Genomic DNA, 56604 nt, shown 5'->3' with positions numbered 1-56604 from the left:
ATGGGATACGTAAATCTCACCCGGCTTGAGATTCCGGGCTTTCCGGAAATACTCTTCGCTCTTGAACTCGGTGTTGGCGGGTATGGAGACGTCGCGCAACTCATTCGGAGAGAGGATGCGTCCCTCACGAATAACGAAAGTTTCCCGGCCGGCCCGGTTGACTATGGCCAGGGAGGCGTAACGGGGAATCCATTCCCGGCTTTCACCGGGACCCTTCGGTGTTGCGACCCGGTGCCAGACTTCACCCCGTCGGCTGTCATAGAAGACCTTGAGGGTTCGCGGGTCATGGGGAAGGGCGGCGAGGAGCTTCAGGTCTCCTTCGCAAGCGGTGAGAAAGTCTGTGATGTTTTCCGCCACCTGTTCGGCCTTAAGTTTCAGACTTTCCGATGCTTCCTGGTCGGCGGTGGCGGCAATACGGGCGGCCAGTTTCTCCCGGGTATTCCCCAGGTTGACCGTCAGGAGCAACGAGGAAACCAGGAGCGGCAGCAGGGAGATGAGAAGCATGGCGAGGAGTATCTTTTTGAACAGTGTGAGTCGTTTCATCGCCGACCCCCAGCCATGCGGCTGCTTTCAGGGCAGCGCCGCAGGTAGTACATGAAGAAAGGCCCGGCGAGAGCGCCGGCACCGGCAGTGGAAAAGGCGATCCCCCAGTCTACCGCAATGCCGGGAAGGGGCTGCCAGCCGCGACAAAGATCGAGTGCCCAGCCGAAAACGGTCGGTGAGATCATGCCGAGGGTGTACCCGATGAGGGACTGCATCCCCATGGCTGCTCCCAGGTAGCCCGGGGCCACCAGTTCGGTCAGACCGGTGGAGAAGACCGGCGATTCGGCGGCGATCACGTAACCGTAGATCAGTCCTGCCGTGAGGGCGACGTAGGGGGGCAAGTTGATGAGCCAGCCGAAACAGAAGGAACAGATGGCACTGAGCGACATGACGAGGGTGATGGTTCTGGTTCGTCCCAACCGGTCGGAAAGGGTGCCGGTAATGGCGGTGGAAAAGGTGCCGATGCCCGTTATGACCGCAGCCGCTGTAGCTGCCCAGCCGGTGGCCTTGCCCTGAGAGATTCCGTGGCCGATAAGGAGGGATGCGTAGAAGGGGGCAAGCCAGCTCCGCATGCCGTACATCTCCCACATGTGTGAAGCGTAGCCGAGGATCATGAGGAAGGCTGGCTTGTTGCGGACAATCTCGCCGCGGAAGCCGTGCTCTATGCGGGCGTGAACCGCTGGTCGGTAACCGCGGAATACGGGGAGAGACAGAAGCGCACCGAGGTAGACGCCGATGGAGCAGACAACGAATGCCGTGCGCCAGCCGGCTATGGCGGCAACGCCTCCCGTTACGGCCAGCGACAGGGAAGCGCCCAGCATCAGAGCCCCGACGTAAATGCCGACCGCCTTGCCCCGTTCGTGGGAGGCAAACTTCTCCGCCACCATCTTCAGCCCCGGCATGTAAGTCCCCCCCATGCCGATGCCGGTAAGGGCCCGTAGCACCATGGCGGAAAGGTAGTCGTGGGCGTAGAGGGCAAAAAGAAGGTTGGCGGTACCGGACCAGAGGATTGACATGATGAAGATGTTGCGGGTGTTGAGCCGGTCGGTAAGGACGCTGAGAATAACGCCAGACGCGATATAACCGAGCTGGTAGACGGAGAAGATGCTCCCCGCCATGGTGTTGTTCATTCCCCATTCCTGTTTGAGGAGCGGAAGGATGGCGGAATAGTTGATGAACACCAGCATGATGAAGCACTGGGCAAGGCAGAGCAGGAGGAGCCAGCGGGTTTTTTCGCTCATGGGGTGCCATCCTGTATGAATCGGTGACGGGGCGGGAAGTCTGAATTAATGAGACGGACAATTATAGCGGTTTTTATGGGGTTGGGCAACGGGTTTGGCTGGGAATGGAGAAGAACAAAAAGGGGGGAAAGATCGCTTTCCCCCCTGCTGCCTTGTTTCCTTCCGTGATTTATTCTACCTTGAGCTGCCGACCGGATCTTTGATCGGTTGTTTTGGGGATCCGCACTTCAAGCATGCCGTCCTTGAAGCTGGCCTTGGCGTGGTCGGTGTCTATGCCGCTCGGCAGGTTCAAGGTCCGGCTGAACGATCCTTGGGACCGTTCCATCCGGAAATAGTCCTTCCGTTCCAGCTTTTCTTCGGTTTTTTTCTCGCCGGATATGATGATAGCGTTATCCATCAGCCGAACGTCGATATCGTCTCGTTCCATTCCCGGAAGTTCGGCCTTCACGACAATGGTGTCTTTTTCTTCGTAGACATCAACGCTCGGATAGACCATACCTCTGCTCCCCAGTTCGTGGAACAACCGCCTGAAGGGGAGCATCCCCGTCGAGAAGAAGGACCGGTTGAAGGATTCTTCCATCAATCGTTCCATTTCGTCCATCATGCTGGGGAGCCCGCTTTTTTCACTTTCAGCATGTAGCCCCTGACCTACGAGATTCCCGGTTTTTTTTGTTTCTTCGCTTTCAGGGTGTTCCCTGCCGACTGCTTTCAGTAAGGTGTTTTTTCTCATCATCGACACCCCTTTCTTCGTATCACATTGTTACTTTCTGAAATCATTATATAAATATTGAAAAAGAAAATCAATATTGAGATATTTAGGCAGATGGTCATTTCCATGTCTTTGCTCTTGTGGTATCGTTAGTCGGACGAAGGAGGGAGTAATGACGGTGACGGGAATCGGGCAGTGTAGTTGGGATTTCCTGGCGACGGTTGATGGTTATCCTCTGGTCGACAGCAAGCAGGAAGTGCTGCAGTGGGAGGAGCAGGGGGGCGGGCCGGTTGCGACCGCATTGGTTGCGCTGTCACGACTTGATATAGCCGGGAGGTTTCATGGCGTGGTCGGCGACGACAGTCTGGGGGAGCTCATTCGCGGTTCGCTTGTCGCGGAAGGAGTGGACTGCCAAGGTCTTGTCGCGCGTTCCGGAGCAGTCTCCCAGCGGGCTTTCATCGTGGTCGAACAAGAGAGCGCCAGCCGTACCATCTTCTGGCAGCGACCGACCGGTGGGCCACTCTCGCCGGCGGAACTTCCGGTCGGTTATCTGGATGACAGCCGTTTCCTTCTGCTCGATGGCCTCATGGCAGATGTCTCCCTTGTTGCGGCAAAGGACGCCCGTCTGCGTGGCATCCCGGTGATGCTCGATGCGGGGCGGCTTCGTCCCGGCATGGCCGAACTGGCAGAGTTATGCGATTACGTGGTGGCCGGCGAACAGTTTGCCTTCGATCTGGGATGGGATGGAGAAGCCGGTTCGTTTGCCGACTTCGCCCGGTCAGTCGGGGCACCAGTGGTTACCGTAACCTGTGGCGTGCGGGGGAGTCTTACCTGGTCGGGAAGCGAAGTGATACACCAGTCGGCCTTTCCCGTGACAGCAGTTGATACCACAGGGGCGGGGGATGTGTTCCATGGGGGCTACGTGTTCGGTCTGCTGCAGGGGTGGGACCTGTCGGCAGTGCTCCCCTTCGCCAGTGCCATGGCTGCCCTGAAATGCACCCGGCTGGGGGGACGGAGCGGCATTCCCGATCTTTCGCGGGTCATGGACTTTCTGGGAGAGCAGGGGATTCCTATCCCGCAGAAGTAATACCAATTCCACATCAAGGCGCTATCTGCGTTGGCTCGTCTTCGGCCCCTCAACGTACTATCTGTACGCCTGCGTCGCCTCAATCCTCGCCACCTTGATTTCATCCTTGATCTGAAATTGGTATAACATCGGTCAGCTGAGGAGAGAAAAGACAAGGGGAAGCTCCCGTCGGAAGCCTCCCCTTGTGCTACAGCCACCTCCGAAATACAGAGGTTCAGTTTTCGGTCAGGACATGCTCGTCGTAGAGATTCTCCACCCGCAGTTTGTGCCCTTTTTCCACATCGGCGAAGACCTGAAGGGTCTTCTTCAGTTTCGGGTCATCGGTCATTTCCGCCGCCGCCTTGTAAAGCTGGTAGGCGGCCTCTTCCGTCTTGATAGCGTACGTGAGAATCTCCTGGTAGGTCATATTCGGCCGGAGCGGGATATCCACCAGGTACTCGCTCAGTTTCATGTCGGGTGCGGTGCGGGCGCCAAACCCCGCGGCCTCCGCCAGGTCGATCTTGCTGAAGACCTCCTTGTGTCCCTTCTCTTCGGCGGCCATTTCCTCGAACATCTTGCGGGCGGCGATACTCGTGCTCGTTTCTGCCGCGTTCTTATAGAGCTGATAGGCGGTTTCTTCCCGCTGTACGGCGAATTTAATGATCTCTTCCAGTGTGGTGAATCCCATCAATGCCTCCTCATGGATAGTTTGTTCAGCGGGGGAGTACCTCTACCCCTGGTACTCCTCGAAGTTATCTCGGCTGGCGCCGCACTCCGGGCAGGTTTCCGGCGGTTCCAGCCCTTCATGGATATAATCGCAGATGACGCATCTCCACTTTTTCATGCCGTTCCCCCTTTCATATCGTTGGCTGCAGGCATACAGGTATCAGGCTGCACCGGTTGTATCGGGGCAGCACGGTGTATGCAAAATTATGGCAAGTGGCATGGATTGTCAATATTGTTTTATGAATTCGTCAAACATCATTTAACGTTCGCTCCGAATTCCACCCTGCTCCCCCGTTCACCTTCCTTTGACGGTGCCTTGTAGATATCGTCACGCTTCAGGAACAGCCGTTCCGCGGGAAGTTTCCCCTTTTCCAGAAGGAAATTCTGTACCGCCGTCGCCCGGTCCCGTGCCAGAGTGCCCAGTTGCTCGTCACCGACCGTCGTGTTGGTGATGATCAGCTTTTTCATCTCATCGTCGGGCAGATCCTTGACGAAGCCGATGACGTTACGGGGTTTCGGGAACTTTTCCTTGCGGTACACCTCCTTAAGCAGGCGGGAATATTCATCGGGGAGGACCTCGACGTTGTCGGGGGTCTGGTCCGGCCTGTTCTGCTTGCTCTTGACCAGGGCGAGAAATTTTTCCCCCTTGAGCTTTTTGTTGAGGAGCTCCGTCCGATACCCTTCCCGGTCTTTATTGCGGTCAACGAAACCGGATATTTCCAGGTTTATGGACGGCCGTTCATTGAGAGAGCCCGCAAGCTTGAGGAGCTTCTCCTGTTCAGCCGGAACGAGTGTGGCGCTGCCGGGAGCGAAGCCGACACTGCTGAAATCGTCTGCACCGCCAAACGCCGACAGAAGCGCGAGTGGCGATGTGGCAGCCTTGACGAGGAGATTTTTCAACATCTGGAGGACCACGCTCCAGACACTGAATTTCGGGTCGTCCGTCCGCCCGGTCACCGGCAGGTCGAGGTGGATTTCCCCCTTGCGGTCCTTGAGGAGTGCCACGGCAAGCCGGACGGGTAGACTGGTCGCGCGGTCGCTTTCAACCTTTTTGCCGAAGGTGAACTGGTCGATGAACACCTTGTTTTCCGAGGTGAGTGCCTTCTTGTCGATCAGGTATTTCAGGTCGAGGGAGAGTTTCCCTTTTTCCACCGTATAGCCCAGGTAGGTGCCGGAATAGGGGGTGACGGGAGTCAAATCGATGTCGGTGAAACTCACCTTGAGGTCGGCAAACAGATCGTTCCTGAGGGGGTTGAGCGTGCCGGTAATCTGGAGCGGCGACTGGTTTTCCAGGTTTCCCCGCAGGTCGACGTCGGCGAAACGATTTTCCTCCGAGGAGAGACCGCTCACCCGACCCCCCAGATGGTAGAAGGTGGTGGCAAAGCCACCGGGGAGATGACGGTCGCTGAAAGCGAGGGTTCCTTCCTGGATGGTCACGGCGCCGATCCTGACCTGCCGTTCTGCCGTGGCTGGCGCAGGTGAGGGGGGGGCCATCGACGGTGGCGGAGCCACGGCTGTTTGCGGGGGAGTGGAAGCGGCTTCCTTCTTGGTAAGATTCTGGAGGTTAAGGGTGCCGTCCTTGTTTACCACGATGCGGGAGTAGACGTTGTTGAGAGCAACTTCCCTGATGGCAAGGGAGAAGGGGGTTATGGTTCCCTTGATATCATCCAGTTGCAGGCTTTCCCACTTGAGCAGGTCCTCCGATTCCACCGTGTCCAGGCAATAGAAAGAGCGAACGCCGAGAGTCCCTGCGTAACTCCCTGACAGTTCTCTGCCCGGCTCCTTGGCCAGGGCAATTGACATGCGGGTGTCGATGGTTCCGTCTGCCACGTAGAGATTGAGATTTTCCGGCAGGTATGCTTCGAAGTCGCGGAGAGCAAGCTTCTTCAGCTCCACGTTTCCTTTGAGTTTCAGAGGTGAGGGAAGGACAGTTCCATTTGCCCGGACACTCCCCTGTTTGCCAACTTGGCTGGTCAGGGTGAAAGGTATCGATCCGAACCGGGGACCGGTAATGTTTGCCAAAGTGAATTGCAGGCGCCGCAAATTGATGACTGCTGCGTCCTTCTGCGCCCGGTCGGTGAAGGTTATTCCAATACCACTGCCGCCGACCTTGCGGAGCTTGTAGGTAAAAGGTTTGGTCTCTTTCCCCTTCGGAGTTACCCCCGTTGCCGTGGCAGGCGCAGTTCCTGCTGGCGTACGGAGGAGGTGCATGGGGGAAAGGGTACCGTCTTTTTCCCGGGAAATTTGACAGGAAACACCCTTCATGTCCACGAGTTCGACGGTGGCGTTTTGCTCTTTAAGATTAATGCTCCCCCCTCCGATGACCAGCTGGTTCATCCGGATCCCTTCACCGGGAGCAAAGGTAGAAGCGAGGTTGTTGCCGGTCACCGCCAGTCGTTCAAGGGTAAGTCCCGCGTTCCGGTCAAAGGCAAGGTGGCCGGTCAGGTCGACCGAGCCAGCGACCGGAGCGGTCAGCACACCGGCCAGGTAGGGGTAGTAGGCGCCAAGGGCAATGCCCCGGACAGTCAGGTCGGCTGAGACAGCGAGGGGTTCAACCGCCGCTGTTCCTGTCGCCTCAAGAGACTCGTTGCGACCGCTTCGGCACGCGAAGTTCCAGCGAGCGACTTGTCCTGCTGCCATGCTGAAGTCTGAGAGAGAAAGAGTGACCTTTTCAAGTTTTCCCTGAAATCCCCCAGGCGGAAGACGATCGTTGAACTGTATCGAGCCGTTGGTGAACTTCAGTGCAGAGAGCTTCAGTGTCGGTTTCGGTGCCTGCTTGTCAGCTTTGTCCTTGTCCGGATCCGGTTTGGGTGTGGCTGGCGCAGTCTGTTTGCCTTTCAAGCGCTCAAAATTCCATTGTCCCGAGGCATACCGTTCCAGATAGGCAGCGGTTCCGTCCAACTCGAGCGTGGCCAGATCGAAGTTCTGCCCGAAGATGGCCGCCTTGTTGATCTGCGCTGCAAGCCGGTGGAGAGCAATGAGTGGGGCCCCGCTCTTTTCCCTGACATCGAGTCCCGTCAGTTCAAGGCGACCGGCAAGGCCCAGATCGGGCTTGTTCCGGGCTGAGACCTGGTAGCTCAATTCCAGGTCGGTAGAGAGCTTGCCTGACCTGATGCCGACCGGTACGGCAACGGGAAGGTAGGCGAGGTAGTAGGGTAGATCGAAATCCCTGAGCTTGAGGTTGAGCGATGTCTCCATTGTCTTGGCGAGGGGTTTCAGCTTGCCGGTTGCGGAGAGCTCGGCTCCGTTGATTACGGCGCTGAAGCGGGGTGCAACGTATTTGTCGGCGAGGTAGGGTATGGTACTGAAAAACGGCACCGCGATCTCCATCCGCCTGACCGTGTGATTGGTCGGTTTGTGTGCGGCCAGATCATGAAAATCTATGGCTCCGCCTCTGATGACGATGTTGTTGAGTGAGAACGGAAAGGGTTTTGAAGGTTTCGCATCCTTTTTTGGCGTGACCAGGTCGGTGAAGTTATAGGTGTTGGCAGCGGAACGGACTATGTTGACGTACGGAGACGCCACCTCTATCCGGGAGACGATAAGCGCACGCCGTACCAGGGATGCCGGGCTGACGGAAACCCTGACGCTGCTGAAAGAGGCGAAGGTGGTCGTGGCCCCCTTTTCCGCCAGCCGAAAGTCCGTAACGCGTGCACTCAAGGTAAGCGGGTTGATGGCAACTTTTGTTATTGAGGCCTTTCGTCCGGTGGCTTCTTCAATCTTTTCAACTGCCACATTCCGTAAGATGGAAGGGAGCACGAAGGCTGCGAAGAGCAGGCTGACGATAAACAGTACAACCGCACCGATCAATATTTTGCGCCGGATGGACATGGCTTGGCCTCTGATGGAAAGGGTCTTTAAAGAAGCAGAAACAAAAAAAGGCCGCACTCCGGGGAGTGCGGCCATGTTCACATGATGGTTATTTCTGGATGACGCACTCGAAGTTGGCTTCGATGCGACGATTTTTCGCCCGGCCTTCCGCCGTCTTGTTGCTGGCAACCGGGTTGTCGTAGCTATGACCCTTGGCGGTGAGACGTTCCGGTTTAATGCCGAAATTCTTGATGAGGTAATCCCGGACGGCCTCGGCGCGCTTCTGGGAGAGCTTCTGGTTGAACTTGTACGTACCGACGTTGTCAGTGTAGCCGTCGATAGTTCCCGTAACGAAATCGTACTTGTTCAGGAAGTCTCCGGCCTTCTTGATCTCATCGTGATACTTGGGTTTCACGACTGCCTTGTTGGTGTCGAATAGGACGCCGAGGACTATGCAGACCTTTTCAGGCGGCGGTGCCTGCACGGTCAGGTTGGTGGTGCTGGTGGTCTTGCCTCCCGGTCCATTGCAGGTGAGGGTGTAGGTGGTGTCCGCCGCGGGGGAGACCGAAATGGAATTCTGCGTCTGGACGCCACCGCCCGGTTCGACGGTGCAATCCGTAGTGTTTTCCGAAGACCAGGCGAGAGTTGCCGCTTGTCCCCTGGTGATGGTGGTTGGGGTTACGGATATTTTACTCGTCGGTGCGGGGGGCGGAGGCGGCGGTGCTACCTCTTTCTTGACAGGAGCCGGGGCCGGCTCCGGAGCCGGAGCTGGCGGCGGCGGTGCCGGGGCAGCCACGGGCGCGGGGGCCGGTTTCTCGCCGCCGAACTGGAAGTAGACACCCAGGGCGTATTCCAGGTTGTTCACGCTCTGCTTTGCGGTTGAATCAGAGGGAGTTACCATACTGTTGATGATCAGGTCGCGAACATCACCCCGTAACGCGATGTTGTCGGTAAAGAAGTACTTGAAACCGCCACCCGCGGAAAACGCGCCGTGCGTATCACTCTTCGCGTTTTCCGGGTCTATGGTCTGGGCGCCATAGCCGGCCGCGAGGTAGGGGACGAACTTGCTTTTCGGCATGAAGTGGTAGAGGAGTTCGCCGCGATAGTTATAGACGTTGTATTTCCCCTGTCCCGGAATGATAAATTTCGCCGCGGTGGGTTCGGTGTGGACGTAGTTGAATACCCCCTCAATACCGAAATTCTCCGTAAAGTTGTAGCCGGCGCGAATGCCGTACATCGGCTCCATTTCAAGGTGCTGGACACCGTCGAACAGGAAGCCGCCGACAAAGGGGGTGAGCCCGAAGGAGCCCGCCTTGACCTCCGCGTGGGCGACCGTGGTTGCGCCGAGCAGTAACAGGCCGCTCAACAGGGTTAAAAGTTTTCTGCGCATTGATTACCTCCTTGGTGGATTGAATTAAGCCGCGCTCCCTTGCTCCAGGGTGGATGTGCAGTTGGGACAACGGCTTGCTTTAATGGGTATGCTGGATACGCAATGGGGACATTCTTTGGTAGCCGGCGGCGGAACTTCCTCTGCTTTTTTCAGCCGGTTGATCTGGCGGATCAGGAGGAAGATGGCAAATGCGACGATGATAAAATCGATGATCGTGTTGATGAACAGTCCGTAGTTGATGGTGGCAGCGCCTGCCTTCTTCGCTTCCGCCAGGGAGGTGTAGCCGGTTCCGGAGAGGTCGATGAACAGGTTCGTGAAGTCAACCTTCCCCATGACCCTGCCGAGGGGGGGCATGAGGATGTCGGCTACGAAGGAGCTGACGATCTTGCCGAAGGCGCCACCGATGATGATACCGACCGCCAGGTCGATCACGTTGCCGCGCATGGCGAATTTCTTGAACTCTTCTAACATTGCTACCTCCTTTCACATAAATTACAAAGTTGCCCGCCTGCTCAGATTCGGGCTGGCCTGGAGAATGCGGACCAGTCGGCTGTTGGGCTGTGCCTTTGTTAATTAAACAAACTGACCTAACCATAGCAGATGTCTGCCGATTGTCAAGGTTACGCTGATGCACATTCTGATTTTATTTGGGTTGTGGTGGTGGATTTGGAGCGGTTGCAAGATGAGAGAGGCGAATGGAATGGGAGAAATGCTCTTTAAAAACGGCTGAGTGGGAAGAAGGATGTTGTTGTTCGCTGTTTCAGGCAGGGAGCATCCATGAAAATTGTGGCAATGGGGTATCTGACGATGGAGCAGGCACCTGTATGCCCATGCCGAGGTCGGGTTGCGCTTCGAAAGTTGCCCAATCAGCCGACTTCGGCATATTCCCGGGCGCGAAACTCTACGCCGATTGACTCGGCAAGCTGTTGCACCTTTGAAATGTCAAGCCCGGGTACGGTCACGGCAGTGGCGACCACGTGGGGGATATACCGCTTTGCCTCGGAAAGGAAAGAGCATACGCCGTTGAAGCCAGCGCTGCCGAAGGGGGTGTTGCAGAGCAGGGTGTAGGTATCGGCGTCGGCGGCGTTGAGGCTGACCGATACGGTGTCTATCAGCCCCGCCAGTTCGGGGAGGATGTTGCGGCCGTAGACCAGGTTCCCCTGACCGTCGGTATTGATCCTGATCCGGACCCCCTTCGGCTTGAGTGCCGTCGCCACATCCTTGATCAGGTCGAGGCGAAGGAGCGGTTCGCCGTAGCCGCAAAAAACCACTTCGTCGTAGCCTGCGGGATCGCCGATGGCGGCCATTACCTCGGTAAAATCCGGTTCATGCTCCAGGTGAAGGTAGTGCCCTTTCACCGTGAAGTCGTCGAACTTGGCACAGAAGGAACAGCGGTTAGAGCAGCGGTTGGTGATGTTGAGATAGAGGGAGTTCCTTATCCGATAGGCGATGCGGGTCTTCTGGGGAGCTGTGCCGATACCGAACAGCCGGTGGGTGTTGAGGGACGTAATCCGCCCCACATCCTCAAGGGAAAGCCCTTTCACCTCCGCCACCTTTTCGGCGGCGAACCGGACATGGGCCGGCTCGTTCCGTTTTCCCCGGCGGGGGACCGGCGCGAGGTAGGGACAATCGGTTTCCAAAAGGAGGTGTTCGATCTTTATTCCCCGCACGACCTCCCGCAGGGAGTCATTGCTGGGGTACGTTACGGTGCCGGGAATGGAGATGTAAAAGCCCATCTCCACGCACTCCCGGGCCATGGCAAGGTCGCCGGAAAAACAGTGGAGGACCCCGCCGACTTCTTCGGCCTTCTCCTCCCGGAGTATTGTCATGACCCGGTCGTGGGCATCCCGGTCGTGGACGATGATCGGCAGCGAAAGTTCCCGTGCCAAACGTATGAAGCGGCGAAATACCGATTCCTGCGCGTCCCGGGGGGAACGGTCACGGTAAAAGTCCAAACCTATCTCGCCGATGGCGACGACCTTTGGGTTTTTTGTCGCCAGTTCCCGTACGACCTCATAACATTTGTCGGTGACCCGGTCGGCATCGTGGGGATGGATCCCCACCGCACAATGAATCTGCTCGTAACTCGTTGCCAGATCGCAGGCCTGCCGGCTCGACTCCAGGTCGGCTCCAACGGTTATGATGTGCGACACTCCGGCCTCGACGGCACGCTGCAACATCTCGGCAAAGTCGACATGGAACTCCTTTCCGTAAATATGGGCGTGGGAGTCTATGAGGGTGACGTCAGCAGTCATGGTACGGTTCCTTGTTTTATTCCATGGGGGATGTCATCAGGCTGGGGACAATGATCCTTCCCCATAGTACCAGCCCCTCAAGAATGCTGTAAAGGTAAAAAAATCCCCGGCGGAACGCGGTACGAGCGCCCCAAGGTTTCATTGACAGGGCTCGTTCAGGTATGGCATAATTGGCAAAATTTTCTGCATATTTAAAGTGGGGGCTGCACACCATGTGGGCTCCCATAATTGTATTCAAAAAGGCCTTTTCATGCAGCAGCCGTTTGTGCACCTCCATCTCCATTCCCAGTACTCACTCCTCGACGGGGCTATCCGTATCGGCGACCTGGTCAAGAAGGCCAAGGGATACGGCATGCCTGCCGTGGCCATTACCGACCATGGCAGCATGTTCGGTGCCATCGAGTTCTACGAAAAATGCCGGAAGGAAGGGATCAAGCCTCTCATCGGCGCCGAGGTTTACGTCGCGCCCGGTTCGCGCCTGGTGAAGGAGCAGGGAAGCGTTCCCGGCGAATACTCCAGCTATCACCTTATCCTGCTCTGTGAAAACCTGCAGGGGTACAAAAACCTGTCGAAGCTTGTTTCATCGGGCTACAAGGAAGGTTTTTACTACAAGCCACGGATTGACAAGGAACTGCTGACTGAGCACAGCGAGGGGCTCATTGCCCTTTCCGCCTGCCTCAAGGGAGAGGTTGCCACCCTCTGCAGCCGCAACCGCATGGACGATGCCGTGGCAGTCGCCCGCTGGTACAGCGAAACCTTCCCCGGCAGCTACTACATCGAACTCCAGGAGAACACCCTCCCCGAGCAGGAGATTGCCAACCAGCGACTGATGGCCGTGGCGCGGGAGCTTTCCTTGCCGCTGGTGGCGACTAACGATTGCCACTACCTCAACCGTGAGGATGCCCGCGCTCATGAGGTGCTTCTCTGCATTCAGACCGGCAAAACCATGAATGATGAGAACCGGATGCGGTTCTCGGCGGACGAGTTCTACGTCAAGTCGCCGGAGGAAATGGCGGCAGCCTTCCATTATGCACCGGAGGCGATTGCCAATACGGTGCGCATTGCCGAGCGATGCACGCTGGAACTGAGGCTGAACGACCCGACCAACTACTTTTTCCCGCACTTCGAGCCCCCTGCCGGAAAGACCCATGATGAAATGCTGGAAGAACAGGCCTACGCGGGCCTCAAAGACCGGCTGGTAACCATCCGCGCCAAGTATCCCGACATGACGCCCGAACAGGAGCAGGCCTACTACGACCGTCTCCGGATCGAACTGGACTGCATCGAGCAGATGAAGTTTCCGGCCTATTTCCTCATCGTTGCCGACTTCATCAACTGGGCCAAGAACATGGGGATCCCGGTCGGCCCCGGCAGGGGTTCCGCGGCCGGTTCCCTGGTTGCCTACTCCATCCGCATCACCGACCTGGACCCGCTCCCCTACAACCTTCTCTTCGAGCGTTTCCTCAATCCGGAACGGATATCCATGCCCGATATCGACGTGGATTTCTGCCAGGACCGGCGGGACGAGGTGATACAGTACGTTGCCGGCAAGTACGGTCGTGACAAGGTCTGCCAGATCATTACCTTCGGTACCATGAAGGCAAAGGCGGTAATCCGCGACGTTGGCCGGGCCATGGACATGACCTACGGTGACGTGGACAAGATTGCCAAACTTGTCCCCGGCGAACTGGGGATGACCCTGGACAAGGCACTCAAGATCGAGCCGAAGCTGAACGAGCTTGCCAAGGCGGATCCAAAGGTGAAGGAACTGCTGGATGTCTCCCTCTGTCTCGAAGGGCTTGCCCGCCATGCCTCCACCCACGCTGCCGGCGTGGTGGTGGCGCCGGCCGCATTCGAGGAGTTTTGCCCGGTCTACAAGGATCAGAAGAGTGGTTCCCTCAACACCCAGTATTCCATGAAGTACGTTGAGATGGTGGGGCTGGTGAAGTTCGATTTTCTGGGGCTCAAGAACCTGACGGTCATCGCCAACGCCGTCAGGCTGATCCAGGCCGAGAAGGACCCTGGCTTCGACATCTCGCGCCTGCGTGACGACGACCGGGAGAGTTACGAGCTGATCTCGTCGGGAAACACGACGGGGATATTCCAGCTCGAATCCAGCGGCATGAAGGAGATGCTGGTAAAGCTGAAACCTTCCTGTTTTGAAGATGTCATTGCCGCCTGCGCTCTCTACCGCCCGGGGCCGCTCGGTTCCGGCATGGTGGACGACTTCATCGAGCGCAAGCATGGCAGGAAGAAGGTCGTCTATGACCTCCCCGAGCTCGAACCGATCCTCAAGGACACCTACGGGGTCATCGTCTATCAGGAACAGGTCATGCAGATTTCCCGGACCCTGGCCGGCTATTCCCTGGGGCGCGCGGACCTGCTCCGCCGGGCCATGGGAAAGAAGGACCCGGCGGTCATGGCAAAGGAAAAGGAGCCGTTCCTGGCGGGGGCAAAGCAGAAGGGAATCGACCTGAAAAAGGCCGAGGCGATCTTCGACCTGATGGCCAAGTTTGCAGAATACGGCTTCAACAAGTCCCATTCCGCGGCCTATGCCCTCATTGCCTACCAGACCGCCTATCTCAAGGCCCACCACTCCGTGGAATTCATGGCGGCGCTTCTTTCCTGCGACATGGGGAGCACCGACAAGGTGGTCAAGAACATTGCCGATTGCCGGGAGATGGGAATCGATCTGCTGCCGCCGGATATCAATGCCTCCCACCATTCCTTCCGCGTTCTCGGCACATCCATCCGCTTCGGTCTTGGTGCAGTGAAGAACGTCGGCGAGTCGGCTATTGAGGCGATAATCGAAGCCCGCAAGGATGGGGTATTCGTGGATCTTTTCGACTTCTGCGAACGGGTTGACCTGCGCAGGGTCAACAAGCGCGTGGTGGAGTCCCTCATCAAGTGCGGCGCCTTCGATTCTACCGGTGCGAGGCGTGCCGTACTCATGGCGGGGTTGGAAGATGCCACGGCCCTCGGCCAGAAGATCCAGCAGGAGCGGGAGAGCGCCCAGGTATCCCTGTTCGGCACCACGGAGATCGTCAAGGTCAATGGCAATGGCCGGGGAAAACTCCCCGATATTGCCGAATGGGATGACAAACAGAAGCTCGCGTTCGAGAAGGAATGCCTCGGCTTTTTCATCACAGGCCATCCCCTTGACCGTTACGCCCAGGACATGCGGCGCTTCACCTCAACCGATACTGCAGGATTGGCCGATATTGCCGACGAGAAGGAGGTCAAGATCTGTGGGGTCGTGGCCGCCCTCAAGGAGATGATCACAAAGAAAGGGGACCGGATGGGGTTTGTTACCATCGAGGACCTGGTCGGATCGGTGGAAGTGGTAGTTTTCCCGGAAACCTATGCCAAGGCAGGCCACTATCTGAAAACCGAAGAACCGCTGGTTGTGACCGGCACTGTCGATGTCGGGGAGAAGAGCACGAAGATCAAGGCGACCGATATTGTCCCCCTCCGGGAGATCAGCGAGCGGGAGACGCAACGGATTCATGTCAACCTGCAGGGGACCGGACTGGAACGGCGGCAGCTGGAAGAGCTCAAGGGTATATTCGGCCGTTACCGTGGAAGCTGTCAGACCATTCTCCATATCAACATCCAGGATACGGTAAGTACGACCATCCGGTTGCCGGACAACTGCACACTGTTTGCCAGTGAAGAATTAATGGTGGAAGTGAAGAACCTGCTGGGGTATAATGCCGTTTCTTTTGAGTAGCCTGACGCGTTCGTGCGGCGTCGGCATTGTCGTATCGATGGGCCTTTGTCGGTTAACTACGGAGTCCGGGAACTTTGCATTCACATTTGTGGTAAAAGGAGAGACACTACAACATGGCAACTCAAATTTATATGGATTTTGAAAAACCCGTTATCGAACTGGAGCAGAAGATACAGGAACTGCTGGCATTGTCCGGTGACAACGTCGATCTGAAGAATGAAGTTGCCAAGCTGGAAAAGAAAGCCGAGGAGATGCGGCGCGACATATTTGCCAACCTGACCCGATGGCAGACTGCACAGATTGCGCGTCACATCAATCGTCCCTTTACCATGGACTACATAAACCTTATATTCACGGAATTCGTCGAACTTCACGGTGACCGGAATTTCGGAGACGACCACGCCATTGTCGGAGGGCTGGCAAGGCTTGACAATGAGCCGGTAATGGTGATTGGGCATCAGAAGGGGCGCGATACCAAAGAGAAGGTCTATCGCAATTTCGGAATGCCGAACCCGGAAGGATACCGCAAGGCGCTTCGGCTCATGGAGATGGCAGAGCGGTTCCGGCTTCCCATCATCACCTTTGTCGACACTCCCGGAGCGTTTCCCGGCATCGGCGCTGAGGAGCGGGGCCAGGCCGAGGCCATCGCCAGGAATCTGCGCGAGATGTCTCGACTCACCGTTCCGATCATTGTTGTCATAACCGGCGAAGGGGGGTCGGGCGGGGCCTTGGCCATTGCGGTCGGAGACCGAATCCTCATGCTCCAGTACTCCGTTTATGCGGTCATCTCGCCTGAAGGGTGTGCCGCAATCCTCTGGTCCGACGGCACCAAGGGAGAACAGGCTGCCGAGGCTCTCAAGCCGACCGCTCAAGACATCAAGGCGCTGGAAGTCATCGACGAGATCGTTCCTGAGCCGACAGGGGGCGCCCACCGCGACCACAAGGCGATGGCAGTCAACCTCCACAAAGCCATCTCGCGCAACCTGAAAGAGTTGCGGAAACTGCCGGCGGAAGAGTTGATTGAAGCCAGGTATCAGAAGTTCCGCAAGATGTCCCGGTTTGTGGAATAGGGGTTAGTTCCCTGGCGGTAGGAAACAGGACAGGGCGGTCATCACCGCCCTTGTTTTTTTAGGATTGGAATTGTCAATGGCTGAACGTTTGCAAAAATTGCTTTCCCAGGCAGGTATCGCGTCCCGTCGCGAGGCGGAAACACTCATCGTCGCAGGCCGAGTCACGGTCAACGGTCAGGTTGTGACGGAACTCGGGACCAAGGCCGATCCGTTAACCGATCAGATTACCGTGGACGGTAAACCGGTCCGCCCTGTTGACGCAAAGATATACCTCCTCCTCTATAAGCCGGTCGGGTACCTGACGACCCTCAAGGATCCCGAGGGGCGTCCAATCGTCACCGACCTGCTGAAGGATGTAACGTCGAGGGTGTATCCTGTAGGGCGACTCGACTACAACACCGAAGGGCTGTTGCTGTTGACCAACGACGGCGAGTGGGCAAACCGTTTGGCCCACCCCCGGCACGAAGTTGAGAAGGAATATCTGGTGCGCGTACGGGGGAAGGCAACTCCCGATCAGATCAAGCGTCTGGCCGCAGGCGTGGAGCTCGAAGACGGCAGAACCGCACCGGCCAAAGTGTTTCTGGCGAGTGAGAGCGACAACAACAGTTGGCTCTCCGTAACCATCCATGAGGGGCGTAACCGCCAGGTGCGGCGCATGTGCGAGGCGGTCAGCCTGGCGGTGGTACGTCTCAAGCGGATCCGCTACGGTTTTCTTGAACTGGGCGATCTGCAGCCGGGTGAGCACCGCCATCTCTCTCCAGCAGAAGTCGAGAGGTTGGCACATCCCGGAAGAGTTCGCCCTGGTGGTGTCCCATCGCAAAGACCGGGGAGACGCTGAGAAAAAGGAGGTGCGGTTGAAATCGCAGCTCCTTTTTTTGTATGCTCTTTTGATATATGTACTTGTGTGGGTAAGTAGGTACTGGTATAAGATTGTTTGTTGTGTGAACTTCATAGATTCAGGGGGATTGGTTATATATGTTAAGCGATGATGTAAAGGATCAGCTAGGGCTTTTTGGCACCGATAATGAGAAGAATGATGCCACGTCGGCATCAGGTAAGCGAAAGCCTGCTCTGCGTAATGTGCCGGTTGAGGCTGGCATCGACGTGCAAACATATTCAGTGCAGGTAGAGCCGGAACCGACCAGTTCAGTCCAAAAAACGACTGAACATATCGTCACGCCACCGGCGGACGAGTATGGTGCGTCTTTGCATCACACGCGCACAACCGCCCTCAAGGTTTCCCGGAAGATGAAAGGCAAACCGGCGGCCAAGGCAAAGCCCTTATCTGGTCTGGTTCCGGCGGGTGATGTCCGGTTGACAGCGAACATTCGGGAGGATCTTCATTTGAAATTGAAGATAGCCGCGGCACAGCGTCGGACGACAATTGGTGAACTGATTGAGGAGATGGTTGATAAGTACCTGTAAACGGCGTTCGGAAAGATGATGCAACTCAGTACCAGGCCGGAAGTGATAGGTAGGTTGAAAAGAGATGTCGAAAATGCTAAAAATATGTGCAGTTTCGCCGCGCGATATTTTTATTCATTTTTGCTAATATGCAAATATTTTCTGCGAGTTTCGTCACGTCAGCCAATATATTCCACAGTGTTATCCACAGATTTTGTGGAATCAATCCCTTGTGGAGCGTGGATTTTCATAATGCGCGACGATAGTTATCCACTCTTATCCAGCCTGCGGCAAAATAGGTAACAAATCGTATTTAATGTGTAATTAGCTGTCAATTATATGACGCCGGATGCAGGATATCAACAACAGTCAGTAATTACATAAACGGACCAACTCTAAACCCGGCAGGATACGACAGATAGGGACGGGAAAAGAAAAGGGGTTACGGTATCTACCGTAACCCCTTGATCTTTTGGTGCCGAAGACTGGACTCGAACCAGCACACCCTTGCGAGCACAAGAACCTGAATCTTGCGTGTCTACCAATTCCACCACTTCGGCATTGACGAATTGTCTTTATAGCAATCTTTCCTGATGATTGCAAGGAATTTTTTCCGCGGTTCCCCAACTGGTCCCATCTTCGCCGTTTCACAGTAAATGGCCACAAGGTGTATGACACCTTGCATATTTCAGCTCATGAGAATCTTGTTCTTCAGAATCAGGATCTCAAATGCCATGGCGACTTTGCCGATGAGTTTCTGCAGGTCGAAGAGACGTGCTTCTTGATCGTTGCGTCGTCCGTCTACATAGAGGATGGTCACCACCCGCCCGAGCATAATAAGAGGAATGATCTGGACGATATCCGGCAGGTCGCCCCCCATTGCCGCAAGCATGTTTGAATTGTTCGAGGTGAGGGGGACCATGCCTCGGTAGTATCGTTTTTCATCGACCACCATCTTGAGGAGCGAGGTGCTGTCGAGGGGTATCTCGGTTCGGTCGAAATCTTGGATAAGTCTGTTGTCGTGAACTGCCTGCCAGCCGATGGCCATCTCTCCGCGGATGAGGAACAGAGCTACCCTCTGGAATTCCTGCCCCAGGTACGTAACGAGGGCTTCTGCGATTTCATCCCTGTTATGCGCCTCGGCGAGTCGTTCGGCAATGGATTCCATGGTCTGGCGAGGTACTGACGGTACAGTTGGTATCTGTCCGGGAGGTACGGCGTCGTCAGGTGCTTCCGTGTCGAAACCTTCGAACGGGGGGAATTCGATGAGCTCCCGGTCGATGGTGAAGGGGTCGACATGTTCCGGTTTCGCGGCCGGTTGGTTCATCGCTATAGGTTCATCGTACACACCTTCACGTCGGCGCCTCCCGCCGACGGCACGGTTAGTGGGAAAGTAGCGGATGTCGCGCTTTATGCCGTAATAATTTTCCATGCAGAAGACAAGCCGCAACTCGGGGGCGACAAGAGGCGATACGATATAGCCGGTCATGAAAGAAATTTCGTCGATGGCGGGCAGATTGGTAGGGTCGGCCATGGCAAGGGTGAGGCGTTTCTTGTCGAGGGCGATGGGGATAGCCATATATTTCTTCACGAGTTCAGCAGGGAGGAGGTTAAGGACATCGGCAGAGACATTATTGAGCTGCTGGGGTGTCGTGCAGGGGACGCCGAGTTTTCTGGCGAGAAAGTGAGCGAGTTGTTCCTCGTTGATAAATCCCATTTCGATGAGGTTGGTGCCGAGGCGACCACCGAAAATGACCTGACATTTGAGGGTTTCGTCCAGATCCTCTGGGGTGATGATGTTCTCATTCACCAGCATTTCACCGAGTTTCAGGGGCATGGAAGATTCCTGGATAGTGGGTGAAGGGAGTCAGCTCTGTTCGGATGTATCAGGTTCCGCGGGTTCTTCTCCGAGATCAAGCAGGCGCACTGCCTCGGCGGTCGGTAGTTCCTGGACACTCTTGAGTTTCCGCTCGATGACGCGGGAGCGGGTGGCAGCCGAATCGATGGTGTTGCTCGCTTCCTGGAGCTTTTTTCGGGTCTTGTCGAGCACCACGCCAAAGGTGGCGAATTCTGTTTTGATCGCGCCGAGCAGGGTCCATACCTCACTGGAGCGTTTTTCGATGACAAGGGTGCGAAAACCCATCTGCAGGCTGTTGAGGAGCGCAGCCAGCGTGGTCGGGCCGGTAACCACCACCTTGAACTCCCGTTGCAGCTGTTCGAACAGACCGGTGCGGCGAAGCACCTCGGCATAAAGCCCCTCAGTGGGAAGGAACATGATGCCGAAATCGGTGGTGTGGGGCGGGTCAAGGTATTTATCGCGGATATTCCGGGCCATCTCCTTGATAGCCCGCTCCAGCTGCCGGGAAGCTTCTTCAACAAGAACCGGATTCCCCTGTTCCTGGGCTTCGACCAGCCGCAGATAGTCTTCCTGGGGGAACTTCGCATCGATGGGGAGCCAGACTGCGCGATCATGCTCGTCGCTTCGCCCCGGCAACCGGATGGCGAATTCTACCCGGCCGCTGCTCCCCTGTTTGGTCGCAACATTGACCTCGTACTGTTCACGAGTGAGAATCTGTTCCAGCAGGCTCCCGAGTTGGATCTCACCGAAGGTGCCACGGGTCTTGACGTTGGTGAGGACCTTTTTGAGGTCACCCACGCCGGTAGCAAGGCTCTGCATTTCGCCGAGCCCCTTGTGTACTTGTTCCAGCCGCTCGCTCACGATCTTGAACGATTCGCCGAGACGCTTCTCCAGGGTGTCGTGGAGCTTTTCGTCCACTGTAGCGCGCATCTGCTCCAGCTTCCGGTTGTTGTCTTCCTGGAGGCTTGCGAGTTTTTTCTCGACCGTTTCGTTGATTTTGTCCAGTTTCTGGATGTTGTGGTCGGTGAGAGTTTTGAGTTGCCCGGAAAAGATGTCAAGTTGGCGCTTCTGGTTCTCAGCACCTTCTGCCATGCGGCGCAAAACTGCTTCGCTGAACGCTCCGAAGGCATTGTTTTGTTCTTCGCGGGATTGTTTACTGCTGGTAGATGATTCAGTGCGGTTCTGTGCCAGCTCATCGCGGAACATCCGCTCGATGCGCTCCTGATTACGTTCCAGAGCATCGAAGCGAGATTCGAGCCCATCCGCAGGATTCCGGGATGTCCGGGCTATGAGCACCAGCAACAGGCCGATGGCAATAAGAACCAGCGTGATCAGGAGATAGAGCAGGGAGGCACTCATGAACCGCAGATCCTCGGGTATACGGGGGAACTGCCGGGGAAGGAATCAGACAAAAAGCGGCTCTTCATCGGTGCCGAACTCGAGCTCCTTCTTTTTTTCCGGTGCGAGCAGGAGGGCGATCCCGGCGCCAAGAGCGGCTCCCGCGATAAACGAAACGAAAAGCGTTCCCGTAACATTTTTGTCTTCATGCATGACTGGTACCTCCGATATTGATATTTCGAGAGTATATGGCTGGCGAGGATCGCCATAAAAATGCGTTTCCACGCTGTTAGCTGTCAAATGGCTGTCTGTCACAATCCGGTCGGAACATGAGTCGGAAAACCCGTTAAACAGGCATTGCGGCTCAGGTCATGACAGAATAACAAAAAATTCCAGGGATGTACAGCCCAGCGTTAAAATTTTACCTACAATTTACATACCAATTTCTTTCTTTGTTCATTTCTGTACCAGTTCCCTGGTGTCGCTGATGAACGCCTCCACATCCTCGGGGCGGGTTTCCCATGAACACATGAGACGGGCACCGCCGGTACCGATGAAGGAGTAGAAGTGCCATCCCTTTGCGCGCAGACCATCGGCCACGGCAGGCGGCAACTGAAGGAAGACTGCGTTTGCCTGGCACGGATGGGCGAGGGTTACGCCCGGTATCCCCTGCAGGCCCTCGGCAAGCTGGAGGGCACAGTTATTGGCGTGGGCTGCATTATGGAGCCATGCCCCATTTTCCAGCATCCCGATCCAGGGGGCAGCGAGAAACCGCATCTTGGAGGCAAGCTGGCCGGCCTGTTTGCAGCGGTAGTCAAATTCATTGGCCAATTCGTGGTTGAAGAACACCACCGCTTCGCCAACAGCCATGCCATTCTTGGTGCCGCCGAAGCAAAGGACGTCCACTCCCGCCTGCCAGGTCAGTTCTTTGGGGGCAACGCCCAAAGAGGCAACAGCGTTGGCAAAACGTGAGCCGTCCATGTGGAGGCGCAGGCCGTACTGCCGGGCAAAATCTCCAATTGCCTGAAGTTCGGCCACCGAGTAGAGGGTCCCCAGTTCTGTGGACTGGGTAATGCTGAGGGCGCGCGGTTTAGGATAATGAATGTCGGTGCGGCGTTTTATGGTGTGTTCCACTGCCGACAGGTCGACCTTGCCGTCTTGTCCTGGCACGAGCAGCACCTTGGTGCCGTTGGAAAAGAACTCCGATGCACCGCATTCGTCTGTTTCCACGTGGGACAATTCATGACAAATAATACTGTGGTAGGACTTGCAAAGGGCTGCCAATGCGAGGGAGTTGGCCGCAGTGCCGTTAAAGACGAAAAACACCTCACAATCTGTTTCGAAGAGTTCCCGGAGTTTTTCGCATGCCCTGGCGGTCCAGGGGTCATCGCCGTAAGAGCTGGCGTAGCCGCGGTTGGCTTTGTCCAGCGATTGCCATGCTTCGGGGCAGATTCCTGCGTAATTGTCACTGGCAAATTGAAATCGGGTCGGTTGGTTGAGATGTTCCATAGAAAGCTCCTCATCAGGGGGTAAAATCTATTTGTCTGTCAAGGCACTTGGTTTGCACCTCCCAGAGTTCTTAGCCATTCGGGGACCGTGTCAGTGAGTCATTCCGTCGCCCATTGCCGGAGGTGTGGGAGAAGGACTGGCTGGTTTGGCGCGCTCGATTGCTTCCGCTTCCCTGATTCGTTCACCGAGCCAGGCATGGAATATCCGGGCGTTTTCGACGGTAAGGACGATGCCGGTGTCGACGTGACGTACGAGCGTTGTTTTCAGATCGGGAGGGTTGCTTGCAGTTTCATTGCCGATGGTGCCGTTAAGGTTGATCTCGTGGGTGATTGAATCGGGCAGGGGGAGTCGTTCAATGTAGAAATTCACCATGATTTCTCCGCGCGGCGAGACACCGCCATGGGCACCATTAATGTAAACAGGGTTGTAGTCAGGGGCGACAACGTACTTGAAGGTTACTTCGGGGTTGGGGTGGGACATGTGATTCCTCCTCTGGGCAGCTTCTGTTCTCACGACATTACTACACCGGAACAGTGACAAGGTCAATCCCAATCCAAGCGCTTGCAGAGGAGCATTCCATGGCTATACTTGGAACGTTATCGACGAATTCGGATGCCATCAGTAGCTATAAATATGAGGGGGGCAATTCAATGACAGGACGGGAAGCGGCTGCACAGGTTCAGGCGCTGAGAAAAGAGAGGGACAGTTTCGTCAAGTGGTGGCGTACTGCGGACGATCTGGTCGATTTCGAGCTGATCGACCCCTTTCTCGCCAAAGTAGCAAATGGTCAGTCGGTTGACGGGTTTGAACTGCTTGACCTGGAAGCGATGTGGCGGCTTTTTACGGACCTCAATCCCGATCAGGTGACTCGGACCACGCAAAACGGTGAAGAAATCATTCTTTGGAAATGGCAGGATGGGGCGGGGCAAGAAAAGGTGAACTCATATCCCTTCACCCCGGCAGGTCTTAAGGCACTCATCGATAATGATTTTTTTGCCTAATCAGTTTTACTGCTCTTCCTCATCCCGTCCGCCAATGTGGGGTAGAGAAGTTTGATGCCAAGGCGTGTGAGCATTTTCGAATTGTCCATGCGTCGCGATTCGCTGACATAGGAGAGCATAAGGGGGGACATGACCTCGCGCGCCTCTTCCATGGTTACCTGGCGGGGACGCGGATAACCGAGTGCGTCGGCAACGGCGTTGAAATATTCAGTCATGGTGCCGGGATGGCCGTCGCTGACATTGAATATCTCCCCCGCCTCACCTTTTTCCGCAGCCGCAAGGCAGACTCGAGCCAGGTCGTCGGCGTGGATGCGATTAGTGAGCGGGGCTTCCCGGAGGACCGGTTGGCCGCTGGCAAGCTGGGTGACGGGGAAACGACCCGGTCCGTAAATACCGGTCACGCGCAGGATAACGACAGGGACGTTGCGTTCTCTACCCCATTCAAGAAAAGTGGTTTCGGCGTCCAGCCGCCGTTTGGCCCGTGCCGTCTGCGGATTGGGGGGAGTCTCTTCGGTTACCTGCCGGTCGCCGCAATCTCCGTACACGCCGCTGGTACTCATGTAGACGATCTTTGCCGGCTCGGCGCCGGCCGGTACAGCAGCGCAGAAAGCGCGGACCCGTGGGTCGGTGAACCCTCCGCCGGGAGGGGGCGCGAAATAGAAGATCACGGCGTCGTTCGTGGGGAGGTCCGCCAGAGAAGACGGTTCATCCAGATTCCCCTGCAGCGTCTGGATGCCGATCTCCTGAAGAGTGTCACGTCGTGCGTCGGACCGGACTAGCGCGATTACCCGTCCATTCTGTGCCTGCACGAGCCCTGCTAAACGACGGCCGATATCGCCGCACCCAATGATCAATACCTTCTGTAAGCCAGCCATCTCAGTTCCTTTCATCTCCAACCATAACTTTTCCTCAGTGGGTGCTTACCAGGACGTTGCCTGACGTCACGCTAAGCGTGTTGCCAAGCTGCCGGTCTTCTGTATCCAGCCGGCAGGAGAGGGTGGTGTCATGTGCCGCCATGGTGCTGACACGAAACGTCAGGGCGAACTCCCGTATTCTCCCGGTTGGCAGTTCTATCCCTTCCGTGACGAGGGAACCGTCTGTTTCCCGCCTGAAACCGGAATCCTCGATTGAAGCAGGTTCCAGGGCGGGGGGGCACATGAGTTTCATGGCGACTTCACGCGCCGCCATGCTCCCAACGTTCATCAGGATAAGCCGGTACGCAACAGTTTCTCCCGGTGCAGCCCGCTTTTTGAGGGGTTTGATCACTGTACTGAGTAGCGGTGCGGCCGCGACGAGATGCAGTTTTTTCGAGACGGCAATGTTTGCATCCCGTGTGGACACAGCGGTCAGACTGAGCGTGAAGGTCTGTCCGTCAATGCTCTTACCCGGCAGGCGCAGCTTTATTATCCCTCGGAACGTGGCGGAGGGGGCAACGGTTTCGGTTTCGCGCAGTAGACGTCCCGGTCTGCCGACTGCCGCGAAGGTGACGTTGAAGTCGGTCGGCAGGTCGGTGGTGATGCGGTACCGGTCCGGTTCTACACCAAGATTGGTTATGGTGAAGGGGATTGATACCATCCGCGCGACTTCACTGTTTTCCCCCGGGGGAAAGCATTCCAGTGAAAACTCAGGTGGTGAAGGTGCCGGTATGGATGTTTGTGTGGGGACGGCTTGGGCGTCAGCGGCTACTACTAGCGAAGAAGACTGGGGAGTAGACTCAGGTGAAACAACGACATGAGCTTCAGAAGGGATTGTCAATGATGGGCCGGTTGTCACGGCAGCAACAGTAGTATGCTGTGTCTCGGCCCTTTTGATGACAGTGCTGGCACGCCTTCCCATTTCAATGGCTGCATTCCGTTCGACGACACGCTCGTCTTCCCGCTTTTGAGCCTCTATCTGCTCTTTCTCGATGTGTTCCCTGCGCAGTCGTTCCAGTTCGGCATTTTGGGCTGTAATACGCTCCTGTTCAGCCTTCACCCGTGCCAGTCGTTCACGCTCTGCATTTTCTGATGCGATTCTCTCTTCTTCCGCCCGTTGCCTTGCAAGCTTGTCCTGCTCCGCCTTTTCCTTGGCAAGTCTTTCCTCTTCTGCCTTCGCTACCGCCAACCTTTCCCGTTCGGCTTTCTCTCGGGCAATCCTCTCCTGTTCAGCCTTCACCCGTGCCAGTCGTTCACGCTCTGCATTTTCTGATGCGATTCTCTCTTCTTCCGCCCGTTGCCTTGCAAGCTTGTCCTGCTTTGTCTTTTCCTTGGCAAGTCTTTCCTCTTCTGCCTTCGCTGCTGCCAACCGATCCCGTTCGACTTTCTCTCGGGCAATCCTCTCCTCATCAACCTTCAGTCTTGCCAAGCGCTCTTCTTCGGTCTCCTTGCTGCCAATAGATTCCAGTTCTTCCTTCGTGACAACCTGGCTTTCAAAATTTGAATTTCCTGCAGTTGCCTGCGGGGCTGACAATCTGTTGGCCAGTTTTTCTCCGCGCTGTAGGCGGATTGCCAGGTTCGCCAATTCCGAATTCGCGCTTACCTTGAGGGGACTATCCGGATATTCTTTGAGGAATTTGACCAATGCCTGCGCGGCATCCAGTTGGTTTCCCATCTTGGCATTGGCTTGTGCCTGAAGGAGAAGTGCCATGTCGCGCAAGGGGGTGTCAGGGTAGATGGCGAGGAGACTGTTCAGGTTTGCGAGAGATGATGGATAATTCTTGTTCCGAAACAAGTTGAAGCTATCCATGAAAAGCTGGGAATCGCTCGGGACAGAGGCATGGACGGACTTTACAAGGAGCAGTGCAATGACGATGCACCCGAAGCCGCAGCGCAGGACAGTCCCGAGAATGGGCAATCCCCCGGTCGCCCGGGCAGAACCGTCGCGTATTCCCTCTTTGTTGGAACCATTGCTGACCATGATGATTCAATACACTGACAACCCGAAAGGTGTCAACTTTAAATGCCGGTGTGGGTTTCATGGCAAATTGCTCCTTGATTCATGGGTAGGTTAGGGGTAAGATGCTTGACAGAAGCGGCTCAAGCATTGCAGTCGCGCGTGCCCCAGCTTCGTGCAGGAGTCGGTATTTCAAAGGGTATTGCCGTTTATGACCAGAGTAAAAGAGCGTCTCGATAAACTGTTGCTTGACCGGGGACTGGCGTCGTCACGGGAGCGTGCCCGCGGCTTCATCATGGCAGGACAGGTGGTGGTGAATGACCATGTGGCGGACAAAGCGGGACAACTGGTGGCGATGGATGCGGATATTCGCCTCAAGGGAGACATTCTGCCGTACGTCAGCAGGGGGGGCTTGAAACTGCAGAAGGCGCTCGATGAGTTCTGCATTGACGTTGCCGGCATGGTCGTCCTCGACGTCGGCGCCTCCACGGGCGGTTTTACCGACTGTCTTTTACAGCGGGGAGCCACAAAGGTCTACGCAGTGGATGTGGGATACGGACAACTTGCGTGGAAGTTGCGTCAGGATCATCGGGTGGTGAACATTGAGAAAACCAATATCCGCTACCTGACGAAGGACAAGCTGGCTGAATTACCCGACTTCGCCGTAATCGATGCCTCTTTCATCTCCCTCGACAAAGTGCTTCCTTCCACCCTTAGTCTGCTCAAGGAGGAAGGGGAGCTTGTTGCGCTCATCAAACCGCAATTCGAGGTCGGTCGCGGCGAGGTGGGAAAGGGGGGGGTAGTACGCGATCCAGCCAAGCATCGGGAGGTCATCCATGGTGTGCAGGCTCTTGCGGAAAGCCTGTCTCTGGAAGTGTGTGGCGTGACGGAATCACCGATCCTGGGTCCGAAGGGGAATCGTGAGTTTCTCATTTATCTTCGAAAAGTCAGCACGTCTCTTGCAACTGCTTAATATGCCGGGATTCTGAACTCTTTGCTTGAATGAGAGGGGGAAATGGCATAAACTTCAACCGTTTGACGGAAGAAAGGGAATTTGATGGATAATTGCCTGTTTTGCAAGATATCGCGGGGGGAAGTACCTGCACGGAAGGTGTTCGAGGACGAGCAGGTGGTGGTCATCGAGGATATCGCACCGGTGGCACCCCATCATCTCCTCATTATTCCGCACAAGCATGTTGTCAACGCCCTGGATCTCGATGTGGATGACAATGCCCTGGTTGGGCACGTTTTCCAGGTGGCTGCGCGGATAGCCCGGGAGCGGGGCATCGCCGAACAGGGGTTCCGTATCGTCAATAACAATAATGCCGCAGCCGGTCAGTCTGTTTTTCATATCCATTTTCACCTGCTTGCCGGTCGTAATCTCGCCTGGCCGCCGGGGTAGCGCTTTCAAACGATACTTCACCACTATTCCATGAATATCCGGAGGGGAAATTACATGAAACGACTGCTCGCATTGCTCGTTATTTTTGCTGCCCTACCTGCCTATGCCGTTACGTACAAGTGGGTGGACAAGAAGGGGACGATCAGTTTTACCGAAGACTTGGGGAACGTCCCTCCCGAGTACCGAAAAAAGGTTATCATTCTCGACGCCGATGTCCCCACCGGCCCTGAAGTGACGGAAATCGACGAGTCGAAGGGGAAAACGAGCGCAAAGGGCGCGGAGAGCGCGAAAGAGGCGACTGCTGACGGAGATAAAAAGGCAATTCTCTACGGCGGCAAGGATGAGAAGGCTTGGCGTAAGGATTTCGGCCGGCTCAAGGCAGACCTAAGGGCAGCTGAAGACCAGGCAGAACAATTGCGGGGAAGATTGAACGACACCAGCAAGATGTCCCGAACCGAATATCTGTCGATCCAGTCATCCTTAAAGAATGTGGAACTCAGGGTACAAGACCTTAAAACAAAGCTCAGTGCGCTCGACGAAGCAGCCAACAAAGCTGGAGTGCCGGCTGGCGCGAGGGAGTAGGACTTCAATCGGAGTTTTCCCGTTCAGCAAAAAGCAAAAGCCCGGAACGCATTTCGTTCCGGGCTTTTTTGTAGCTAATTGGTGCCACCGGGGTCGCTTTGTGCGTATCCGTTGTGGTTGATGCGTATCAATATCCTGTCAAGGATAGTACCGCGTCGGTTGATACGTATCTTTTTCGAGGGTTTTACTCACCCGAAAAATCCGGTGTACACGGTGCGCGAGATGTCCGACGACACCAATTATAGGGAATTGCTCCAGATTACCGTATGGTCGCGAGAGTTACTGACCTTTGTTGCAACATTGTCCGGGATAACGCTTCAGGCTTCCTTCAGGTGAGAAGGCTTGCACACTGCGTCAGAACCCGGCGCTATTTTGTTCATAAATAGTCAGGTACCCCAACAAACTCTAACCTGTACTCCAGAGCAATTTTCAAAGATCGTTGTAGTGTGAAGTCTAGCATCGTATTAGAGAGTGTCAATGTCGTTGGCAAATTTTTTTGGCATTTTATCAGTTATAAATTGACGTCGTTCATGACCTCGGTCAGTCGATTAGTTCATCATGCTTGAATCGGTCTCGTCATTACAAACCGAGAACTTTTCCGACGCTTCCCGGGAATATGATATCGACGGTCATCAATGCGGTCAGTACGATCATTATAACGACGGTTATCCAGGAGATGCCGTTGAATACGGGGCCATTGGTATGGCTGCCCATGATGCTGCGGTCGTTGACGAGCTTCAGCATGAAGATCAGTACGAAGGGGAGCACTGCGCCGTTCACTACCTGAGAAATGAACATGATCATGATCAGGGGGGCGTTGGGGATGAGAATGGTGATTGCACTGAGGATGATGATAATGGTGAAGAGCCAGAAAAACTGGGGTGCCTGGCGAAAGTTCTTGTCTATACCCGATTCCCACCCCAACCCCTCGCAAATGTAGTAAGCGGTTGAAAGGGGCAGAATGCAGGCGGCGAACAATGAGGCGTTAAAAAGTCCGAAGGCGAAGAGCGTGGAAGCATGTCTGCCCACCAGCGGTTTCAGGGCGACTGCTGCATCGGCAGCGGTTTCGATCTTCAGTCCCTGGACATGAATCGTTGAGGCGCAGGCGACCACGATGAAGAAGGCCACTACGATGGCCATGATGCAGCCGATAATGACGTCCAGCCTTGAAAAACCGTACTGGTCGATGGTGATCCCCTTCTCGACTACGGCAGATTGCTGGTAAAACTGCATCCAGGGGGCGATGGTGGTCCCCACAAGACCGATCATGGTCATCAGGTAGGCACTGTCTGACTTGAATGTCGGTACGAACGTCGCGGTAAGAATGGTGTCCCACTTTGGGCCGGCCATGAAGGCGGCGATGGGGTAGGCGATGTAGACCATGCAGGCGACAAGGAATACTTTCTCCACGAACTTGTAGGAGCCTTTGACCACCAGCAACCAGACCAAAACGGCGCTGACCGGCACCGACAGGTACTTGCTGATGCCGAAAATTTCCAGGCTGGCCGCTATACCGGCGAATTCGGAGACCGAGTTTCCCATATTGGTGAGGAGCAGGGCAATCATCACGTAAAATGTTACCTTGACCCCGAAAGATTCCCGTATGAGGTCCGACAACCCTTTGCCGGTCACCGCGCCCATCCGGGCGCACATCTCCTGGATTACCACGAGGGCAATGGTAGTCGGCACCATCACCCAGAGGAGGGTGTAGCCGAATTGGGCTCCGGCCAGGGAATAGGTGGTTATCCCGCCGGCGTCGTTATCCACGTTGGCGGTGATGATGCCCGGGCCGAGGATGGCAAGGAAGAGCAGGATATTTCTCGGGTTGACCTTGCGGAGCGGTTTGAACAGGCGAAACAAGCTGATTCCGGTAAACATGTCAGGTATCCAGGATTAGATTTGCGATCAGTGGTGGCGATATCGCCGGCGGCGCAGGGCATAGGGGAGAAACAGTTCCAGGATGTCGTCCACGGTGACAATCCCCGCGATCTTTTCTTTCTCGTCCAGGACCGGTATGGCGATCAGGTTGTACTTGGCGATGAGTTCGAGGATATCTTCCGGCTCTGCATCGACTTTCACCGTTTTCAGGTTACTGGTCATGATCTCGGTTATCGGGGTTTCCGGTGGTGTAATGAGCAATTCCTTGAGACTCACCACGCCAAGCAGGTATTCATCGCTGTCCACAACGTAGGCATAATAGACGGTTTCGACATCGGCGGCCAAGAGCTTGGTTTGACTCAGCGCATCGCTGACCGTGAAATCGGGTGCGATGGTAAGGAACTCGCTGTTCATGAGGCCCCCGGCGGTGTCGTCCTCATGCTCCATCAGTTCCTGGATATCCTCGGCTTCCTCTTCATCCATGAGCCCCAGAAGTTCCTGCGCCTTTTCTTCGGGGAGGTCGCCGAGCACGTCCGCTGCCTCGTCCGGGTCCATTTCTTCCAGAATGTCCGAAGCCTGTTCGCTGTCCAGTTGGGTGATGACCCGGGACCGGAGTTCGGGGTTCAATTCGTGAATCGCTTCGCCGGCAGTTTCCGTGTCGAGGGAGGTCAGTACGGTCTGAATCTGTTTCGGGGAAATCTGGGAAATGATGCCGGCGATATCGGCCGGATGCATATCCGCCATCTGCTCGCGTGCCATGGTGAGGGTCAGGCGGGATAGATTCAACTCAAGGGGCTGGACAAATTCCCAGCTGATTTCCTGGTGGGACAGTTCTTTCTTGAGGCCGCGAGCGATTTTTTCTCCCAGCATTTCATACCCAAGGCGACGGAGCAATCCCCTGAAACCGATGTCAACGGCGAAGATGCAAAGGAAATTTTTCTGATTTCCCAGTTTCAGGTCATTGACACGAACAACCTTGGCTCCGTTGATGTCGACGATCTGCTTGTCGAGAATGTCGCGCCTGACCAGAATTTCTCCCTCCCGTGGTCCGTAGGAAAAGGGCGCTGATTCTCCTTTTATGGAAATTACGAAGCGATTGAAGAGCGAGATGTCTTTCCAGGGAATGGCCAGGGTCGACGTGGGTGATTTGACGAGGAGGTGGGATACCTCGGGGAAAATCTCACCTGCTGTCATGACGAGGTCCCACAGTTTGCCGATCTGCTGACCCTGCTCATTAATGACGGTATTGTCGAGAACCGCGCTCAGATAGAGTTCGCTTACGACCTCATTCATGAATAGCACTCCTGAAAAATAAAAAAAGCCCTTCCAGGAGGAAGGGCCGTACGCAATAGAAGGCCGGTTTCCCCCTGGTTGAGTTTCGGCAGTGCACAACGTAGGTTTTCACCAGCTACCTTAGGTAAAGCCTTAAGCCGACAATACCTGGTCTACCCGTTGGCGTCTTTCGACGTTTCCGTGCAGTAGCCTTTGTTTGTGCAAACGCCTCTTCCTAACGAGGAACGTGTTTCACTTGGTATAGTCCCGGCGTCACTATTTGTCAACCCTTTGTTTGGTTAAAAAGTTACAAAGTCTGAGCACTTGCAGGCGCTCGTGCCGGTCATTGACACCCTTTGGTTTTACTGTTAGGTTAGGTGCACTTTTATCGTACGGGGAGAACCATGCAGTTTCCACACATCGATCCGGTATTTTTTCATCTCGGGCCGCTGGCGTTTCGCTGGTACGGGCTCATGTATATCATCGGTTTTCTGTCGGCCTATTTCATCATACGGGCCGGAGCGAAGCACAGGGGAGTGCCACTCACGAAAGATGATGTTTCTGATCTGGTATTCATGGTGGCTCTGGGGATCATTCTTGGCGGAAGAACGGGATACGTGCTGTTTTACAACTTATCTGACTATCTTGCGCATCCCTTGAAGGTGTTTGCCGTCTGGGAAGGGGGGATGTCCTTCCATGGCGGCTTGCTCGGAGCCATTCTGGGTGGAGCTTTGTTTGTGCGGAAGAAGAAACTCAATTTCCTGCAAATGCTTGATATCGGCTTCATGACGGCGCCGATCGGACTGGGGCTCGGTCGCATTGGCAACTTTATCAACGGTGAACTGTACGGTCGCGTGACCACCGTCCCGTGGGGCATTATCTTTCCCGATCCTCGCGCCGGCGGTATGCCTCGCCATCCGTCCCAATTGTACGAGGCATTTCTGGAGGGGCCGGTGATGTATCTCTGTCTCTGGGGGATCGGTCGTCTCAAACCACCGGCAGGGACCGTTTTCTGGTCGTTTCTCGGATTGTACGGACTGTTTCGTTTTACCGTGGAATTTTTCCGGGAGCCGGATTATCAGCTGGGCTTTATCGTCGGGAGCCTGTCCATGGGACAGCTGCTCAGCCTTCCCATGCTGCTCGTCGGGGGGGGGATGGTCTGGTGGACGGTCCGGCGGGGATGACTGCACTCAGGAGTGGGCCGGAATGAATTAGTGCAGCCGTTTTGACATCTCCAGGACATTCCCTCCGTCGATCTTCCTGTACCGGACAGAATCCATGATCGACTTGATGATGAAGACGCCGCGCCCCCGATCTTCCAGTTTTTCGAAGTCGGGGGGGGGAATGGAGTTGATGTCGAAGCCTTGACCATCGTCGTAGACCCTTATGGTCAGCTCGCTGTCGGCAATGGTGATCATGATGTGCACCATCTTGTCCGGGTCTTCGGCATTAGCATACTTGATCGCGTTTACCATGGCCTCGGTAAGGACGAGGTTGATGTGGTAGGCGAGGGTTTCCCTGTCGCCGCCGAACTTGTCCAGTTCCTTGGCGATGTCTTCACCTATCCTGCCGATAAGGCTCAGGTACCGGGTCTGGTTCGGCACCTTGATGTCTACCTCGATCGCCCGCTTCTCCATTGCGACCTCGCTTGTTAGAAATTTTCCAGCGCTTCGGCGGTGGAAGGAAATATTTCGAATACCCGGTGCAGCCTGGTCAGTTCGAACATCGATTTAACCTGGGTCTGCAACGTGGCGAGTTTGAGGTTTCCTTGGTGCGAAATGGCGTTCTTGAAGCCGGAAACGAGGGCACCCAGGCCGGAACTGTCGATGAAGCGGACATCGTGCAGGTCGACGAGGATGTTTTTCTTCCCCTCTTCAAAAAGCCTTTGCATTTCACTCTTCAGGTCCCCCGAGTTGTGGGCATCCAGCCGTTCTTCCTTGACGTAGATAATGATGACTTCGTTTCTGGTTTCGATGTTAAGGTTCATGAAGTACTCTCCGTCTGAGCCCATCTCTTCTATAGGCCGAATTGAAATCTCTCATTGACAACTAATTCTAACCCAGAATGTTGATTTTCTCGACCTTTATTTGCACGGTTCAACAGGTGGACCAGAAATCAGAGTATCTTGACGACGACGATCGATATGTCATCCTGCAGCGTGGTGCTTTTGGCGTATCGTGCCACATCCCGCAAGACCCCCTCGAGTATCTTTTCTGCAGACTCCCCATGCATTTTATCGAGAAGATCGCACAGCCTCCCCATACCGTACAGTTCTCCTGCCTCGTTCTGGGCCTCGGTAATCCCATCGGTATACATGAGAAGGATGTCGCCCGGTGAAAGCTGGACTTCCTTTTCCTCGAATTCGACTACCCGATGTATGCCGAGGATGAGCCCTTCCGCATCCAGTTCCAGGCAGGAGGGCATACCCCGGCGAAAGAGAAGCGGCTGGTTATGTCCCGCATTGGCGTAGATAAGGCGACGAGTAGTGGTTTCGAATGTCACATAAAACATGGTAATGAAGAGTTCGGCACGACTCAGATCGTCATGGAGCAGGTCGTTCAGAGCCGTGAGGATTTCGCTCGGGCTGTTCTTCGACCGCACCTCGGCACGGAGGACCGTGCGGGTCTCCGCCATAATGAGAGCTGCCCCCACGCTATGGCCGGAAACGTCGGCGATGACGATGTCGATAGACTTGTCTTTAGGAAAGAAATCGTAATAGTCTCCTCCCACATGGGCGGCGGGGATACAGCGGCAGGCGAACTGCATCCCTGTAATTTCAGGGGGATTGTCGGGGAGGAGCGATAGCTGGATCTGCTTGGCAATCTCCATATCGCGAAGTACCCGGGCGTTTTCCAGTTGTGCCAGTTCTTTTTCCAGGCGTTCCTTGTCCTTTGCCCGGATCTCCGCATCGATCCTGATCGCCTGGGCCAGTTGCCCTGCGAGGCTAGTGAGCAGCTTGAGGAAAGGGGGGGTAAACTGTCCGATAATGGAACGGGAGAAAACGGAAAGCACCCCGAGAGGCGCTTCACCTTCCCGTGCTATGGGGATATGGGCGAAGGATTTGATTCCATCACGAGCCAGCAGTTCCCGTGATTCCGGTTTGGCATTGTTTTCGGTATCGTTGAGAAAGCTTGGCCGGTTCCCCAGAAGGGCGTCACCGAGATAGGTGTTTATGTCGGGGGATGTGCTCCGGTCGATGATGGTGGATATGTGTTCTCCCCGGTAACTCTTGACCACCAGCAGGTTATGGTCCCCAAGGAGACGTATGATGACCAGGTCGAACTTGAACTCTTTTCGCACCAGGTCCAGCAGGTCATCCATGATTATCTGCAGGTCGAGGGTCCGGTTCATGATTTCCGAGGCTCGCAAGCGGACAAAGAGGTTTTCACTGCTCTCGTTGAGGTCTGCCCGGACCTTGCTGTAGATGTCGTAGACCGATTCCATCCTGGAACCTATGTCCGACAGGTAGCTCTCCACGATGGCACCCGCGGCGGCGGCTCCCACTGAACCGGCGAGGGTCTTTTCCACGAATCGTTTGAGATTGGGAAGTTCGAATTCCGACACCCCTCCCTTTTCGTCTATTTCCCGGTCTCCCAGATATTCGCTGATGGATGCGTGGGCCTGATGTTCACCGATAAATTTGGTCATCAGGTTGACAAACTGGATGATGGTGACCGGTTTGGAAAAACGCTTGGCTTCCCAGGGGGCGTCCTGACGGTGAAGGGTGAAGACATCAACGAATTTGCGGACCTGCTCCTTTTCCCGATCATTCTGCGGCAGGATGATGGAGCAGGCCAGGTAGCCGCCTATGTTCAGCAGCAGGCTCCAGAACAGGGCATTTGTCCAGATGTCGAAACCGCTCAGGCCGAACAGCTCGGTCGGTTTGAGGATCCCGATGCCGAACGGCCCCTTCTCCAGAATGCTACTCTGCCACCAGCCGGACTTCACCAGGGAAGGGAGCAGCAGCGTGTAAAACCAGACAACAAATCCAAGAAAGATGCCGGTTATGGCTCCCGACTTGTTTCCCCTCCGCCAGTAGAGTCCACCGATAAGCGCCGGTGCGAACTGTATGACGGCGGCAAAGGAGATCAAGCCGATGTTGACCAGCATGTAGGTCTCGCCTACGATCTGCTGGTAGGTATAGCCGAGGAAGACCACGAGGAAAATTCCCAGGCGCTTGAGGTTGATGAGCATCATGGGAAACCAGCTTCTCGGCTTGAACCTGACCACGATCGGCATCAGCAGATGATTGAGGAACATGGTGGAGATGGCCACCGATTCGACCATGACCATGCCTGCAGCTGCCGAAAATCCACCGAGGAATGCCATGAGCGCCAGCCATGAATGGCCGCTTTTCAATGGCAACGTAAGAACGAAATAGTCGGCGCCAAGGATATCGCCGGAATAGAGAATCCCCCCCAGTGCTATGGGTATCACGAACATGTTGATGAGGAACATGTAGGCGGGAAACATCCACATGGCCTTCTTGATATGCTCTTCGCTGGAGTTTTCGATGACCATGATGTGGAACTGCCGCGGTAAAAGGATGATGGCCCCCATGGAGAGGCAGATCATGGAGAACCAGTTGGAATAGGAGGTCTCCCCCGCATCCCCGAAGGTGACCAAGTGTCCGAGTGTCTCCCCTTTTACCGCCATCCGCGAAAAGATGTCGCCAAAACCGTCAAAAAGTCCGTAGGTGACGTAGATTCCGACGCTGATGAATGCCACAAGTTTCAGGATGGACTCGGCTGCGATGGCGGCCACGAGACCTTCGTGCCGTTCCGACGAAACCAGGCGTCTGGCGCCGAAAATGACTCCGAAGATACTGAAAAAGAGGGCGGCAAAAAAGCTTGTGTGGATGGAAAACGGGTAGTTGCCGTGCAGGAAGGGGAGCTGCATGTAGGGATAGCCGCAGATTATGTCGAAGGTGGAGGATACCGCCTTGAGCTGAAGGGCGATATAGGGCATGATACCGACAATGGCGATGAAGGTGATTAGAGCGCCCAGCCACTGTGACTTTCCGTAGCGGGAGCTGATGAAGTCCGCGATTGACGTTATGTTGTTTTCTTTGCTGATCCTGACGATTTTACGCAGCAGAAACCACCAGGAAAAGGCGGTGAGTGTCGGGCCCAGATAGATGAGGCTGAAATCGAGGCCGGTGGTGGCTGCCCGCCCAACGCTGCCGTAATAGGTCCAGGTGGTAAGATAGACGGCAATGGAAAGGACGTAGATATAGGGGTTAGAGATGATACTCTTCCCCTGGGTTTTCCGCCGGTCTGCATAGTAGGCAATCGTGACGAGCAACAGCACGTAAAGGAGTGCCGCTCCCACGACGAGTTCAATGCTGAGGATCAATGGTGCTCCCCTCTGTCGTCCTCGTCTTCAGGCAGGTCAATGGCTTTGGTGTAGAGGTAGATGACGAATATGGAAACCAGCCAGCCGATCTGGAGGTAAATGAAGAGCAGGGGGATATGATACGCCTGATACGGTTTGTTGAAGATGGTGATAAAGGGGTGATTCATCATGATTATTCCCAGGATGAAGAAGATCACCCATGATTCCCGTAGCCGCAGACGTTTCAGTATCAATAGTTTTAGTTTTGGCCACATTCAGAGTAACCTCATACCTTTGAGAACCTCATCTACGGCATCCACGATGGGACGGGAACAGTCAGCGACAATGAGCATTCCTTCTTCTTCATCCGGTGTTTCGAATTCGTCCCGTTGCCGATGGAACAATTCCCACCTTCCGTCCGAAATTTCTTCCCCGTTCACAGCCCGTGCCTCGAGCCGTTGCCGGATAATCGTTTCGGGACATTCGGTCCTGATTATGACGAAGGGGACCTTGAACTGTTCTGCCAGTGCACGGAACGACGAGCGGTCGCTCTTTCTGCGGAAGGTTGCGTCGATCACAACGCTCCGCCCCTTCTTGAGGGCTTTTTCACCTCTGTTCAGTAATGCCGAATAGGTAGCTTCGTTGAATGACTGGCCGTAAATCCCCGCGCCGTAGTCATCTTTCCTGTGTACTTGCGGGGGGATGGCGGCGATTTCTTTGCGGACGGTGTCCGAACTGGCCGTCTCTACCCCCAGTTCAAAGGCGAGCTCACGTGCCAGGGCAGTTTTGCCACTTCCCATCAGTCCACAGGTGATGAACAGGGTTGGCTGTAGCGTCTGGCGGAGGATATACCCCCTGGCAAGACGGAAATAGCGGATGGCCTTTCCCCTCGCCTCCTGTTTTGCTTCTGCCGTTATCTGTTGATCGAGAAGCCTGAAGCTCTCTACCTTCCCTCTGACGAAGGCGCGGTATACCTTGTAGAAGTCCAGAACCTGCGCGGCTCCCCGGTCTCCGGTTGCACCGGCGTATGCTTCCAGAAAGATATCGGCGAGGAACTTCCTGTTGTGAAAGTCCAGTTCCATCAGGAGGAAGGCGATGTCCGCCGCGGTATCTCCATACCGGAAGCGGCTGTTGAACTCGATGCAATCGAAGATGCAGACCTTCTCGGTCAGGCAGATGTTTTCCGGATGAATATCGCCGTCACAGTCCTTGATGAACCCCCCTGCGATCCTGTCGGCAAAAAGTTCCCCCTTGTCGGTGAGAAACCGGTTAACCCATTCTCTTATCACCAGCAGGTCCTGTTTAGCCAGTGAAATAGTGATGAATTCGGCTGTCTGCTGGAAGTTTTCCTCCCAGTTGCGCCGTATCGCCTCGGTGCTGCCAAAGGTGTCGATCTCCCCCCCTCTCTCGGCGTTCTGATGAAATGCGGCAATGGCGAGGGCGATCTTGCGCATATCTTCGGCGCCGACCTTGCCTTCTCTCAAAAGCCGGTCCAGCATCCGCTCCGCGGGCAGCCGCTTCATCTTCACCGCGTAGTCGATAATTTTCCCGTCACCGCAGAAAGCCGCTCCGTCCCTAGTTTCGCGAACTTCCACCACTCCCAGGTAGATGTCGGGGCAGAGGCGGCGGTTGAGACGAACCTCTTCATCGCAGTAGAAACGGCGGCGGTCCAGGGTGGTGAAGTCCAGAAAGCCGAAGTCGACCGGCTTCTTCACCTTGTAGACAAGGGTGTCGGTTATGAATAGAAATGAAACATGGGTCTGGAGTACCTCAACTGTACTTGTCGGTTCAGGATACGCCGAGGTCTTCAGTAGTGCACTGACAACCCATGGTTCCATGTGGACATTCCTTAACACTATGATTTTACATTAAAATGTATCACAAGAGACTGCGTACGCAAGAAGCAACTAAATTGCACCTGATTTGTTTGACGGTTGTAGCGAAGTATGCTAGTTTTTTAAAGTATTGGCTAACAAGTCGGTTTCAGTGGTGAAAGGTTCGTTAACCTGTCTATGCATCCCGCCATGATTGTTCTTGCCCTGCGCCTTGCAGTCAACTGCCAGGGGGAAATTGCGACACAGTAAAACGTAATAATTCATTGTCTTAAAAGGAATTTATTATGTTTAAAAGTTTTGCCGCAAGGACAACTGCGACGATGGCGTTGATCGTGGCCGGAATTATTGTTGTCGGCACGGTTCTTTTCTACTCGGTCATCAAGACCGATGTGATAAACGAGACGATACATTACGCCACCAGATTGGCAGACACTATCATAAAGTCCACCCGTTATGCCATGCTCACGTCGGACAGGGTCACCCTGGGTAATATGATCGACAATATCGGCGAGCAGGAAGGGGTGGAGCATGTGCAGATATTCAATAAAAAAGGGTTGATCGCGTTTTCTTCTCAGCACGGGGAGATTAACCGCTTTGTAGACAAGAAGGCGGCCGGTTGTATCGGATGCCATGCCGGGCCGATTGCCGCCACCATGATGGGGCGCATGGAACAGGCCAGACGATACGTGAACGGACAGGGGAAGAATGTTCTTGCCATAACGGCGCCGATCTACAATGAGCCGGACTGCTCCAGCGCTCTCTGCCATGTCCACCCCGCCGAACAGAAAGTTCTCGGTACGCTGGATATCGGCCTCTTTGAAGAACCATTGCAAAAAGGGCTGGTGGTCATGCGGCGCAGGTTGACGGCCTTTTGTATCATCCTTCTGGTGGTGGCTTGTGCTGCTATCTTTATAGTCCTCAAAACCCTTCTGCCGGATCGGTCGAGGGATTCCCAGTCCTCGTAAAGAAGACCCGGGGCTGGCATTTAATCACGGTTCTCGCGATCCGTTACAAAAGCAAAAGCAGCTGCTGTTGACATTATCAGGAAGTCACATGAAAAAAGCATTACTAGCAACACTCGTTCTTTCCTCACTACTGTCTGCCTGCGCGGCAGGCCAGATCAGAAACGATGATGTTTCGGCCTCCTCTCCCCACACAACGCTGAATATCAGTGACTCACGGGCCATGTATATCTTTTCCCTGGCCCGTATTCATGTCCTGGATGGCGATCTGGATGGTGCTCTGACACTCATGCTTGCTGCCGCGGAAGCCGACCCGAAGGGGGCTTATCTCCAGACAGCAATCGCAACCGTGTACTCAAGGATGAACCGTTACCAGGATGCCCTGGATGCCTGCGAGAGAGCGATCACACTTGACCCGCAGAGTGCGGAGCCCCACATTCTGGCCGGTAGCATCCTCGTCGGAATGAAGCGGGACCGGGAGGCGAGTCTCCACTACAAACGGGCGATCGAAATCGATCCGGCCAAGGAGGAGGTATACCTTCAACTGGCGGTGGTGTATGTGAAACTGTTCGAATACGAAGAGGCGGTAAAGACCCTCAAGGAACTTCTCAAGGCAGTTCCCGATTCACCCTTGGGTAATTATTACCTCGGCAAGACCTATGACCAGATGAAGCTTTCGAAAGAGGCGATCGGTTATTACCGGAAAGCGGTCGAGCTAAAACCGGATTTCGAACAGGCCCTTCTCGACATGGCTATCAGCCAGGAGACCCAAGGGCTTTACAGCGAAGCCATTGCCTCCTACCGACAGCTTCTGGAGGTCAATCCCCTCAATTATAATGTCATTCACCATCTGATACAGCTCTACATCCAGCAGCAGCGCCTGGAGGATGCACTTGCACTCCTTTCTAAAATCAAACACTCGGGGGTAAGCACACTGGACGTCCAGCGGAAGATCGGTCTGATCTATCTGGAGCTGGAACGATATGATGAAGCCATTGCCGAGTTCAATGACATTCTTGCAAAGGAACCGGAGGCATATCAGGTCCGCTTCTACCTCGCATCTGCCTACGAGGAGATAGCGGATGACGAAAAGGCGATCGCCGAATTTGCTAAAATCCCGCGGGATACCGCCAACTATATCGATGCCCAGATACACACCGCCTATCTCTACAAAGATGGGGGGGAACCGGCCCGTGGTCTGGAAGTTCTCAACACTCTCATAGCGGCTTACCCGGACAAGATTGAGACCTATCTCAATCTAGCAGGCTACTACGATTCCCTCGACAAGCCAGAGGATGGGCTCAAGCGCCTGATCGACGTGGAAGACCGCTTTCCGAATGATCCCCGGCTGCAGTTTCGTCTCGGGATTCTCTATGACAAGGTGGGGAAGAAGGAAGAGTCGATCGCCCGGATGAAGAAGGTCTTGACACTGGTGCCCGATGATGCCCAGGCCCTCAATTACCTGGGATACACCTATGCCGAACTCGGGATCAATCTGGACCAGGCGCTCCAGTACCTGACCAGAGCGGTGACCCTGCGTCCCGACGACGGCTTCATCCTCGACAGTCTGGGGTGGGTATACTTCAAGCTCAAGCGGTATGATGATGCTATCGACCAGTTGGAGAAGGCGTTGACGCTTGTGGACGACGATGCCACCGTAACTGCGCATCTCGCCGATGTCTATTATGCCCGGCATGATATACGCAAGGCGCTTACTCTCTACCGCAAGGCCCTCAAGCTGGACCCGGAACGTCGGGATGTGGCGGATCGGATCAGGAAAATCAGGGCGGAGATCGGCGAAAAATGAATCGCTGCCGGCTGGTCTGCCTGGTATCGCTTCTCTTTTCCCTGGTCGCTTGTCATGAAGAGAAACAGGCATCTTCGTCCCCTCGACCACCCGGCAAAGCCAGCTATGGAGATGCCATCGTTGTCGGTTCCATCGGAGAACCTTCGACCCTTCTCCCCCTGCTGGCCTCCGACAGTGCGTCCCGGGATGTGGCCGGGGAAATATACAACGGCCTGGTCAGATACGACAAGAACCTGAAGCTGGAAGGGGACCTGGCCGAGAGGTGGGAGATTTCCCGCGACGGGCTGACCATTACCTTTCACCTGCGCAAGGGAGTGAAGTGGCACGATGGCCAACCGTTCACCTCCCGCGACGTCCTCTACACCTATCGGATCACCATCGACCCCAAAACCCCCACTGCCTATGCCGAAGATTTCAAACAGGTGAAGCGAGCGGAAGCGCCTGACCCCTTTACGTTCAGGGTTACCTATGCAAAGCCGTTTGCTCCGGCCCTGGAATCGTGGGGGGTGGCGATCCTTCCGGCCCACCTCCTGGAGGGTAAGGATATCACCAAGAGCGAACTGGCCCGCCAACCGGTCGGGACCGGTCCATACCGCATCAAGGAGTGGGTTGCCGGCCAGAAGCTCGTGCTGGAATCCAACCACGACTATTACGAGGGACGGCCGTACATCGATCGCTATGTCTACCGGATCATCCCCGATACAGCAACCATGTATATGGAACTCAAGGCGGGCGGGCTCGATATGATGGGCCTCACGCCGGTCCAGTACCAGCGGCAGACTACCACGAATGAGTTCCTTTCCCGCTTTAACAAGTATCGCTATCCCGCTTCTGCCTACACCTATTTGGGGTACAACCTCCGCCATCCGCTGTTCAGCGACCGGCGGGTCCGGCAGGCCCTCACGTCGGCCATCAACAAGGACGAGATCGTCCAGGGGGTGCAACTCGGCATGGGGCAGGTGGCCCACGGCCCCTACAAGCCGGGAACCTGGCCCTACAATCCGAAGGTGAAGGACTTTCCCTACGACCCCGCCCGGGCACGGGTTCTCCTGGCTGAAGCGGGATGGCGCGAGAGGAATGGGGACGGCATCCTCGTGAAGGACGGCAAACCTTTTTCCTTCACCATCCTCACCAACCAGGGGAACGACCAGCGGCTGAAGTGCGCCCTCATCATCCAACAGCGGCTGAAGAAGGTCGGCATCGAGGTCAAGATCAGGACCATCGAATGGGCTTCCTTCCTCAAGAATTTCATCGACAAGGGGGATTTCCAGGCAGTCCTTCTTGGGTGGACCATCGGCCAGGATCCAGACCTTTACGACGTCTGGCATTCCAGCAAGACCGGCCCCAAGGAGCTCAACTTCGTCGGCTACAAAAATGCGGAAATGGACCGGCTCATCGAACGGGGAAGGGGGACCTTCGACCAAGAGGAACGACGGCGCTGTTACTTCCGCATCCAGGAGATACTGGCGGAGGACCAGCCCTATACCTTCCTTTATGTTCCCGATGCCCTGCCGGTAGTGAGCGCGCGGTTCAGGGGGATAGAGCCGGCACCGGCGGGAATCATGCATAATTTTATCAGGTGGTATGTGCCGAAGAACGAGCAGGTCTACTGATGCTCTCCTACCTTGCCAAACGTCTGCTGCTGATGATTCCGCTCCTCGTCGGCATAACCATCATCACCTTCGGGGTTATCCACCTTGCCCCCGGGGAACCGGTGGAGATGCAGGTGGCCATGAACCCCAAGGTGTCTGCCGAGGCCCGGGAGCGGCTGCGTAAATTTTACGAGTTGGACAAGCCGCTCCACGTCCAGTACGGCAAGTGGGTCTCCCGGTTAGTGCGGCTCGATTTCGGCAGGTCGTTTGCTCCCGACGGACGTCCCGTCATCACCAAGATACGGGAGCGTCTGCCGGTCACCATCTCCCTCAACTTGATTGTTCTCATCCTTGAATTCGCCCTTGCCATCCCCATCGGTGTCATGGCCGCCACCCATCGTGACGGTCCCCTCGACCGCTGGACTACGGTCTTTGTTTTTCTCGGTTTTGCAACGCCGCTCTTCTGGTTGAGTCTCATCCTCATGTATCTTTTCGGCGTCAAGCTCGGCTGGCTCCCTATCTCCGGCCTCCACTCCCTTGGGTACGAGGTCCACGGCCTCTGGTGGCAAGTGGGGGATTTGACAAAACATCTCGTCATACCCATCAGTGTTGCGACCTTCGGCAGCCTGGCCGGTCTGTCCCGCTACATGAGGACCGGCATGATCGAGGTGCTCGGGCAGGATTACATCATGACCGCCCGGGCCAAAGGACTGCCGGAGCGGGTCGTCATCTACCGGCATGCCCTGCGGAACGCGCTCCTGCCGGCCATCACCATTCTTGGCCTTTCGGTGCCGGGCCTCATCGGCGGCAGCGTCATTTTCGAGAGTATCTTCGCCATTCCCGGCATGGGTAAGCTTTTCATGGATGGTGTCATGGCCCGTGACTACCCGTTGGTCATGGGTGTGCTGGTCATCGGTGCCGTGTTGACCCTGCTCGGCAACCTGCTGGCAGACCTGGCCTACGCTGTTGCCGATCCCCGCATCAGGCATGGTCGGGAGCGTGCATTATGACGCGGCGTGACAGTTACCTGCAGGACGTGGTCTGGCGGCGGTTCCGGGCAAACCGGTTCGCCATGGCCGGAGGTATGGTGGTGGTCGCTCTGTTTGTCCTGTCGATCCTGGCCCCGTTCATCACCCCCTATGAACCGAACTCACTCGACGCCTACCATGTACTGCTTCCCCCGTCGTTTGCCCACTGGTTCGGTACCGATGAGGTAGGGCGTGACGTCTTCACCCGCATGCTCTACGGCGCCCAGATATCCCTCAAGGTCGGTTTCGTCGCCATTGGCATCGCCACCTTAATCGGCACTGTCGTCGGTCTTGTGGCCGGCTATTACGGCGGCTGGTTGGACAGCCTGTTGATGCGGTTTGTCGACATTATGTTCTGCTTCCCGACCTTTTTCCTGATTCTGGCGGTGATTGCCCTCCTGGAGCCCTCCATCTGGTATATCATGCTCATCATCGGCCTTACGGGATGGATGGGGGTAGCCCGTCTGGTGCGGGCCGAAGTCCTTTCCATCAGGGAACGGGATTATGTCCTGGCGGCCCGGGTGATCGGCTGTTCCGACCTGCGCATCATCTTTCGCCATATCCTCCCCAACGCCGTTGGCCCCGTGCTGGTTTATGCCACTCTTGGCATCGCCGGTGCCATCCTGACCGAATCCTCCCTCTCTTTTCTCGGCATTGGCGTCCCTCCCCCTACGCCAAGCTGGGGGAATATCCTGGCGTCAGGCAAGGAGTTCCTCGAGTTTGCCTGGTGGCTTTTCCTGTTTCCCGGCCTTGCCATCATGGTCACCGTTCTCTCTTACTACCTGGTGGGAGAGGGGATTCGGGACGCTATCGACCCACGATTCAGCTCACGAAGGTGATAAACCGGACCCCCCATTCTTTCCACATTGATATTTCTCGCAAACAGAGGTAGCGCATCATGTCAGCCAGTTATGATACTTCGATGAACCGGACGGGAGAACTGAAGATCAACAAAAAGGATTTCGACCAGGAAACCCTGGATGACTCCCTTCGCGTCGACCGTCTCTGCCAGGATATCCTGCGGTGTTTTTACGATGCACTCCTGGAAGGGGGGCTCTCTCCCGAAGAGGCGACGCGCATGGCGAATGGCGCCGATTACTACATCCGTGATTTCGTTGTGGACAACCGGGCACGCAACATATTTGACGAACGGCCCGGCCTGGTGCGCCAGTTTGCGGCAAACTGGTACATCGTGAGCACCATCGAACCGGATGTTGCCCAGCTTGGCCAGTACCTGGACGGAATCCTCGCCTTTTACCGGTATCTCCATGACCACAAGCTCGTTTCCGCTCGTTTTCTTCGGCAGGTCGAGCAGGAATGCGGCGATCTGGCCTTCTACGAACGCCGGATCGAGGAGTTCTGGGCCATTAAAGGGGACGGATATGTCGCGTGGGAAAAGGCCTGCAGTCTCAAGGAGGATTAACGGTGCCAGAGCAATGGGAAACGGTAATAGGTAAGCTGGAGCGGTTCCTGGCGAAGGCGGAGGTTCTCATGGACCGGTATGGGGTGCCCGAGCCGCTGGATGAGGCGCTTTTTGCCAGTTGCCAGGCGTTCCGCTGGGAGGGGAGGGGAGAGTCCGGCCGACTCGTACCGGTCCGGCATCCCCACCTGGTCGATCTGGACGATCTGGTGGGGGTTGATATGGCCAAAACGGAGCTGGTGCGTAACACCGCTCAGTTCGTGGCTGGTAAACCTGCCAACAACGTTCTTCTTTGGGGGGAGAGGGGGACCGGTAAATCCTCCTGCGTCAAAGGCCTCCTGCAGCTTTTTGCCGCGCACGGGCTGCGTCTGATCGAGGTGGAGCGGGGAGAACTTCTGAGCCTGCCACGGATATCTTCCCTTATCCGTGGTGTGCCCTACCGGTTCATCATTTTCTGCGACGATCTCTCTTTCGCTGCGGGGGACGCTTCCTACCAGGAGCTGAAGACCCTTCTCGATGGCGGCATCGAGGCGCGTCCCGGCAATATGCTCATCTATGCCACCTCCAACCGTCGCCACCTCATGCCGGAACCGATGGCGGACAACCTGCGGGAAGAGATCCATCCGGAGGACGCGGTTGCCGATAAGCTCTCCCTGGCCGACCGGTTCGGCCTTACTCTCAGTTTTTATCCGTTCAGCCAGGAAACGTACCTTGCGGTCGTTGAGCATCATGCAGACCTCTTGGGGCTTTCCATCGACCGGGACGACCTACGGCGGGAAGCGCTCCGGTGGGCGCTTTACAAGGGACAACGGTCCGGCAGGGCGGCGCGCCAGTTCATCGACGATCTGGCGGGGAGGCTTGACGCATGACACGAAAGCCGTTTTCAACAGAGGCCATCCGTACCATAAAGCCGGTGGATCCATGCGGGACCGCTTCACCTGAAGGGCCGGATATCGACAAGCCCCCCTGCTGAGGCCCCAAGACACCCGCGGTCAGCGGGTCCATCGACGAGAACGTTCCCGGCTTCATCCGCTGGCTGGAGACACCGGCCGGGCAGGTGCCGGTCGTTTCTTCCACGCTTCGTTTCCGCGACCGTTTAGGCGCCTGGAAGGCACGCTGGGGAATCGGCCGGATGTCGTACCTGGTGCCGCCGGGACTCTACGCCATCGGTAACCCCGGCCCGACCGACCCGGTGACGGTCACTGCCAACTACAAGATGAGCTATGATCTGGTACGGCAGGCTCTTGAGGGGCGAAACATCTGGCTCCTCGTACTGGAGACGCATGGCATCAACGTCTGGTGCGCGGCGGGGAAGGGAACCTTCGGCACGGGGGAGGTGGTGCGCCGGGTTGAGGCGAGCGGCCTGGCACGGGTGGTGACGCACCGCACTCTCCTTCTCCCACTCCTCGGCGCGGCCGGGGTCAAGGCACTGGAGGTCCAGCAGCGGACCGGGTTCACCGCCAGGTTCAGCACCATCCGGATTGACGACCTCCCCGTGTACCTCGACAACGACCAGCAGGCTACCCCGGCCATGGGAGAACTTACCTTCACCGCGGCTGAGCGACTGGTGCTCGTTCCCGTCGAGTTGGTTTCCGCCCTCAAGGGCTCCCTTCCCATCCTTGCCGGACTCTATCTGCTGGGAGGGATACGGCTTGGCTTTGCTGCTCCGGCCGCCTTTCTCCCCCTTGTGGCCTGGCTGGGGGCCATCCTGGCGGGGGCTGTAGCGACGCCGCTTCTCCTGCCGTGGCTGCCGACGTCAAGCTTCGCGGTCAAGGGAGCGCTGGTCGGTTTCCTCTGGGCCCTGCTCTTTTCGCTCCTTACCGGTACGGGAAGCCTGCTGGAACAGGTGCCACTGTTCCTTGCCATGCCGGCGGTGAGCGCCTTTTTCTCCCTCAATTTCACCGGCAGTACCCCCTTTACCTCCCGCTCCGGCGTGAAGAAGGAGATGCGCATCTCCCTGCCGCTCATGGCCGGGGCCGTCCTCGTCGGCGCTGTGGCATGGGTTGCGGTGATATTCGGGGCCTTCCAGTAACGATTGGAGAGACACCATGAAAGGTTTCAGTTATCTGAAAAACGTGGCAACCCTGGAGTTGGATAAAGATACCTGCATCGGCTGCGGGATGTGCACGGTGGTTTGTCCCCACCAGGTGTTCGCTCTCGAAGGGGAAAAGGCGGTCATCCGCGCCTTCGATGCCTGCATGGAGTGTGGCGCCTGCGCCCTCAACTGTCCGGTCAAGGCAATACGGGTGGATGCAGGGGTCGGTTGCGCGGCGGGGATGATCAACGAATGGCTCGACAGCCTTAACCTGCGTCGTCGAGGAGACGGTTGCTGCTGAAGTCGCCTGCAGACTGCGTCAAACCTGCTGATGAGCAGAAATAGAAATTGACGCGCTAGATGAAAAATGCTAATTAGACACGACTCAACTATCTATCTTGGAGGGTTGCATATGAAAGGAATGGGAAGAACTGTAGTCATGCTTTGTGCCGGTGTTGTCCTGGCTGCCTGGAGCGCCGCCGCGGTTGCGTCCGGCGGTGGGGCCGGCATTTCTGCCGATGAGGCCTGGCAGAAGCTGGTCGATGGAAACAAGAGATATCTTGAAAGCAAGATGGGCGCCTGCACCGAGAGCACCCCGTCGGCACGTGAAGCTCTGACGAAGGGGCAGAAGCCTTACGCTATAATCCTTTCCTGCTCCGATTCCCGCGTCCCCCCCGAAATCATCTTCGACAAGAGCATGGGTGAAATCTTCGTCATCCGGGTTGCCGGCAACGTTCCCGATCCCATAGTTCTCGGCAGCATCGAGTATGCTGCCGAACATCTCGGCTCGCCTCTGATCGTGGTGCTCGGCCATGAGCGCTGCGGTGCGGTAACTGCCGCCGTCGATGCGAAAGGGAAACCGGAGGGGAATATCGGCGCCATTATCAAGGAGATTGCGCCGGCCGTGAAGCAGGCGCGGAAGGAAGCGGCAGGCAAGGAGAAAGCGGAACTGGTGGAAACCGCCATCGACGACAACATCCGTCTCGTGGCCGCCACTATTCCGAAAAAATCTCCGGTCATCAGACACATGCTCAAGGAAGGGAAGGTCAAGATCGTAACTGCAAAGTATGACCTGGATGACGGCAAAGTGACAAGGATGGATGCGAAATAGCCGATGCATTCAGCTGGCAGAGCACAAGCAGACAAAACCCGCTCCTGAAAAGGGCGGGTTTTGTGTTTCGCCAGCAGTTGTGGCGTTATCGTTGCAGCGTGTCTTTGACAAACGGCCAAACAATGATAAACAGCTTATAGACATTGCACATATTCAGGACCGAGGTGATATCCATGAAAAATCTGGTGATGGTGCTCGTTGGTGTACTGGTGCTGGCATCTTCTTCAATGGTTTTTGCAGCAGGAAGGGCGTATGTGGGTGGCTCAGTGGGAGCATTTATTCCCCAAGACAGCCACGTTACCTTCAATGACGGTACTCAGGAGCAGGAATCGTTCAATACGGGGTATGTAATTACCGGATTCGGCGGTTATGCCTTTGACAGTGGCCTTCGCGTGGAGGGAGAATTGGCGTACCGGGAGGCGGAATTTGACAAAGGGACCGATACGTTTGGCAACAGAGTCAACCTTCACGGATCCCTGTGGGCGTTCAGCGGAATGGCGAATCTTTTTTATGACATCAGAACCACTACAAACGTGACCCCCTATCTGGGCGGGGGGATCGGTTTCGCGACCGTTGGCCATGACAGCGACTGGGGATACGGGTATAACCAGTACTACGGCTATTATTACCGGGATTCAGAGGACAAGACCGTCTTTGCTTATCAGGCGGGCGGAGGCCTGAACATCGATCTTAACAGGGTGATGGCATTGGATGTGGGGTACCGGTATTTTGCGACCGAGAACGTCCATTTCGATTTTCGAGAGATGGACCTGGCCAGCCACAACGTGACCGTTGGCGTCAAATTCAAATTTTAAACGTTCGCGTCATCTCCGTCCGAATCAAAAGCCGGTGCGATTTTGCACCGGCTTTTTACGTAGCCACGACATCACCGGGTTATATCAAAGTCTTCAGTTCTTCGATCAAATCCAGCAGCACGTCATACCCGTTCTGCCAGAAATCCGGCGCTGCCAGGTCGATGCCGGCGGGTCGTACCGTCGCGGCCGGCGATAGGGAACCGCCGCTGGCGAGAATGGAACGGTAGCAGGGGATGAATGGGGCGCCCTGCTCGAGGTAGTTGCGGTAGAGGGAGAGGACGAGCAGTTCGGCGAAGGTGTAGGAGTAGCAGTAGAAGCGGGCATGAATGAAGTGGGAGATATAGCTCCACCCCCAGCGGTAAGGGTCGATCATGGTGACAGCGTCGCCGTAAAGTTTTCCGTTCTCTTCCCACCAGATATCACCGATGTGGCCGGCGGTCAGGAGTCCCGTGGAACGCTCCCGGTGGAGTCTCTCCTCGAAGCGGGTCAGGACGTTCTGGCGGAAGGTGGTGGCGATGATGTCCTCGATCTTGGCGCAGAGGAGGGCGATTTTTACGGTTGGGTCGCTCTCCCGGGCCAGCAGGTAACGGGTCAGGAGCATCTCCCCGAACACCGACGCGGTTTCGGCAAGGGGAAGCGGTGCATGGTAGTTGACCATGGTCTGTTGCTGGGCAAGGACGAAATGGATACCATGGCCCAGTTCGTGGGCCAGGGTCGCCACGTCCCGCAGGTTGCCGGTGAAGTTGAGGAGGACGTAGGGGGAAAGGTGGGGGGTCATTCCCATGCAGAAGGCGCCACCTCCCTTACCGGGGCGGGGGAGGACGTCGATGCGCCGTTCCCGGAAGAATGCGGCGGCGATGTCGTGGAACTCGGTGGAGAACTCGCCGTAGGCAGCCAGCACCAGTTCCTTTGCTTCGTCGAAAGAATACGTGCGGCTGGTCTCTCCCACCGGCGCATAGATGTCGGTGTTTTTCAGCTGCGGCAGCCCGAGCAGGCGCGCTTTCAGCCTAAAATAGTCCTGGGCCAGCGGGTAATTGGCCTCGCTGACCGTCATGAGACGTTCCACCACCTCCGCCGACAGTTCGTTCCCCAGGTTTGTTGGCTCCATGGGGTAGCGGTAACTGCGCAGCTCCATGTCCTGGCCGTGATCGAGGGCGACGTTGTTGAAGACCGCCGCGTAAACGATCCCGTGCTCGGCGTGACGCTCCAGAAATACGCCGAAGGCCCGTTCACGCACATCGGGCGACGGATTGTGGAGGAGCCCCAGGAGCTCTTCTCCGGTGTATTCCCGTTCTTCCCCATCCACCTGGAACTGGAAGGTGAACGATGCGGAGAGCTCGTCGAACAGCCGGCTGAAGGCTTCGGACCCCGTAAGGCTCTTTTGTTTGAGGAGGCTCTCCTCCCGTTCCGCCAGGGTGTGGGGGCGGAACTTCCGCAGACTGGCCAGGTAATGGCAGTAGCCGGCAAAGCGGGAATCTCCTGTCAGGGCCGCAAACCGGTCATCCGGCAGATGGATGAGTTCCAGATCGAAGAAGAGGAGTTCCCGGCCCATCCGGTTGCCGAATTCGGCCGCTCGTTGGGAGAGGCGCTTGACGGTATCGTCACCCGAGTCGGCGGCGAAGAGGAGATAAGCATAGAGCTGGGGCTTGGTGAGGAGTTCTTCAAGTGCCTCGTAGGCGGATAGCGCTTCCAGCAGGGCGACGTCGTCGAGGTCGGCTATTTTACCTTGGTACTGGGTGCGGAAAGCCTCGGCACGGGCGCTGCCGGCGGCAAAATCGGCTTCGAGCTCTGTCGCCGTGGGACCCGGGTAGAGGCGGGTGGTGTCCCAGTGCATGCTGCTTATGTCGGTTGTCATTGGTTTCCTTTCAATAAAAAATGGGAGCGTCAATACGCTCCCATTCTGAATTACCAGAGTCGGAGACAAAATCAATAGAGTTTATTATGAAATTTGCGATGTAATGGAGCTGGGTAAGGATAATCCCATTGCCGGGGCGTGTCAAGGTACGCGGGGGAGAAAACGGTTTGTTCACTGGTCACGCGGCCTGGAGTATGCCGACCACTGCTTCCCGAATCTTGGCGAGCTTGGCCGGTTTTTTCAGCTGAGATACACCGATGTTCTTTATGAAGGAAAGATCTTTAGACCGCGTGGTGCCAGTCAGGAAGAGGAAATGTCTGCCGATGGCCGGATCGATAGAGATGGCCTGACGATAAAATTCGACGCCGTTCATTTCCGGCATCTCCACATCAGAAACGATGGCGTCGAAATGCTTCTGGCGCAGCCGCGCCAGGGCTTCCCTGCCGCTATGGGTGACAACCAGCTTGCCATAGGGCGACATGATGATGGTGAGGAGCCTGGTCATGTCCGGGTCGTCCTCCAGTATCAGGATGCGTTTTTGCCAGAGGGGAGCCAAGTTGCGGATTATCTGCAGATATTCGTCATGTTCAGGCTGTCTCTCAAAGTAATCTTCGATCGTCCGCCGATGGTGTTCGATTTCGGCAACCATCCGCTGAAACACGCGGTCCTCGCCTGCGGCCCAGCCCATCACGTAGAGGAACAGTGAATTCCATTCGGAAAATTCAAGGGCGGCGATGAGTTCTATCATCCCTTTCTTGGTAAGGTGCGGGTCGGCAATGCGGTGTCGGGCTGTTCTCAGAATGCTTTCCATGTTATCACCGGTGACAGAACTGAACTGTTGCTTGAGTTCTTCCAGGGAAGGACAGGTGTCGCTCTCCGCAACGGTATGGAAAAAGTCGCCATGGTCGTTTTCCTGGGCGGCAAGGGTCTTCAGGAAACGGGCAAAGCCGTGATCATCGGCAAAAAGAAGGGAGGCTGTATGGTAGATTGCCGCGATGTCGAGTTCACGCTCTTCCAGCCACGTCAAAAGTTGGTTCATGATTGCTCCTTGCATGTTGCATAACAAATAATAATTAGATTATACCAACATGTACGCTATTTGCCAAGTATATATTGCGGAGAAATTTTTGGATGGATGCAATTTTTTGCAGGACGTGTGTAGCGGATAGAGTGACGAAAGGGTATGAAAGGCTCGTGCTTTAGGCTGCTGGGCGGGGGTCGACCGCCTAACGGCTTGACCGCCAGGCTTTTGAGGTGGTAGCTGGTGATTTAAACTTAGTGTGTGTGGCTTTTAAGAAGAACTTGGTACGGGTATTCCGCCACGGGAGAGCCATTTTTGATCTTCAGCCAAGAGAGATGCAGATGGGTAGGCGAACGTTTTTTGGCGGCATTATAGCCGGTCCTCCCGACAGTGGCAATTTTGTCGCCGGGGTTCACGACTGTGCCGAGGTTGACGGCCAATTCCCGGTTGTGGGCGTAGTAGAGGAGTGAGTCGGTTGCCGGATCGTATATCCACAGGTATTTGCCGCCGCGTAGGTTGCTGCCGGGTTGCCAGTCGGGGGCCATGGCGACAACGATACCGCCGGTCATGGAGAGGACCGGTACGTAGTTGCCGGTACGGTCGTCCCGTTCATCCTGGTTACGGTCATGGATAAAGATGTCGAGGGCGGGGTGGGCCGCATGCCGGTTGCCGGCGAACCAGTCGTAGCCGCGGGGTTCGTAACCATGCCGCCTGCCCCCTGCGATCGCCCGTGGTGTGTAGCCGGCCAGGGGGAAGACCCAGTCGGCGCTGCCGTAATCCTTGCCGCCATGGGTATAGTAGTAATCACGAATGAGTGGAAGGATCCGTTGCACTTCTGTTTTGGCAATCTCTTTTCCAATCAGCCCGTCGCGTACCTGGGTAGTGAGACGGTCGAATTCCATGCAGGCAACACACGATGCTCCGTCCAGGATGACCGGTTGTTGGGCATCGGCTGGTTGCGTGCCGGCGCTGAAGCAGGTGCCTGCATGGAGCATGCTGAGCAGGACAACAAGGATGACGGTAAGCCCGATGTTCAATGTTACGTGAGTCTGCGACATGACGAATCACTCCGGTCGGTCGGTGGTATGCACCTGGTAGGGGTTGGTTGTGTAGGTGCGGAAGGTAACGGTACCCGCGAAGCCGAGAAGCGCCAGGAGACGGTCACGTGTCACCTGGTGGGTGACGAGCGCGAGTGCTTCGACAGGGGGGAACCAACCAACCTCCGGACTTTCAGCGCTTGGTTGCAGGGCCCCCCCCGTATGCCGGGCGATGAAGGTGAAGACAAGAGCGGTAGGGGGGGAAAGCTTCGACCAGACGCAGGCGAGCGGACCCGGTTCAATCATCACGCCGGTCTCCTCACGCACCTCCCGGTGGAGGGCAGCAATAATGCCTTCACCCTCCTCGACCTTTCCCTGGGGAATTTCCCAGCCCCGCTTGTGGTGACGTATGAGAAGTATCTGGTCGGTAGCATCGCGCACCAGGCAACTGACAACGATGTCGTGTCTCGGGTTGTCCATGGAATCTCCCCCTTAGACTCTGATGCATCAATGGTAGCACGGCAGGAACGGGTGTCCACCGCAGTCATCGTTGTGATGATTTAGGCAGTCGCCATTCGCTGACGATTGTGGTAAGGTTACCCGTCCGGGAACAATACAGGGACAGAATGCTCCGTTATCTACCGGGAGGATGGCATGAAACAATTGATTGTGAGATGGATCATAAACAGCACGGCACTCCTTGTCGTTGCCCACCTCGTCTCGGGGGTTTCCCTCGACAACTGGATGACCGTCTTTGCAGCTGCCGTCGTACTCGGACTTCTGAACGCCTTTCTCCGGCCGATCCTCATCTTTCTTACCCTCCCGGTAACGGTCGTCACCCTCGGTCTCTTCACCCTCGTTATCAACGCCTTTCTCTTCTATCTGGCGTCCATGCTGGTCAGGGGATTCCATGTCGCCGGCTTCGGGCAGGCCTTCATTGCCGCATTCGTTTTCAGTATTGTAAGCTTTCTGTTGAGCCTGTTCATCGGATCGAATAACAGCAGGTAGGCAAATGTGCAATCCTGACCGGCGTATGGTCGGCATGCTGACATGGTTCGGAATGGAAAAGGCCTGCGCAAGCGGGCCTTTTTTGTTGTGCAGCGGGGGATATGTGTCTGCACGAGGGGATGGAGCGCCTATTTCCGGCAACAGTCGTCGAGAAACTGCTGCAATGTCCCCTCCGGCACGTTCGCCAGGGCGGCTATCCGCCCGAGCCGCGGGAATGCCCAGGCACTGTCTCCTTCCGCCAGTAACGTGCCGTCGGCGGAATGGATGGTGGAACGGACGTCGGCGTTCCGTTCGTCATGGCTCACGATTATTCCTTCCACCCGAAGTTCCATGTTGGTCGGCACCGGCTTCAGGTAGCGTGTCGTCATTTCCCGGGTGACGCCGAGCCGTCCGATGCGGGCGAACAGCGACCATCCTGCCGCCTCGTCCAGCAGCGTGGCGATTATGCCGCCGTGAACCAGGCCGTCAAAACCGCAGTAGGTATCGGGAATCGTGCAGCTGGTTACGCATCCTTCTTCCGTGTGGAAAAAACGGAGCTGCAATCCCTTGAGGTTCCTGCTCGAACAGCCGAAACAGGAACCGGGCCAGTGCCCCTGAACTTCGTTATTTCCCATGGGAACTCCTCGCTAGAATTACTGGTACTGGATATAGACCGGCTTCGGGTGGAGTTTGAGCACGTCCTGAGGGGTCAGCAGCGGGTCCCCCTTCTTCGTGTCGTTGTGGTAGAAGAGCTTGAAGCCGGTGTACTGCACCGGTTCGGCTACCACGTAATCCTTGTATGAATCCCGCTTCAGCCAGGGGGCGCCCCAGCCGTCCATGTTCATGACGATCTGCACCTCGGGGCGCAGCACGATGTTCCGGGAATTCGTCACGCCGTTGCGGGTAAAACGGTGCACGATGAACACCTTGGGGGGGAGGTTGTACTTCTTTACCAGGTCTTTCAGGTAACCGGAGGCATAGTTTATGTCCGCTGCGTCATAGGTACCGATCTTGGTCCCCGGTTTCTTCTTGCTTGCGATGAGGTTGAATTCCGGGTCGATCCCCAGGTGCACGTCCGGATTTTTCAGCAGCCATTCAAAGCGGGGGAGGATGGTCCGGATGTCGTCGTGCCCGGTCTGGATGTCGATGAACAGGATGGCGTTCGCCTCTTTTGCCCACCCGTACACCTGGTTCACGATGGCGTCAGGTATGATCATCCGGTACTTGCCCGCCTTACCCGGCTCTCCCTGTGCCACAACCGCGATCAGGTGCAGCGCGGGTTGTACCGGGGTAGAGGGGTCCGCTTTCTCCCACCGGGCCACTTCTCCCTTCAGGCGGCGCAGCATGTCGTCCTTCGGGAATTCTCCCAACGCTCCCATTTTCTTGGAAAGGGGATTGCCGTAGTAGGCCACGATTCGCTTCTGGGGCAGGATCGAGCCGGGGAGGGGCGTCGGGCACTTAACCGGCCAACCGCATTTGTTGGCAAAATCGGGGTCTTCTCCGGCATTGTACTTTATCTTGGGGGCCTTACGCGCGGCAGAGGTTTGCGCGGCAAATGCGGCCGCTTTGCGGGCTGCGGCGGTGTTTTGGGCCTGAACTGCAGGAGGTGCCGGGGTGCTTGCGGTTACGGGGGGGCTTGCGGTACTTGCCTTATTTGCAGTCGGAGGCTGCGAGGTGGTTTGGTTTCCGCAGCCGGTCAGGGCGAGGGTGGCAAGTAGCAGCAGGTATGTCCTGAGGAAAGAGGGGGAAAGCTGGTGCTTCACGAAAGACTCCTTGGAGGGAAGGCGTAGCGTCGATAACGGCTCACGTTCCGGACAAAATAAAAACCACAGGAGACGTCCCCTGTGGTTCACAGGCTTGATATATATACCATTTTACGGTGGGGCGAGGCAAGGGGGAAAATGCGGCGGAAATCCCTTGCGGGTAGCCGACAACTGGGGCAAAATGTCAGCGTGCCGACCATGAATGGTGGCAATTTAATCCGGGAAGGGGAGTACCGATGAAAATTCTTGCTCTTATTGGCAGCCCGCGCGGCATGCAGGGAAACACGGGACGGCTGCTGGAAGAAGTGCTGGCTGGTGTTCGTGGGGGGGGTGGAGAGGTGGAGATT

At 56.1% G+C, this 56604-nt stretch carries 53 protein-coding genes, 1 tRNA gene, 1 other RNA gene and 1 riboswitch (2 of these 56 running past the window's edge); of the genes, 23 read left to right on the top strand and 32 right to left on the bottom strand.

Translation table 11 applies throughout. The annotated features are described in order from the left end of the window. The 3 genes from LDN04_RS14080 to LDN04_RS14070 all read right to left on the bottom strand — a co-directional run. Positions 1 to 543, bottom strand: the 5' portion of a protein-coding gene (locus LDN04_RS14080) for an ATP-binding protein (protein ID WP_223911891.1). 1938 nt of this gene lie to the left of the window's left edge; 543 of the gene's 2481 nt are visible here — the first part of the coding sequence; its start codon is at positions 541 to 543; the stop codon falls past the left edge of the window. After that, entirely contained in the window at positions 540 to 1784 is a 1245-nt protein-coding gene (locus tag LDN04_RS14075) for an MFS transporter (protein WP_223911888.1), read from the bottom strand. Before LDN04_RS14075 ends, LDN04_RS14080 begins: the two co-directional genes overlap by 4 nt. A gap of 169 nt (positions 1785 to 1953) precedes the next feature. Continuing rightward, complete coding sequence (locus tag LDN04_RS14070) at positions 1954 to 2388, bottom strand: Hsp20/alpha crystallin family protein (RefSeq protein ID WP_223911885.1); 435 nt, start codon at positions 2386 to 2388, stop codon at positions 1954 to 1956. Between the two features lie 277 nt (positions 2389 to 2665). On the opposite strand from LDN04_RS14070, the gene LDN04_RS14065 reads away from it, so the two are divergent. Continuing rightward, entirely contained in the window at positions 2666 to 3580 is a 915-nt protein-coding gene (locus LDN04_RS14065) for a sugar kinase (RefSeq protein ID WP_223911881.1), read from the top strand. Positions 3581 to 3794: 214 nt separating this feature from the next. On the opposite strand, the gene LDN04_RS14060 is transcribed toward LDN04_RS14065, so the two are convergent. From LDN04_RS14060 to LDN04_RS14030, 7 genes are all read right to left on the bottom strand, one after another. Beyond that, positions 3795 to 4247, bottom strand: coding sequence for a ferritin family protein (locus LDN04_RS14060; protein ID WP_223911878.1), 453 nt, complete (start codon positions 4245 to 4247; stop codon positions 3795 to 3797). 42 nt (positions 4248 to 4289) lie between these two features. Next, the gene (locus tag LDN04_RS14055; protein ID WP_223911875.1) at positions 4290 to 4403 is read right to left on the bottom strand and encodes a rubredoxin-like domain-containing protein; all 114 of its coding nucleotides are present in this window, start codon (positions 4401 to 4403) and stop codon (positions 4290 to 4292) included. Between the two features lie 137 nt (positions 4404 to 4540). Next, complete coding sequence (locus LDN04_RS14050; protein ID WP_223911871.1) at positions 4541 to 8116, bottom strand: DUF748 domain-containing protein; 3576 nt, start codon at positions 8114 to 8116, stop codon at positions 4541 to 4543. Positions 8117 to 8204: 88 nt separating this feature from the next. Continuing rightward, positions 8205 to 9485 (bottom strand): OmpA family protein, encoded by a 1281-nt coding sequence (locus LDN04_RS14045; protein WP_223911868.1) that lies wholly within the window; start codon positions 9483 to 9485, stop codon positions 8205 to 8207. 24 nt (positions 9486 to 9509) lie between these two features. Next, positions 9510 to 9956, bottom strand: a complete 447-nt coding sequence (gene mscL / locus LDN04_RS14040) for a large conductance mechanosensitive channel protein MscL (protein WP_223911865.1) — start codon at positions 9954 to 9956, stop codon at positions 9510 to 9512. A gap of 395 nt (positions 9957 to 10351) precedes the next feature. After that, positions 10352 to 11740, bottom strand: a complete 1389-nt coding sequence (locus tag LDN04_RS14035; RefSeq protein ID WP_223911861.1) for a TatD family hydrolase — start codon at positions 11738 to 11740, stop codon at positions 10352 to 10354. A 16-nt stretch (positions 11741 to 11756) separates the two neighbouring features. Then, positions 11757 to 12011 carry a hypothetical protein gene (locus tag LDN04_RS14030; RefSeq protein WP_223911857.1) on the bottom strand — a complete coding sequence of 85 codons (255 nt, stop codon included), beginning with the start codon at positions 12009 to 12011 and terminating at the stop codon, positions 11757 to 11759. Here LDN04_RS14030 and dnaE point away from each other — a divergent pair. The 4 genes from dnaE (at position 11991) to LDN04_RS14010 (ending at position 17965) form a co-directional block, all read left to right on the top strand. Beyond that, positions 11991 to 15470 (top strand): DNA polymerase III subunit alpha, encoded by a 3480-nt coding sequence (gene dnaE / locus LDN04_RS14025; protein WP_223911854.1) that lies wholly within the window; start codon positions 11991 to 11993, stop codon positions 15468 to 15470. The genes LDN04_RS14030 and dnaE overlap by 21 nt on opposite strands. Before the next feature lie 113 nt (positions 15471 to 15583). Continuing rightward, positions 15584 to 16540 carry an acetyl-CoA carboxylase carboxyltransferase subunit alpha gene (locus LDN04_RS14020; protein WP_223911851.1) on the top strand — a complete coding sequence of 319 codons (957 nt, stop codon included), beginning with the start codon at positions 15584 to 15586 and terminating at the stop codon, positions 16538 to 16540. A 76-nt stretch (positions 16541 to 16616) separates the two neighbouring features. After that, positions 16617 to 17378 carry a pseudouridine synthase gene (locus LDN04_RS14015; RefSeq protein ID WP_223911848.1) on the top strand — a complete coding sequence of 254 codons (762 nt, stop codon included), beginning with the start codon at positions 16617 to 16619 and terminating at the stop codon, positions 17376 to 17378. Positions 17379 to 17515: 137 nt separating this feature from the next. Beyond that, complete coding sequence (locus tag LDN04_RS14010; protein WP_223911845.1) at positions 17516 to 17965, top strand: hypothetical protein; 450 nt, start codon at positions 17516 to 17518, stop codon at positions 17963 to 17965. A gap of 452 nt (positions 17966 to 18417) precedes the next feature. Here LDN04_RS14010 and LDN04_RS14005 read toward each other — a convergent pair. From LDN04_RS14005 to LDN04_RS13980, 6 genes are all read right to left on the bottom strand, one after another. Next, positions 18418 to 18504: transfer RNA gene (locus LDN04_RS14005), tRNA-Leu, on the bottom strand. A 128-nt stretch (positions 18505 to 18632) separates the two neighbouring features. After that, positions 18633 to 19781: a general secretion pathway protein GspE gene (locus LDN04_RS14000; protein WP_223911842.1), complete on the bottom strand. Its 1149-nt coding sequence runs from the start codon at positions 19779 to 19781 to the stop codon at positions 18633 to 18635. Between the two features lie 30 nt (positions 19782 to 19811). Continuing rightward, complete coding sequence (locus LDN04_RS13995) at positions 19812 to 21161, bottom strand: DNA recombination protein RmuC (RefSeq protein WP_223911839.1); 1350 nt, start codon at positions 21159 to 21161, stop codon at positions 19812 to 19814. A gap of 45 nt (positions 21162 to 21206) precedes the next feature. Further along, positions 21207 to 21353: a hypothetical protein gene (locus LDN04_RS13990; protein WP_223911837.1), complete on the bottom strand. Its 147-nt coding sequence runs from the start codon at positions 21351 to 21353 to the stop codon at positions 21207 to 21209. A 243-nt stretch (positions 21354 to 21596) separates the two neighbouring features. After that, complete coding sequence (locus LDN04_RS13985; protein ID WP_223911834.1) at positions 21597 to 22649, bottom strand: low specificity L-threonine aldolase; 1053 nt, start codon at positions 22647 to 22649, stop codon at positions 21597 to 21599. 90 nt (positions 22650 to 22739) lie between these two features. Continuing rightward, positions 22740 to 23129: a hypothetical protein gene (locus LDN04_RS13980; protein ID WP_223911831.1), complete on the bottom strand. Its 390-nt coding sequence runs from the start codon at positions 23127 to 23129 to the stop codon at positions 22740 to 22742. A gap of 98 nt (positions 23130 to 23227) precedes the next feature. Between LDN04_RS13980 and LDN04_RS13975 the strand changes: the two genes are divergently transcribed. Then, the gene (locus LDN04_RS13975) at positions 23228 to 23650 is read left to right on the top strand and encodes a hypothetical protein (protein ID WP_223911829.1); all 423 of its coding nucleotides are present in this window, start codon (positions 23228 to 23230) and stop codon (positions 23648 to 23650) included. On the opposite strand, the gene LDN04_RS13970 is transcribed toward LDN04_RS13975, so the two are convergent. Both LDN04_RS13970 and LDN04_RS13965 read right to left on the bottom strand, forming a co-directional pair. Then, positions 23647 to 24525, bottom strand: coding sequence for an SDR family oxidoreductase (locus tag LDN04_RS13970; protein WP_223911826.1), 879 nt, complete (start codon positions 24523 to 24525; stop codon positions 23647 to 23649). The genes LDN04_RS13975 and LDN04_RS13970 overlap by 4 nt on opposite strands. A 34-nt stretch (positions 24526 to 24559) precedes the next feature. Beyond that, entirely contained in the window at positions 24560 to 26545 is a 1986-nt protein-coding gene (locus LDN04_RS13965; RefSeq protein ID WP_223911823.1) for a hypothetical protein, read from the bottom strand. A gap of 187 nt (positions 26546 to 26732) precedes the next feature. Between LDN04_RS13965 and LDN04_RS13960 the strand changes: the two genes are divergently transcribed. From LDN04_RS13960 to LDN04_RS13950, 3 genes are all read left to right on the top strand, one after another. Beyond that, the gene (locus LDN04_RS13960; RefSeq protein ID WP_223911820.1) at positions 26733 to 27494 is read left to right on the top strand and encodes a TlyA family RNA methyltransferase; all 762 of its coding nucleotides are present in this window, start codon (positions 26733 to 26735) and stop codon (positions 27492 to 27494) included. An 84-nt stretch (positions 27495 to 27578) separates the two neighbouring features. Then, positions 27579 to 27923 carry a histidine triad nucleotide-binding protein gene (locus LDN04_RS13955; RefSeq protein WP_223911817.1) on the top strand — a complete coding sequence of 115 codons (345 nt, stop codon included), beginning with the start codon at positions 27579 to 27581 and terminating at the stop codon, positions 27921 to 27923. Between the two features lie 54 nt (positions 27924 to 27977). After that, on the top strand, positions 27978 to 28505 hold the full coding sequence (locus tag LDN04_RS13950; RefSeq protein WP_223911814.1) for a DUF4124 domain-containing protein: 528 nt from the start codon (positions 27978 to 27980) through the stop codon (positions 28503 to 28505). A gap of 247 nt (positions 28506 to 28752) precedes the next feature. Here LDN04_RS13950 and ssrS read toward each other — a convergent pair. The 3 genes from ssrS to LDN04_RS13935 all read right to left on the bottom strand — a co-directional run bounded on the left by ssrS (position 28753) and on the right by LDN04_RS13935 (position 31676). Then, a non-coding RNA gene (gene ssrS, locus LDN04_RS13945) (6S RNA) lies at positions 28753 to 28932 on the bottom strand. A 152-nt stretch (positions 28933 to 29084) separates the two neighbouring features. Beyond that, a complete protein-coding gene (locus LDN04_RS13940; protein WP_223911811.1) occupies positions 29085 to 30383 on the bottom strand; it encodes an Nramp family divalent metal transporter in 1299 nt (432 codons plus the stop codon). A gap of 27 nt (positions 30384 to 30410) precedes the next feature. Further along, positions 30411 to 31676, bottom strand: a complete 1266-nt coding sequence (locus tag LDN04_RS13935) for a magnesium transporter (protein WP_223911808.1) — start codon at positions 31674 to 31676, stop codon at positions 30411 to 30413. A 64-nt stretch (positions 31677 to 31740) separates the two neighbouring features. Then, positions 31741 to 31905, bottom strand: a riboswitch (M-box (ykoK) riboswitch). 154 nt (positions 31906 to 32059) lie between these two features. On the opposite strand from LDN04_RS13935, the gene lgt reads away from it, so the two are divergent. Beyond that, positions 32060 to 32839, top strand: coding sequence for a prolipoprotein diacylglyceryl transferase (gene lgt, locus LDN04_RS13930; RefSeq protein ID WP_223911796.1), 780 nt, complete (start codon positions 32060 to 32062; stop codon positions 32837 to 32839). A 27-nt stretch (positions 32840 to 32866) separates the two neighbouring features. Here the strand turns inward: lgt and LDN04_RS13925 are convergent, their stop codons facing one another. The 5 genes from LDN04_RS13925 to LDN04_RS13905 form a co-directional block, all read right to left on the bottom strand. After that, entirely contained in the window at positions 32867 to 33292 is a 426-nt protein-coding gene (locus LDN04_RS13925) for an ATP-binding protein (protein WP_223911793.1), read from the bottom strand. A 14-nt stretch (positions 33293 to 33306) separates the two neighbouring features. Continuing rightward, the gene (locus tag LDN04_RS13920) at positions 33307 to 33642 is read right to left on the bottom strand and encodes an STAS domain-containing protein (RefSeq protein ID WP_223911790.1); all 336 of its coding nucleotides are present in this window, start codon (positions 33640 to 33642) and stop codon (positions 33307 to 33309) included. Between the two features lie 128 nt (positions 33643 to 33770). After that, complete coding sequence (locus LDN04_RS13915) at positions 33771 to 37010, bottom strand: SpoIIE family protein phosphatase (protein ID WP_276572192.1); 3240 nt, start codon at positions 37008 to 37010, stop codon at positions 33771 to 33773. Then, on the bottom strand, positions 37007 to 37264 hold the full coding sequence (locus LDN04_RS13910) for a hypothetical protein (protein WP_223911787.1): 258 nt from the start codon (positions 37262 to 37264) through the stop codon (positions 37007 to 37009). Before LDN04_RS13910 ends, LDN04_RS13915 begins: the two co-directional genes overlap by 4 nt. Further along, positions 37265 to 38827 carry a bifunctional aminoglycoside phosphotransferase/ATP-binding protein gene (locus LDN04_RS13905; protein ID WP_223911785.1) on the bottom strand — a complete coding sequence of 521 codons (1563 nt, stop codon included), beginning with the start codon at positions 38825 to 38827 and terminating at the stop codon, positions 37265 to 37267. Positions 38828 to 39108: 281 nt separating this feature from the next. Here LDN04_RS13905 and LDN04_RS13900 point away from each other — a divergent pair, with 281 nt between their 5' ends. The 11 genes from LDN04_RS13900 (at position 39109) to LDN04_RS13850 (ending at position 49594) form a co-directional block, all read left to right on the top strand. Then, positions 39109 to 39789: a HAMP domain-containing protein gene (locus tag LDN04_RS13900; RefSeq protein ID WP_223911782.1), complete on the top strand. Its 681-nt coding sequence runs from the start codon at positions 39109 to 39111 to the stop codon at positions 39787 to 39789. An 88-nt stretch (positions 39790 to 39877) separates the two neighbouring features. Next, on the top strand, positions 39878 to 41593 hold the full coding sequence (locus LDN04_RS13895) for a tetratricopeptide repeat protein (RefSeq protein ID WP_223911779.1): 1716 nt from the start codon (positions 39878 to 39880) through the stop codon (positions 41591 to 41593). Beyond that, a complete protein-coding gene (locus tag LDN04_RS13890; protein WP_223911776.1) occupies positions 41590 to 43206 on the top strand; it encodes a peptide-binding protein in 1617 nt (538 codons plus the stop codon). The genes LDN04_RS13895 and LDN04_RS13890 overlap by 4 nt, the downstream gene beginning before the upstream one ends. Beyond that, positions 43206 to 44195 carry an ABC transporter permease gene (locus LDN04_RS13885; RefSeq protein ID WP_223911774.1) on the top strand — a complete coding sequence of 330 codons (990 nt, stop codon included), beginning with the start codon at positions 43206 to 43208 and terminating at the stop codon, positions 44193 to 44195. The genes LDN04_RS13890 and LDN04_RS13885 overlap by 1 nt, the downstream gene beginning before the upstream one ends. Continuing rightward, positions 44192 to 45052 (top strand): oligopeptide ABC transporter permease, encoded by an 861-nt coding sequence (gene opp4C, locus LDN04_RS13880; protein WP_223911771.1) that lies wholly within the window; start codon positions 44192 to 44194, stop codon positions 45050 to 45052. Before LDN04_RS13885 ends, opp4C begins: the two co-directional genes overlap by 4 nt. 59 nt (positions 45053 to 45111) lie before the next feature. Continuing rightward, positions 45112 to 45636: a hypothetical protein gene (locus LDN04_RS13875; RefSeq protein ID WP_223911768.1), complete on the top strand. Its 525-nt coding sequence runs from the start codon at positions 45112 to 45114 to the stop codon at positions 45634 to 45636. Between the two features lie 2 nt (positions 45637 to 45638). Continuing rightward, the gene (locus LDN04_RS13870; protein ID WP_223911764.1) at positions 45639 to 46502 is read left to right on the top strand and encodes an ATP-binding protein; all 864 of its coding nucleotides are present in this window, start codon (positions 45639 to 45641) and stop codon (positions 46500 to 46502) included. Further along, positions 46499 to 47665, top strand: a complete 1167-nt coding sequence (gene hgcA / locus LDN04_RS13865) for a mercury methylation corrinoid protein HgcA (protein WP_255573428.1) — start codon at positions 46499 to 46501, stop codon at positions 47663 to 47665. The genes LDN04_RS13870 and hgcA overlap by 4 nt, the downstream gene beginning before the upstream one ends. A 16-nt stretch (positions 47666 to 47681) precedes the next feature. Continuing rightward, the gene (gene hgcB / locus LDN04_RS13860; RefSeq protein ID WP_223911758.1) at positions 47682 to 47969 is read left to right on the top strand and encodes a mercury methylation ferredoxin HgcB; all 288 of its coding nucleotides are present in this window, start codon (positions 47682 to 47684) and stop codon (positions 47967 to 47969) included. A gap of 111 nt (positions 47970 to 48080) precedes the next feature. Then, complete coding sequence (locus LDN04_RS13855; RefSeq protein ID WP_374045153.1) at positions 48081 to 48779, top strand: carbonic anhydrase; 699 nt, start codon at positions 48081 to 48083, stop codon at positions 48777 to 48779. Between the two features lie 173 nt (positions 48780 to 48952). Further along, positions 48953 to 49594 (top strand): outer membrane protein, encoded by a 642-nt coding sequence (locus LDN04_RS13850; protein ID WP_223911753.1) that lies wholly within the window; start codon positions 48953 to 48955, stop codon positions 49592 to 49594. A gap of 79 nt (positions 49595 to 49673) precedes the next feature. On the opposite strand, the gene LDN04_RS13845 is transcribed toward LDN04_RS13850, so the two are convergent. From LDN04_RS13845 to LDN04_RS13830, 4 genes are all read right to left on the bottom strand, one after another. Continuing rightward, entirely contained in the window at positions 49674 to 51449 is a 1776-nt protein-coding gene (locus LDN04_RS13845; protein WP_223911750.1) for a M3 family oligoendopeptidase, read from the bottom strand. Between the two features lie 178 nt (positions 51450 to 51627). Then, positions 51628 to 52488: a response regulator gene (locus LDN04_RS13840; protein ID WP_223911747.1), complete on the bottom strand. Its 861-nt coding sequence runs from the start codon at positions 52486 to 52488 to the stop codon at positions 51628 to 51630. A 236-nt stretch (positions 52489 to 52724) separates the two neighbouring features. Next, entirely contained in the window at positions 52725 to 53528 is an 804-nt protein-coding gene (locus LDN04_RS13835) for a M23 family metallopeptidase (RefSeq protein WP_223911744.1), read from the bottom strand. A 6-nt stretch (positions 53529 to 53534) separates the two neighbouring features. Further along, positions 53535 to 53987, bottom strand: coding sequence for an NUDIX hydrolase (locus LDN04_RS13830; protein ID WP_223911741.1), 453 nt, complete (start codon positions 53985 to 53987; stop codon positions 53535 to 53537). Between the two features lie 174 nt (positions 53988 to 54161). On the opposite strand from LDN04_RS13830, the gene LDN04_RS13825 reads away from it, so the two are divergent. Further along, positions 54162 to 54515, top strand: a complete 354-nt coding sequence (locus tag LDN04_RS13825) for a phage holin family protein (protein WP_223911739.1) — start codon at positions 54162 to 54164, stop codon at positions 54513 to 54515. A gap of 128 nt (positions 54516 to 54643) precedes the next feature. Here the strand turns inward: LDN04_RS13825 and LDN04_RS13820 are convergent, their stop codons facing one another. Beyond that, the gene (locus LDN04_RS13820; protein WP_223911735.1) at positions 54644 to 55129 is read right to left on the bottom strand and encodes a PaaI family thioesterase; all 486 of its coding nucleotides are present in this window, start codon (positions 55127 to 55129) and stop codon (positions 54644 to 54646) included. A gap of 18 nt (positions 55130 to 55147) precedes the next feature. After that, entirely contained in the window at positions 55148 to 56257 is a 1110-nt protein-coding gene (locus LDN04_RS13815; protein ID WP_223911732.1) for a hypothetical protein, read from the bottom strand. Between the two features lie 236 nt (positions 56258 to 56493). Here LDN04_RS13815 and LDN04_RS13810 point away from each other — a divergent pair, with 236 nt between their 5' ends. Beyond that, positions 56494 to 56604 carry the 5' end (the start) of a flavodoxin family protein gene (locus LDN04_RS13810; protein ID WP_223911729.1) on the top strand. The gene runs 555 nt beyond the window's last position, so the window shows 111 of its 666 coding nt (coding positions 1-111); the start codon lies at positions 56494 to 56496; the stop codon falls past the right edge of the window.

Source organism: Geobacter sp. AOG1 (assembly GCF_019972315.1).
Taxonomy (GTDB): domain Bacteria; phylum Desulfobacterota; class Desulfuromonadia; order Geobacterales; family Geobacteraceae; genus Geomobilimonas.
This window is presented reverse-complemented; position numbering and strand designations above follow the sequence as displayed.

What these genes read in the sequence shown, in the direction of transcription:
- LDN04_RS14075 (WP_223911888.1), bottom strand. Translation starts at nt 1,784, where the DNA reads ATGAGCGAAAAAACCCGCTGGCTCCTCCTGCTCTGCCTTGCCCAGTGC.
- LDN04_RS14070 (WP_223911885.1), bottom strand. Translation starts at nt 2,388, where the DNA reads ATGATGGACGAAATGGAACGATTGATGGAAGAATCCTTCAACCGGTCC.
- LDN04_RS14065 (WP_223911881.1), top strand. Translation starts at nt 2,666, where the DNA reads ATGACGGTGACGGGAATCGGGCAGTGTAGTTGGGATTTCCTGGCGACG.
- LDN04_RS14060 (WP_223911878.1), bottom strand. Translation starts at nt 4,247, where the DNA reads ATGGGATTCACCACACTGGAAGAGATCATTAAATTCGCCGTACAGCGG.
- LDN04_RS14055 (WP_223911875.1), bottom strand. Translation starts at nt 4,403, where the DNA reads ATGAAAAAGTGGAGATGCGTCATCTGCGATTATATCCATGAAGGGCTG.
- LDN04_RS14050 (WP_223911871.1), bottom strand. Translation starts at nt 8,116, where the DNA reads ATGTCCATCCGGCGCAAAATATTGATCGGTGCGGTTGTACTGTTTATC.
- LDN04_RS14045 (WP_223911868.1), bottom strand. Translation starts at nt 9,485, where the DNA reads ATGCGCAGAAAACTTTTAACCCTGTTGAGCGGCCTGTTACTGCTCGGC.
- mscL (WP_223911865.1), bottom strand. Translation starts at nt 9,956, where the DNA reads ATGTTAGAAGAGTTCAAGAAATTCGCCATGCGCGGCAACGTGATCGAC.
- LDN04_RS14035 (WP_223911861.1), bottom strand. Translation starts at nt 11,740, where the DNA reads ATGACTGCTGACGTCACCCTCATAGACTCCCACGCCCATATTTACGGA.
- dnaE (WP_223911854.1), top strand. Translation starts at nt 11,991, where the DNA reads ATGCAGCAGCCGTTTGTGCACCTCCATCTCCATTCCCAGTACTCACTC.
- LDN04_RS14020 (WP_223911851.1), top strand. Translation starts at nt 15,584, where the DNA reads ATGGCAACTCAAATTTATATGGATTTTGAAAAACCCGTTATCGAACTG.
- LDN04_RS14015 (WP_223911848.1), top strand. Translation starts at nt 16,617, where the DNA reads ATGGCTGAACGTTTGCAAAAATTGCTTTCCCAGGCAGGTATCGCGTCC.
- LDN04_RS14010 (WP_223911845.1), top strand. Translation starts at nt 17,516, where the DNA reads ATGTTAAGCGATGATGTAAAGGATCAGCTAGGGCTTTTTGGCACCGAT.
- LDN04_RS14000 (WP_223911842.1), bottom strand. Translation starts at nt 19,781, where the DNA reads ATGCCCCTGAAACTCGGTGAAATGCTGGTGAATGAGAACATCATCACC.
- LDN04_RS13995 (WP_223911839.1), bottom strand. Translation starts at nt 21,161, where the DNA reads ATGAGTGCCTCCCTGCTCTATCTCCTGATCACGCTGGTTCTTATTGCC.
- LDN04_RS13990 (WP_223911837.1), bottom strand. Translation starts at nt 21,353, where the DNA reads ATGCATGAAGACAAAAATGTTACGGGAACGCTTTTCGTTTCGTTTATC.
- LDN04_RS13985 (WP_223911834.1), bottom strand. Translation starts at nt 22,649, where the DNA reads ATGGAACATCTCAACCAACCGACCCGATTTCAATTTGCCAGTGACAAT.
- LDN04_RS13980 (WP_223911831.1), bottom strand. Translation starts at nt 23,129, where the DNA reads ATGTCCCACCCCAACCCCGAAGTAACCTTCAAGTACGTTGTCGCCCCT.
- LDN04_RS13975 (WP_223911829.1), top strand. Translation starts at nt 23,228, where the DNA reads ATGGCTATACTTGGAACGTTATCGACGAATTCGGATGCCATCAGTAGC.
- LDN04_RS13970 (WP_223911826.1), bottom strand. Translation starts at nt 24,525, where the DNA reads ATGGCTGGCTTACAGAAGGTATTGATCATTGGGTGCGGCGATATCGGC.
- LDN04_RS13965 (WP_223911823.1), bottom strand. Translation starts at nt 26,545, where the DNA reads ATGGTCAGCAATGGTTCCAACAAAGAGGGAATACGCGACGGTTCTGCC.
- LDN04_RS13960 (WP_223911820.1), top strand. Translation starts at nt 26,733, where the DNA reads ATGACCAGAGTAAAAGAGCGTCTCGATAAACTGTTGCTTGACCGGGGA.
- LDN04_RS13955 (WP_223911817.1), top strand. Translation starts at nt 27,579, where the DNA reads ATGGATAATTGCCTGTTTTGCAAGATATCGCGGGGGGAAGTACCTGCA.
- LDN04_RS13950 (WP_223911814.1), top strand. Translation starts at nt 27,978, where the DNA reads ATGAAACGACTGCTCGCATTGCTCGTTATTTTTGCTGCCCTACCTGCC.
- LDN04_RS13940 (WP_223911811.1), bottom strand. Translation starts at nt 30,383, where the DNA reads ATGTTTACCGGAATCAGCTTGTTTCGCCTGTTCAAACCGCTCCGCAAG.
- LDN04_RS13935 (WP_223911808.1), bottom strand. Translation starts at nt 31,676, where the DNA reads ATGAATGAGGTCGTAAGCGAACTCTATCTGAGCGCGGTTCTCGACAAT.
- lgt (WP_223911796.1), top strand. Translation starts at nt 32,060, where the DNA reads ATGCAGTTTCCACACATCGATCCGGTATTTTTTCATCTCGGGCCGCTG.
- LDN04_RS13925 (WP_223911793.1), bottom strand. Translation starts at nt 33,292, where the DNA reads ATGGAGAAGCGGGCGATCGAGGTAGACATCAAGGTGCCGAACCAGACC.
- LDN04_RS13920 (WP_223911790.1), bottom strand. Translation starts at nt 33,642, where the DNA reads ATGAACCTTAACATCGAAACCAGAAACGAAGTCATCATTATCTACGTC.
- LDN04_RS13910 (WP_223911787.1), bottom strand. Translation starts at nt 37,264, where the DNA reads ATGTGGCCAAAACTAAAACTATTGATACTGAAACGTCTGCGGCTACGG.
- LDN04_RS13905 (WP_223911785.1), bottom strand. Translation starts at nt 38,827, where the DNA reads ATGGAACCATGGGTTGTCAGTGCACTACTGAAGACCTCGGCGTATCCT.
- LDN04_RS13900 (WP_223911782.1), top strand. Translation starts at nt 39,109, where the DNA reads ATGTTTAAAAGTTTTGCCGCAAGGACAACTGCGACGATGGCGTTGATC.
- LDN04_RS13895 (WP_223911779.1), top strand. Translation starts at nt 39,878, where the DNA reads ATGAAAAAAGCATTACTAGCAACACTCGTTCTTTCCTCACTACTGTCT.
- LDN04_RS13890 (WP_223911776.1), top strand. Translation starts at nt 41,590, where the DNA reads ATGAATCGCTGCCGGCTGGTCTGCCTGGTATCGCTTCTCTTTTCCCTG.
- LDN04_RS13885 (WP_223911774.1), top strand. Translation starts at nt 43,206, where the DNA reads ATGCTCTCCTACCTTGCCAAACGTCTGCTGCTGATGATTCCGCTCCTC.
- opp4C (WP_223911771.1), top strand. Translation starts at nt 44,192, where the DNA reads ATGACGCGGCGTGACAGTTACCTGCAGGACGTGGTCTGGCGGCGGTTC.
- LDN04_RS13875 (WP_223911768.1), top strand. Translation starts at nt 45,112, where the DNA reads ATGTCAGCCAGTTATGATACTTCGATGAACCGGACGGGAGAACTGAAG.
- hgcB (WP_223911758.1), top strand. Translation starts at nt 47,682, where the DNA reads ATGAAAGGTTTCAGTTATCTGAAAAACGTGGCAACCCTGGAGTTGGAT.
- LDN04_RS13855 (WP_374045153.1), top strand. Translation starts at nt 48,081, where the DNA reads ATGAAAGGAATGGGAAGAACTGTAGTCATGCTTTGTGCCGGTGTTGTC.
- LDN04_RS13850 (WP_223911753.1), top strand. Translation starts at nt 48,953, where the DNA reads ATGAAAAATCTGGTGATGGTGCTCGTTGGTGTACTGGTGCTGGCATCT.
- LDN04_RS13845 (WP_223911750.1), bottom strand. Translation starts at nt 51,449, where the DNA reads ATGACAACCGACATAAGCAGCATGCACTGGGACACCACCCGCCTCTAC.
- LDN04_RS13840 (WP_223911747.1), bottom strand. Translation starts at nt 52,488, where the DNA reads ATGAACCAACTTTTGACGTGGCTGGAAGAGCGTGAACTCGACATCGCG.
- LDN04_RS13835 (WP_223911744.1), bottom strand. Translation starts at nt 53,528, where the DNA reads ATGTCGCAGACTCACGTAACATTGAACATCGGGCTTACCGTCATCCTT.
- LDN04_RS13830 (WP_223911741.1), bottom strand. Translation starts at nt 53,987, where the DNA reads ATGGACAACCCGAGACACGACATCGTTGTCAGTTGCCTGGTGCGCGAT.
- LDN04_RS13825 (WP_223911739.1), top strand. Translation starts at nt 54,162, where the DNA reads ATGAAACAATTGATTGTGAGATGGATCATAAACAGCACGGCACTCCTT.
- LDN04_RS13820 (WP_223911735.1), bottom strand. Translation starts at nt 55,129, where the DNA reads ATGGGAAATAACGAAGTTCAGGGGCACTGGCCCGGTTCCTGTTTCGGC.